This is a genomic window from Cellulosimicrobium sp. NPDC055967 (assembly GCF_042269845.1).
Lineage (GTDB): Bacteria > Actinomycetota > Actinomycetes > Actinomycetales > Cellulomonadaceae > Cellulosimicrobium.
The window spans coordinates 1-55,754 of the sequence record NZ_JBHJYJ010000020.1 but is presented as its reverse complement, the minus strand read 5'-3'; the positions used below and the strand labels follow the sequence as shown (position 1 = coordinate 55,754).

Below are 55,754 nucleotides of genomic sequence, written 5' to 3'. Positions count from 1 at the left end.
GGCACCGTCCGTCGGCGAGGAACCGGAGCCGGTGAAGGCGTAAGGCGCGTCAGAGAGCGACGGGCCGGCGAGCTCCGCGTGCGGCGAGACGTGAGAAGTGGCCCCCCGGGACACGCTCCGAGGGGCCACGTCTCACGTCTCGTCCGAGGATGGTGCGGCTAGGGCATGCTCGCCAGGTGGGCGTCCACCGAGCGCGCGAACGCGTACCCGTTGCTCGCGTCCCAGTTGATCGACCAGGTCATCGCCCCGCGGATGTCGGGCCAGCGTGCGGGTGGTACGAAGCTGCCGCAGCGGGTGCCCGCGGCGAGGCAGCTCAGCGCGTCGTTCACGACCGACGGGTTCACGTACCCGCCGCCCGCCGCCTGGGTGGTCGCAGGCAGGCCGAGCGCGACCTGGTCCGGCCGCAGCGCGCTCTGGAGCTGGATGCACGACAGCGCGGTGAGGAAGTTCACCGTGCCCTGCCCGTACGCCTGCATCTGGTCGCAGCCGAGCATGGTGCCCGAGTTGTAGTACTGCGTGTGGACGATCGTGAGGATGTCCTTGATGTCGAGCGCGAGCCGGAAGTAGGAACTGCCCGTCGACTGCATGTCGATGGTCTGCGGCGCCATCGTGATGATGAGGTCCGGGCCGACCGCCGCCCGGACCTGGCGCAGCGCCTGTGCCATGTACGTCGGGTTGACCCCGTTCTCGAGGTCGATGTCGACGCCGTCGAACCCGTAGGTGTCGATGAGCCCGATCACGCTGGTCGCGAAGGCCGACGCCGCGGCGGAGCTGCCGACCGACACCGTGCCCTTCTCGCCGCCCACGGACAGGACCACGTGCTGGCCGCGCGCGTGCAGCGTCGCGACGTCCGCCTTGAGCTGGTCGTTCGTGTAGCCGCCCAGCGCGGCGGACAGGCCGGGGTCGACGCCGAACGTGACGGCGCCGGGCGTGCTCGGGACGGCGTCCGCGAACGCGACCGCGACGAGGTCGTAGGACGTCGGGACGTCCGACAGCCGCAGCGGCGTGGCCCCGTTGACGAAGTTCTGCCAGTACCCCGTGAGCAGGTGCTTCGGCAGCGCGCCGGTCTGGCAGCCGCTCGTCGAGCCCGTCACGGTGGCGGCCGGGGACTCGCCCGTCGCGTTGTAGGCACGCACCGTGTACGTGTGGCTCGAGCAGGCCGCGAGCCCGCTCAGCGTCGCGCTCGTCCCGGTGACGGTCGCTCGCAGGGCGGTCCCCTCGTAGACGCGGTATCCCGTGACGGTCCCGGTCGAGGCCGTCCAGGCGAGGCCGAGCGAGGTGTCGGCGGTCGTCGCGACGCGCAGCCCGGTCGGCGCGCCGGGGACGCCGGTCCCGCACCCGGCCGTCGTGACGGTGACGCCCCCGGAGCGGGGCGACTCGCCCGCCGTGTTGAAGGCCGCGACCGTGTACGTGTGCGGGGTGCACGCGGCGAGCCCGGAGACGGTGGCCGAGGTGCCCGTGGCCGTCGCGACGACCGTGCTGCCCTCGTAGACGCGGTAGCCCGTCACGGTGCCCGAGGACGCGCCCCACGAGAGGGCGGCCGACGTCGAGGTGACCGTCCCGGCGACGGGCGTGCCCGGCGTGCCCGGGACGACGGGCGGCGGGCCGCCCGCGCCCTGGAGCGAGACGTCGTCGACCTGGTAGGCGCCGGTGCCGTACCAGCCGTGCAGGTAGACCTGCGTCGTGCTGCTCGCGGCGGTGAACGTGACCGTGAGGCGGGTCCAGTCGGTCGCGCTCGGGGTCCAGGTCGAGGTGCCGCCGTCGACCCCCAGGTAGACGTAGCTGCCGCGCACCCAGGCGGAGAGGGTGTACTGGGTGCCGGCGACGGTCGGGACGGACTGCGAGCAGCGCGCGTTGTCGAGGCCCGCGGGGGTCGCCTGCAGCGCCTGGGTCCCCGTGCGCACGGGGGTGGAGACGACCGCTCCGGACGATCCCGAGCAGGTCCAGGGGCTGAGCGTGCCCGACTCGAAGCCCCCGTTGACCAGCACCTCCTCGGCGGAGGCGGGGGCGGCGGTCAGGGCGAGGCTGGAGACGAGGGCCACGGCCAGTGCCGCGGCGGCGGTGCGAAGTCTGTTCATGTCTGCTCCGTTGCAGGTCGAATCAAACTCTCAGGGAACTTAACGATGCACTCCTTATGAACCCGCACCCGGCGGAGTTCGTCAAGTGCTGCTCGCGGTGGGGCGCCGAGACCTGGGGGACAATGGGTGACAGCACTGCCTGCCAAGACGAGGAGTACTCCGTGCCCCAGGGAACTGTCCGATGGTTCGACGCCGACCGAGGGTTCGGCTTCATCGACCTCGGGAACGAGGCGGAGGACCTGTTCGTCCACGCGTCCGAGATCGTCGGCGACGACGGACCCAAGCAGCTCCGTGAGGGGCAGGTCGTCGAGTTCGAGGTGGGCGAGGGCGACCGCGGCCCGCAGGCGCGCCACGTCCGCGTCACGAGCGACCGGGCCGCCGACGCGCCCCTGGGCGTGCTCGGCACCGTCGCCTGGTACGAGCCGAGCAAGGGGTACGGCTTCGTCACGCCCGACGGCGACAGCGCCCAGATCTTCCTGCACAGCTCGGCCATCGTCGGAGGCGGCGTGGTCTCCGAGGGACAACGGGTCGCGTTCCTCGTCGTCGAGGGGGAGAAGGGTCCGCAGGCCGACCACCTGCTGCCGCTCGGGACGCAGGCCGCGCAGCCCGCGACCGACGGCGCGGACGGCACCGTCTCCTGGTACGACGACGTCAAGGGCTTCGGGTTCGTCGTCCCCGACGGTGGCGGCGACGACGTCTTCGTCCACGTCAGCGCGCTCGGCCGAGGTCTGACCGAGCTCGTCGAGGGCGCGCGCGTGACCTACGACGTCGTCGCGGGCGACAAGGGGCCGAATGCCCGCAACGTGCAGCTCGTGCGCGGCTCCCGCGGCGCGCGCCCGTCCGCGGACCGTGGCCGCCCCGACCGGTCGGGTCGCCCCGACCGCTCGGACCGCTCCGGTCGTCCGGGCGGGTCCGGCAGGCCGGTGCGCGGGGGCGAGGGCACCGTCGCACGCTACGACGCCGACCGGGGCTTCGGTTTCATCACGCCCGACGCCGGGGGTGAGGACCTGTTCGTGCACGTGTCGGTCGTGCGGGACGAGGAGGTCCTCGAGGAGGGCGACCGGGTCCGGTTCACGGTGCGCCAGAGCGACCGGGGCCCGCAGGCGGACCGCGTCGAGTTGCTGTGAGCCCAGGGTGGGGTCGGCGCCCGGCGCACCGACCCCACCCGTCCGGCGGCGAGCGTCGGGTTCTCTGAGCGACCCGGGCGACCTCGTCGCGCGAGGGCCGTCGCCCGTCGCCGGCGAATTGTCCTGGAAGACCGCGGGCGTCGTCCCTAGGGTCGTCGGATGAACGCCCAGGAGATCCGGTCGGCCTATCTCGAGTTCTTCGCCTCACGGGGGCACGCCGTGATCGAGCGAGCGCCCCTGGTGCTCCGCGACGACCCGACGACGCTGTTCACGGGTGCCGGGATGCAGCCGCTGATGCCCTACCTCTTGGGCGACAGGGAGCACGACGCCGGACCCCTCCTGGTCGACTCGCAGCCGTGCGTGCGGGCGCAGGACATCGACGAGGTCGGGGACCGGCGGCACACGACCTTCTTCGAGATGCTGGGCAACTGGAGCCTGGGGTCGGCCGACGTGGAGCAGCAGGTCCGCTGGTTCGCCGAGCTCCTCGCGCACGTCGGCGTCGACCTCGAGCGCCTGTACGTCACGTGCTTCCGCGGGTCGCCCGAGCACGGGATCCCTCGTGACGACGAGGCCGCACGAGCCTGGGTCACCGTGTTCGCGGAGCACGGGATCGCGGCACCGCTCGTGGACGTGGGGTCCCGTGCCGACGGCGACCGCGACGGGATGCGCGGCGGTCGTGTCTTCCTCTACGACGCCGAGGAGAACTGGTGGAGCCGGGGAGGCGGCCTCGACGGCACGCCCGTCGGCGACCCCTGCGGGCCGGACTCGGAGGTCTTCTACGACCTCGGCCCCGAGCACCACGACCCGTCGACCGGTGAGCCGCACCCCGCGAGCGAGGGCGGACGGTTCGTCGAGATCGGCAACCAGGTGTTCATGCGCTACCGCCGCACGAGCGAGGGGTTCGTCCCCCTCGACGAGCCGAGCATCGACTTCGGGGGCGGGCTCGAGCGCATCGCCGCGGCCGCCCTGGCGACCGCCGACGTGTTCGACGTGAGCCTCCTGCGCCCGCTGGTGGACCGGCTCGAGTCGCTCAGCGGTCGCGCGTACGAGGACGACCCGCGCCCGTTCCGCGTGATCGCCGACCACGTCCGGGCCGCGACGTTCCTCGCCGCCGACGGGGTGCGCCCGAGCAACAAGGCGCACGGGTACGTCCTGCGGCGGCTCGTCCGCCGGGCGGTGGTGCACGCCCTCCACCTCGGCCTGGACGAGCGGTTCGCCGACGACCTCGTCGCCGTCGTGGCCGAGGCGTACGGCGACACCTACCCGGGCCTGGTCGAGCAGCGCGAGGAGCTGAGCACGGTCCTGCGCGACGAGGAGTCGCGCTTCCGTCGCACGGTGCACCGCGGGCTCCGGGAGCTCGAGAAGCTCGGGGGCGCGACGGTCACCGGGGACGACCTGTTCGTGCTGGCGGACACCTGGGGCTTCCCCGTCGAGCTGTCGGTCGACGAGGTCCGTCGCCGCGACATGGCTCTCGCCCCGGACTGGCAGGAAGGCTATGCGCTGCAGCGGGAGCGCCAGCGGGCGCGCTCGCGGGCGGCCGCGACGAGCGGGGAATAGTTCGCCCTGAGTGAAGGTTGAGCCTGATGGACTCAAGTTCTGGCGGTCGGGCTTGCGCGCGAGCGCACCCGGTGCCTACCTTGAGTGAAGCAGACTCAACCCGGTGTGCCCGGGCGCGCGTGCGCCGTCGGGCACCCCATCCACAACGGAGGCAGCACACATGGCACGAGCAGTCGGGATCGACCTCGGCACCACCAACTCGGTGGTCGCCGTCCTCGAGGGCGGAGAGCCCACCGTCATCGCGAACGCCGAGGGGTCGCGCACGACGCCGTCGGTGGTCGCCTTCTCCAAGACCGGCGAGGTCCTCGTCGGCGAGGTCGCCAAGCGTCAGGCGGTCACGAACGTCGACCGCACCATCAGCTCGGTGAAGCGCCACATGGGCACCGACTGGTCGGTGGAGATCGACGACAAGAAGTACACCGCGCAGGAGATCTCCGCGCGCATCCTGGGCAAGCTCAAGCGCGACGCCGAGGAGTACCTGGGCGAGCCCGTCACCGACGCGGTCGTCACCGTCCCGGCGTACTTCAACGACGCCGAGCGCCAGGCGACCAAGGACGCCGGGCAGATCGCGGGCCTCAACGTGACGCGCATCGTCAACGAGCCCACCGCGGCCGCGCTCGCGTACGGCCTGGAGAAGGGCAAGGAGGACGAGCTCATCCTCGTCTTCGACCTGGGCGGCGGCACGTTCGACGTCTCGCTCCTCGAGGTCGGCAAGGACGAGGACGACTTCTCCACGATCCAGGTCCGCGCGACCTCGGGCGACAACCGCCTGGGTGGCGACGACTGGGACCAGCGGATCGTCGAGCACCTCATCAAGCAGGTGAAGAACAGCTCGGGCGTCGACCTCTCCAAGGACAAGATCGCGCTCCAGCGTCTGCGCGAGGCCGCCGAGCAGGCGAAGAAGGAGCTCTCGTCCGCGACGAGCACCACCATCTCGATGCAGTACCTCTCGATGAGCGAGAACGGCCCCATCCACCTGGACGAGAAGCTCACGCGCGCCCAGTTCCAGCAGATGACGCAGGACCTGCTCGACCGGACGAAGGCCCCGTTCCACAAGGTCATCTCCGACGCGGGCGTCTCCGTCTCCGACATCGACCACGTCGTGCTCGTGGGTGGCTCCACCCGCATGCCGGCCGTGACCGACGTCGTCAAGGAGCTCACGGGCGGCAAGGAGCCCAACAAGGGCGTCAACCCGGACGAGGTCGTCGCCGTGGGCGCGGCCCTGCAGGCCGGCGTCATCTCCGGCGACCGCAAGGACGTCCTGCTCATCGACGTGACCCCGCTGTCCCTCGGCATCGAGACCAAGGGCGGCGTGATGACCAAGCTCATCGAGCGCAACACGGCCATCCCGACCAAGCGCAGCGAGATCTTCTCGACGGCCGAGGACAACCAGCCGTCGGTGCTCATCCAGGTGTTCCAGGGCGAGCGCGAGTTCGCGCGCGACAACAAGCCGCTCGGCACCTTCGAGCTCACCGGCATCGCGCCGGCCCCGCGCGGCGTGCCGCAGATCGAGGTCACCTTCGACATCGACGCGAACGGCATCGTCCACGTCGGCGCCAAGGACCGCGGCACCGGCAAGGAGCAGAAGATGACCATCACGGGCGGCTCGGCGCTGCCCAAGGAGGACATCGACCGCATGGTCAAGGAGGCCGAGGAGCACGCGGCCGAGGACAAGAAGCGTCGCGAGGAGGCGGAGACCCGCAACCAGGCCGAGGCGTTCGTGTACTCGACCGAGAAGCTCGTCTCCGAGAACAAGGAGAAGCTCCCGGCCGACGTCGTCACCGAGGTCGAGGCCGACATCGCGTCGGTCAAGTCCGCGCTCGAGGGCGAGGACGCCGACGCCGTGAAGACCGCGCACGAGAAGCTCGTCGCGTCCTCGCAGAAGATCGGCCAGGCGCTCTACGCCTCGGCCGAGCAGGAGCAGGCCGCCGGCAACCCCGGCGCCGCGCAGGACGACGCCGCCGCCGCTGCGGGTGCGACGTCCGCTCCGGACGAGGACGTCGTCGACGCCGAGATCGTGGACGACGAGGACGACAAGAAGTGACGTCCCCCGAGGACCGGGGCCCCGAGGAGCAGGCCGGGCGCGAGCCCGGCCAGGGCCCCGAGGACAAGCCGTTCCAGTTCACCGACAAGCGCAAGGTCGACCCGGAGACCGGCCGTCCGCGCGAGAGCGCGGACGCCGGCTCGGCCGGGGACGACGCGGAGAAGGACCCGCTCGCGGGCCTCGACTTCGAGCCGTCCGAGGAGGCCGAGGTCGACGCGGCCGTCCTGGCCGCCAAGGCCGAGGCCGCGGAGCACCTCGACGCGCTCCAGCGTGAGCGGGCGAGCTTCACGAACTACCGCAACCGGTCGCTGCGCGACCAGGAGGCCGCGCGCACGAAGGGGATCGAGGACGTGCTCACCGCGCTCCTCCCGGTGCTCGACGACATCGACCGCGCGCGGCAGCACGGCGAGCTGACGGGGCCGTTCGCGGCGATCTCCGACAAGCTCGACGCGTCGCTCGAGAAGTTCGGGATCGAGCGCTACGGCGCGGTCGGGGACGAGTTCGACCCCACCGTCCACGAGGCGCTCATGCACCAGCCCGACCCCGAGGCCGCCGCCACCACGGTGAACCTCGTCATCGAGCCGGGCTACCGGATCGGGGGCAGGGTCGTGCGCGCCGCGCGCGTCTCGGTCGTCGGCCCCCAGTAGCCACCTCTCCCTCGTGCCCGACGGCGCGGGCCCACCTCCCGCGCGGAGGTGCGCTCCGCCGTCGGGCACGCGAGGATCACCAGCAGCAGATCGACAGCAGCCACGACACGAAGGACCAGGACCACGACCACCGACAGGAGGGAGGCGCCGTGACCGGACAGGACTGGATGGAGAAGGACTTCTACGCCGCGCTCGGCGTCCCCAAGGACGCCGACGACGCCACGATCAAGAAGGCCTACCGCAAGCTCGCGCGCAAGTACCACCCTGACCAGAACCAGGGTGACGCGGGCGCCGAGGCCAAGTTCAAGGAGATCGGCGAGGCGTACGCCGTGCTGTCGGACGCCAAGGAGCGCGAGCAGTACGACGCGATCCGGGCGATGGCCGGCGGCGGTGCCCGCTTCTCCGCGGGTCCCGGCGGCGCCGGGGGCGCGGGCTTCGAGGACGTGTTCGGCGGCATGTTCGGCGGCGGCGGCCCGGGCGGCACCCGGGTCCGCTACTCGACCGGCGGCCAGGGCGCGGGCGGCTTCGAGGACATCCTCGGCTCGATGTTCGGCGGCGGGGGAGCGCAGCAGTTCGGCGGCGGTCCCCGCCCGCGGGCCGGGTCGGACGTCGCCGCGGCCACGACCCTCCCGTTCCGTCAGGCGGTCGAGGGCTCCACCGTCACCTTCACGGTCGACGGCCGCAACGTCACCACCCGCATCCCGCCGGGCGTGCGCGACGGCCAGAAGATCCGGCTGCGCGGCAAGGGCCGCCCCGGCATGGCGGGCGGCCCCGACGGCGACCTCGTCGTCACCGTCCACGTCACCCCCCACCCGGTGTTCTCGCTCGACGGGAACAACCTGCGGATCACGGTCCCGGTGACGTTCCCCGAGGCCGCGCTCGGCGCCACCATCGCCGTGCCGACGCTCGACGGCTCGACTGTCAAGGTCAAGGTGCCGGCCGGCACGCCGTCGGGGCGCACGCTGCGCGTCCGGGGCCGCGGCGTGAAGACCGCGAAGTCGACCGGCGACCTGCTCGTCACGGTCCAGGTCGCCGTGCCGCAGAAGCTCTCGAAGGCCGCGCGCGAGGCCGTCGAGACGTTCGCCGCCGAGACCGCCGACCAGGACGTGCGGGCCGACCTGCTCCGCCAGGCCGCGGAGTGACCGGCGCCCGGAGCGCCGGCTCGGGAAGGAGGCCCGGATGACCGCGTACCGCACGGACGACGCCCAGACGGGTCCGGACGTGACGCCCGACGTCGACCAGGACGCGCCCGTCCTCGTCATCTCGCAGGCCGCCGCGCTCGCGGGCATGCACCCGCAGACGCTGCGCCAGTACGACCGCCTCGGCCTCGTGGTGCCGCGCCGCACCCAGGGCCGGGGTCGGCGCTACTCGCTGCACGACATCGCGAAGCTGCTCGAGGTGCAGCGCCTCAGCCACGACGAGGGCATCAACCTCGCGGGCATCCAGCGCATCCTCGCGCTCGAGTCGCGGGTCGAGCGCCTGGAGCGCCGCATCGAGGCGCTCTCCGCGCGCGTCGAGCCCGGTGGACGGGTGTTCGCGGCCGCCGCGAGCGGCGACGTCGTCGTGGTGCCGCGCGGGCGCAGCGTGCGCCGCGGGGTCGAGGAGGCGCTGCGCGAGACGCTCGTCGAGCACGGCGAGGCGCGCGCGCTCGTCATCTGGCGGCCCCGGCACGACGACGCGGGGTCCTGACCTGCGGCGATCCGCCGTGCGCTCAGCTCCGGCGGGCCTCGCGCGCGACGAGCGCCACGGCGGCCGGGACGAGCGCGACCTCCGAGGGGTCGAGTCCGGGGTCCGCGGCGCGGGTCCGCGCGGCGGCGTCGAGGTGCCCCACGAGCGCCGGGTCGGCCAGGTGGAGGAACGCGTCCAGCAGGACCCGTGCGCCGGGCGCGAGCTCGTCGTCCTCGTCGGCGGCGACCTCCGCGAGGACGACGGCGGTCACGGCGAGGTCGAGGCCGGCCGGTCCGAGCCGGGCGTTCGTCCAGTGGAGGACGGCCGGGCCGTCGGCGGTGAGCACGACGTTCGCCGGGTGCAGGTCGAGGTGCAGGACGCACGGATGCCCGCCGGCGGTCTCGTCGAGGGCTGCGGACGACGGCGCGGTGAGCGCCGCGTACGCGGGCTCGCCCCGCGCCGGGGGCGGGACCGCGTGCAGCGCGTCGTGCAGCGCGACGAGGGTCCGGGCCGACGCGGCGAGCGACGTCCGGCCGCCGAGGATCGACTGCAGGAGCGTCGGGCCCCGCAGGAGCTCCATGGTGAGGTCGCCGTCCGTCGCGGCGTCGACGCGCGGGGCGGGGAAGCCCGCGGCGCGCACGTGCCGCATGACCTCCGCGGTGCCGACCGAGTCGGCCCCGGAGCGCGAGCGCCGCAGGACGCGGTCGGCGCCGACCGCGTACAGGTCGGCGTCGGCGCCCGAGAACAGTGGCGCGCCGGGCGAGGTGGCCATGAGAACGACGCTACGCCTCTCCCGCCCTCCTGACGAGGACCCGGCATCGGCGCTGGTCAGGCAGTTCCGCAAGAATGTCGTGCGCTAATTCATTGCTATTTCTGCATTTCTTAGCAAGGCCTTCCTTGCTATACACCGCAGAATTCCGGGAATACCGTGGAGGTGGAAGCCCGGCCCGCCACGGGTCCTCGGAGAACAGGAGATCGCGATGAGCAGCCTCACGGAGATGCCCCAGGTCGTCGAGTGTTCCATCGACGGCTGCGGCTACAACCACGACCACGGGTGCCACGCCGGCGCGGTGACCATCGCCGGTCACGCGGGCGACGCCGAGTGCGCGACCTTCATCCCGTTGGGGACCAAGGGCGGCCTCGAGAAGGTGCTCGCGCACGTCGGGGCGTGCCAGCGCACCGAGTGCGTCCACAACTCCTCGCTGGAGTGCTCGGCCCCGTCGATCCGCGTGGGCGCCGGCGCGTCCGGCGAGGACAAGGCCGACTGCCTCACCTTCACCCCGCGCTGACGCGCGACCTCAGACCTCCTCGGAGGCGGCCGGTCACCTACCGGCCGCAGACGCCCCCGGACGCCCCGTCCGCGCGCTCGCCCGCGCGGCCGGGGCGTCGCTGCGTCGTCGGCGGTCGTCGGCGGTCGTCAGCGCTGCAGCGCGTCGAGCAGCTGGACGGCGGCGGTGTGGGTGCGGGGGAGCGGTTCGACCCAGACGCGCGGCGGTCGCCGCAGGATCGCCGTGACGCCCAGCGCGAGCCCCGTGCGCTCGATGTTGTGGCGGAGCACGGTGCGCAGCGTGTCGTCGTCGACACCGCGCTCCCCGAGGACGACGAAGAGCCCGTTGCCGAGGGAGGCCATGGGGTGGCCGTCGCCGAACGTGTGCGTGAGCGCACGACCCATCGCCGCCGACCGTGCGAAGCGCTGCCACCCGGTCAGGTGCTCGAGCGCGACGTCCACGACGAGCAGCCCGTGCGTCGCTGTGGCGTCGACCCCCGCGCGCTGCGCGACGCCGTACGTCTCCCGGAGCCGCTGGGCCAGGTACTGGGACGTCGCGAGGCCGGACTCGGGGTCCATCACCTCGGGCGTCACGGGGGTCGCCTCGTAGCCGTCGGACCACCCGACCGCGACCGCCCGGAGCAGGTCGGTCCCGGGCTCGCGGTCGTGCGCCCGGTACAGGCACACCACGTCGTCGATGGCCTCGCCGATCCCGACCCCCGCCTCGGCCCGCACCCGACCGAGCCGTTCGGCCGCCGGTGTGCCGTCCCGCTCCTCGCACAGCGCCTCGACGAGCGCGTCGACGGCAGGGTGGTACCAGTCGCCCGGTCGCAGCCAGACGCTCTCGGCGCTCGCGCGACGCCAGCGCTCGCGCACGGCGTCGGGAGCGGGCACGGTGTACCCGTGGAGGTGGTCCATGTAGATGAGACGGCCGAGCGGCCGATCCATGACGCGGGTCGGCGAAGAAGTTTCCAGGACGCCGGGTCCGGGGTGAAATCGGGCGAACGGGGACGACTCCGGCCGTTACCGTTCCGTCGTCGGAAGCCCTCTGCCCCGAAGTTGGACGGGCGTCTACTATGGCCACCGTACGCCTCGGATCGGGGCGGTCTCCGGGGCGGGTGACATGACGCAGGCGCAGGAACGGGTGTGGAGCGAGGCGTTCAGCGACGCCGAGCTCATCACAGCCGTGCGCGAGGGCGACACCAGCGCCTACGGCGCGCTCTACGAGCGCCACGCCGCCGCGGCCCGGACGGTCGCGCGCCAGTACGTCCGCTCGACCGCCGACGCCGACGACGTCGTCTCCGACGCGTTCGCCCGCACGCTCTCCGTGCTGCAGGGCGGGGGCGGGCCCGACGTCACCTTCCGCGCCTACCTCTTCACCGTCGTCCGACGCCTCTCCTACGACCTCGTCAACGGTGCGCGCCGCACCCAGCCGACCGACGACGAGCGCACGTTCGAGACGGCGTTCGGCCCCATGGCGTCCACCGAGGACCCGACCCTCGAGGGGTTCGAGCGCTCGACGGTCACGCGCGCCTACCAGGACCTCCCCGAGCGGTGGCGCGCCGTGCTCTGGTACACCGAGGTCGAGAACCTCTCCCCGGCCGAGATCGCGCCGATCCTCGGGCTCACCGCGAACGGCGTCTCTGCGCTCGCCTACCGGGCGCGGGAGGGGCTGCGGCAGGCGTACCTCCAGCAGCACCTGACGTCCGTGCCCGCCGAGGAGTGCCGCACGGTCAACGCGCTCCTCGGGTCGTACGTGCGCGGCGGGCTCGCCAAGCGCGAGACGGCGCGCGTGGAGTCGCACCTCGAAGGCTGCGGCGAGTGCCGCGCGCTCGTGCTCGAGCTGGGCGACGTGTCGCACGGCATGCGCGCCGTCATCGCCCCGCTGGTCCTCGGCGTCGGTGCGCTCGGCCTCGTCGGCACGGCGCTCCCGACGGTCGGCGGCGCGGCCGTCGCCGGCGGCGTCGGTGCCGCCCTGCAGGGCGCGTCGAGCGGTGGCGCGGGATCCACCGGCGGTTCCGGTGCGGCCGGCGGGTCCGGCGGCGCGGGGGCGGGCGGTGGCGCCGGCACGGCCGGGACGAGCGCGGCGGGGACCGGCGCCGTCGGTGGCGCGGGTGCCGCCGCGAGCGCCACCGGTGGCACCGGCGCCGCGGTCGGGGCCGGCGCGGCGTCCGTCGGTGGGGCAGCGGCCGCGGCCGGTGGCGCCGCCGCGGGCAGCGGGGCGCTCGCCGCCGCGGGCGCCGGCGGGCTCGTCGCGCTCGTCACGTCCGCGCCGCTCGCTGCGGCCGCCGTCACGGTCGGTGTGCTCACGGTCGCCGGGCTCGGCGTCGCGGGTGCGCTCGGCGCGTTCTCGTCGGACCCGGCGCCCACCCCGACCTCGCAGTCCTCCCCGTCCCCGTCCGCGTCGTCCGCACCGACCACGGGGACCACGACGACGCCGGACCCCACCACCGACCCGACGTCGCCCACGAACATCCCGCCCGCCCCGACCGACCAGACCACCGCCGGGACGGGAGACACGACGGGGATCGGCGACGGGTCCACCGACGGCACCACGCCCGTCGGGTCGACGCCAGGCACGACCACGCCGGGCGGGTCCACCGACCCCGGCACGCCTGCGCCCACCGATCCCGGGGCCGGCACGCCCGGGCCGACCGACCCGGGCACGGGAACGCCCGAGCCCGCGCCGGCGGCCCTCGAGCTGTCGCTCGCCCCGGTCACGCTCGCGGCACGCGTCCCCGCGGACCTCGTCATCACCGCCTCGAACACCGGCGGTCGAGCGGCGGAGGAGGTACTCGTCGACCTCACGCTCCCGGCGGGCGTGTCGACCCCCGGCTCGTCGCTCGTCGCGCGCGGGACGGTCGTCGGCAGCCCCCTGTCCGCGGCCTCGCTCCCGTGCGGCAGCGCGGTGCCCCAGCCGGACGGGACGAGCCTGGTCACGTGCTCGGTCGGCATCCTCGACCCCGGAGAGAGCCAGGAGCTCGTCGTCCGCGTCGAGGCCGAGTCCGGGGGCGACTACCCGCCCTTCGCCGCGTCCGTGCGCGCCACCGGCATCCCGGCGAAGCCGTGGACCTTCCCGTCGGCACCTGTCCAGTACTACGGGCCGGAGGTCCGCGTCGTGGCGCCGTCCGACGGACTGCGGCTGGACAACCCGGGAGAGGGAGTCCTGCGCGTCGTGGTGCGCAACAGCGGCGACCAGCCGCTCGTCGAGCCGCGCCTCACCGTCGACCTCCCGTCCGGCGTGAGCCTCGCCGGCGGGTCCGCCGGCGTGTGGACGTGCACCACGGACGAGGGTCGGAGCGTGACGTGTGCCGCCCCCTCCGGCACGAGCCTCGCGCCCGGCACCGCGTCCACGGTCCCGCTGACGCTCGTCGCGAACCGTGACCGGGCGGTCGAGAAGGCCGTGGTCCGCCTGCGCGGGACGGCCCCGGACGCGCGAGCCGGGAGCGCGGACGCCTCGGTCGACGTGGCCCGGCCGTGGGACGGCGCGGCGTCCGGGGTCGACGGGGAGGGCCCGCGCGTGCAGTGCAGCGCCCGCGGTGAGGCTGGTACCGCGTCCGTGACGGTCCCCTTCACGAACCGCACGACGTACGGCGATCTGCGGGCAGCGCTCGTGGTCGGCGGTGCCACCCACGACGCCGTTCCGGTCGCCTCGGGCCGGAGCGTCGACCTGCGCAGCGGGACCGGGGGCTGGCTGCCCGCCGGGGACGCACGCGTCGTCCTGTCGACCACGGTGGCGGGGCAGCAGTTCACCCACGAGATCGTCGCCGGCGAGCACCCGGCGATCGACTGCTTCGACTGGAAGCCGGTCACGGGCGCGGCGAGGGCGACGGCGACCTGGGCGGTGGCGCCCGGGGCCGGCATCGGCACGTCCGTCGTGACCGGCACGTTCCACAACCCGTACGCCGTGACCACGCTCCGCGTCGGGATGTCGACGCCGCACGGCGACGCCGCACCGGTCGACGTGGCCCCGGGAGCGGACGCGACGTTCACCGTGGACGCGAAGGCGCTGTCCGTCCCGGCCGGGACGGCGACGTTCACCGCCGAGCGGGTGTCCCCCGCCGGGCCTGGTACGCACACCGTCGAGGCGGCGTACGACGCGGTGACGTACTCCCCGCGGTGGGCGCAGACCGCACATGTCGACGCGCTGTGGCAGGACGGGTCGGTCAAGCTTGTCGGCACGCTGACCAACGACTCGCCCGAGGCGGTCGACGCGCGGATGCTGGGCGGCGCCTACGGCGACTCCGGCCCTGTGCAGAAGATCGCGCCCTGGCAGACCGCCACGTTCACGATCGACACGCGGTCGCTCGACGTGAAGCCGGGCACGGTCTCGTTCCGCCAGTACCGGTCGGTGCTCGGCACCGGCTTCGCCGACTCCACGCTCACCGCGTCGCACCGCGGCGCGACGTACGTCCCGGACTGGTCGGCGACCCTCACGGCGGTGACGCAGTGCGCGGCCGGCGCGGACGGCGTCGTGCTGACCGTGGGGCTGCGCAACGACTCGGGCGAGACGACGCACGTCGTTGCGCACACCCCGTTCGGCGCGCGCGACCTCGGCGACGTGGCACCAGGCGGCAGCGCGAGCGCCGACATCGCCGCGGGAGCGCTCGCGGTGAAGGGCGGGACCGCCACGTTCGAGCTGTCCCGCACCGTCCTCGGGACGCCGTTCAGGCAGAAGATGACGGCGGGCTTCGAGGCACGCGACTGCGCGGTCGTCCAGCCTGCCGCGAGCCTCGTGCTGGGCGAGGCCACCTATGACGACGCGCGGGACCACTCGTACCGGTCGGTGTCGGTGGCGCTCGACAACTCGGCGTCCAACGTGCCTGTCACGTTCACGGTCAGCGGCCAGGCCAAGGGGTCGTGGTCGCTCGCGGCCGGCGAGCAGCGCACCGTCCCGCTGGGCGAGGCGCCCTGGTCCGGCGCGACGTACGTCGTGCACGCAGGGTCGTGGTCGCAGACCCTGAAGGTCGCTCCCTTCACTGCTGCGCCGCAGTGCTACGCGCCGTGGGAGTCCTGGACGGGCTACGACCACTCGGCCGAGGTCTCCTACGGCGGCTGGAACTACACCGCGCGCAACGGCAGCCTTTTCGTGCGGCCGGACCGCGACCCGTTCGGGCTCTTCTGGGAGCGCGGGTCGCGCTGCGGCGAGGGCTGACGGGGGCCGGTCGACCCGAGCGGCGACGCGACGGGTGAGGTGGTCCGACTACGGCAGGACGCCCTCGAGGGCGTCGTCGACGGGTGTGTCGCCGCCGACGAGGTCGAGGACGAGACCGGCGGTCCGCGGCTCGTGGAGGACCGCGGCGAGGACGAGCGCGACGTCGTCGCGCGTCACGTCCGAGCGCTCCCGGGCGGCGGCCCCGGGCTTGCGGCGCTTGCCGCGCGGCTTGTCCGTGTCCCCGACGGGCGCGAGCGCGACGAGGCCGACACCCGGGTCGTCGGTGAGGTGGCCCGGGCGCACGATGGTCCACGCGAGGTCGGCGCGGGCGCGCAGGTCGTCCTCGGCCGCCGCCTTGGCGCGCAGGTAGGCCCAGAACACGTCGTCGACGTCGTCGGGACGCTCGTCGGCACGCGCCGCCTCGACGCCGCGGGAGGAGACGAGGACGTAGCGTCCGACGCCTGCGCGCTCGGCGGCGTCGGCGAGCAGCGCCGCGCCCGCCCGGTCGACCGCGTCCTTGCGCGGTGCTCCGCTCCCGGGACCGGCGCCGGCCGCGAACACGACCGCGTCGACGCCCTCCAGCTCGAACGACACCGCGACGGCGTCGTCCTTCTCGAGGTCGATGAGCGCGACGTGCGCGCCCAGCTCGGTGAGGTCCGTGATCTGCGCGGCGGACCGCACGAAGGCGACGACGTCGTCGCCCCGTTCCACCAGGGCTCGGGCCAGGCGACGGCCGACCTGGCCGTGACCTCCCGCGATGACTGTGCGCATGGGCCGAACGTATCGCCGCGCGGGCGTCCGCGCCCGGTGAAGCGACGCCGCCCCGGAGCATCGGTGCCGGGGCGGCGGGTGCCCCGAGGGCGGGGTTGCGCTGCCGGGCACGCGGTCCCCCACGTACCCCCACGTCGACCGCGGCCCGGCAGCGCTGGTCCTCAGGCGGCGTCCCCCGTGCCGCCGAGGACGACGGGGGTCCGCGGGTCGAACCGGTAGCCGAGCCCGCGGACCGTGGTGATGACGTGCTCCAGCCCGAGCTTCTCGCGCAGGCGTCGCACGTGGACGTCGATGGTGCGGCTGCCCGCGGCGACCTCGTGGTCGGCCCACACGGTCTCGAGCAGCTCGGCCCGTGTCACGACGCGGTGCGTCGTGCGGGCGAGGTACGACAGGAGCTCGAGCTCCCGGTAGGTCAGACGTGCGGACCGGCCCTCGACCGTGACCGTGCGGCCTGCCGGGTCGATGACGACGCGCGGCACGGGGGACAGGGTCGCGAGCCGCTCGCGGAACGCCGCGATGTCCTGCACGGGCGACGACGTCGTGGTCGCGGGCTCGGCGAGGGCGAGGGCCGTGTACGTCTCGGCGCTGGGCAGCCAGTCGCGGGCGAGCTCGCCCAGGGCCTCGGCGAGCTCGACGAGCTGAGCCTGCGGCTGCTCGCCCGGTACGGCGTCGACGCCCACGTAGAGCACGAAGCCGGGGTTGCGTCGGGAGGCGGCGTCCGCGGTGACCGGGCGGGTCGGCGCGACCGCGGCGCGCGGCGCGGCGGGACGCTGCGGGGCGAGGGCCCGGGGCGCGGCGGCGCGGGCCGAGGTGCGGTGGGCGGGACGGGTAGCGGTGAGCGTCATGGGTGGCTCCGGGTGCGTCGGGCCGACGGCGTCGCCGGGGAACCGGCGGGTCGGCAGGGGTCGAGGGCTGAACCGAGGTGCGGGAGAGGGTTCAGGCCTGACAACAGACGCACATGACCGCGCCCGGGAGCGCGCCGGACGGCGCGCTGGCGGGACGGGTCGAGGTGCTCACGGGAGCGAGCATGGCAGTGCACGGCGCGGTACGCCAAGGGGAGCCCGGGAACTTCTCATCATGCGGACGTGCAGAGTCTCGCGTTCCGGGCGAGGGCGCCGACGGCGACCTTCGCGACGGGGGTCGGTCGCGCGCGTCCTCCCAGGTGGGAGGGGTCAGACGACGCCGTAGAGGCGGTCTCCGGCGTCGCCGAGACCCGGGACGATGTACGCCTTCTCGTTGAGGCGCTCGTCGACCGCCGCGACCACGAGCTGGACGTCCACGCGGTCGCCGACGGCGTTCTCCAGCACCTGGATCCCCTCGGGAGCCGCGAGCAGGCAGACCGCCGTGACGTCCCGCGCCCCGCGGGCGAAGACGTAGTCGATCGCCGCCACGAGCGTGCCGCCCGTCGCGAGCATCGGGTCCAGGAGGAACACGTGCCGACCCGTCAGGTCGTCGGGCAGGCGGTTCGCGTACGTGACCGCCTCGAGCGTCTCCTCGTCGCGCTGCATGCCGAGGAACCCGACCTCCGCCGTCGGCAGGAGGCGCGTCATGCCCTCGAGCATCCCCAGGCCCGCGCGCAGGATGGGGACGACCAGGGGGCGGGGCTCCGCGAGGCGCACGCCGATCGTCGTCGTCACCGGCGTCTCGATCTCGTGCGGCTCGACCCGCACGTCGCGCGTGGCCTCGTAGGCGAGCAGCGTGACCAGCTCGTCGACGAGCAGCCGGAACGTCGGGGACGCCGTCTCCTTGTTCCGCAGGACGGTCAGCTTGTGGGCCACGAGCGGGTGGTCGGCGACGTGCAGGCGCATGGCGACAACGGTATCCGACCGCGAGCCCTCCCGTACCGCCCGGTAACCGGCCGCCGTGCGCGAGTTGTCAGCGCCACACCGGTCTATAGCCTGGTGAGACGCTGACAGCTCTCCCCACAACCGAGGTGTCAGCACCTCGTCGCGGCATGGCGCGACGTGCCGCTGCCACCTCGGAGGTCCCGTGCCCGACGACGTCGCTCACCCCGGCGACCCTGCCCACCCGGGCGAGGGGTCGGCGTCGGGCACCGCAGGACCGAGCGGCGCGACGGCGGTCGGCGGCTCCCCGGAGCCGCGCGGGCTCGACCTGCCGTGGGCGGACGGGACGTTCCCGCCGGGCACGGTCGCGGGGCGCCGTCAGGTCTGGGACGCGCTCATGGGGCTCGCGCTGCACGAGGCGACCCACGCGCTCGCGAGCGACGACGTGCCCGTGGGGGCGCTCGTCGTCGGGCCGGACGGGCGGCTGCTGGGCGTGGGACGCAACCGGCGCGAGGAGACCGGCGACCCGACCGCGCACGCCGAGGTGCTCGCACTGCGGCAGGCCGCCGCGACGCTCGGGGAGTGGCGGCTCGAGGGCTGCACGCTCGTCGTCACGCTCGAGCCGTGCGTCATGTGCGCCGGGGCGCTCGTCCTCGCGCGCGTCGAACGGCTCGTGCTCGGTGCCTGGGACCCCAAGGCCGGTGCGACCGGTTCGGTCTGGGACCTCGTGCGCGACCAGCGTGCCAACCACGCCGTCGAGGTGGTCGGCGGCGTCCGCGAGGACGAGTGCGCCCGCCTCCTGCGCGCCTTCTTCGCCGCCCAGCGCTGACGCTGACCCCCGTCGAACACGACATGAGGGTCGTTCTCGAGCGGATGACGACCCTCATGTCGTGCTCGACGCGGGCTCGTGTCGTGCTCGGCGTCAGCGAGGGAGAGACTCCGCGAGCGTCGTCAGGGTCTCGGTGGTGCCGGCGTCGACCTTGAGCGTCGCGAGCGGGTCGCCGCGCGTCCAACCGCGGTTGACGATCACGACCGGCTTGCCCGCCTTCGCCGCGTACCGCACGAACCGCAGCCCGCTCATCACCGTCAGCGACGACCCCGCCACGAGCAGCGCGTCGCCCGCGTCGACCATCGCGTACGCCCGCTCCACCCGCTCGCGCGGCACGTTCTCCCCGAAGTACACGATCTCCGGCTTGAGCACCCCGCCGCAGAACTCGCACGGTGCGGGCCGGAAGTGCGACGTCTGCTCGATCACCGCGTCCGCGTCCGGCGCGATCTCCACGTCCGCGACGTCACCGATGCTCTCGATGAACCCCGGGTTCAGCGCCGTCAGCCGGTCCGCAAGGTGCTCGCGCGAGATGACGCGCCCGCACTGCAGGCAGATCACGCGGTCGTAGCGGCCGTGCAGGTCGATGACGTTCCGGCTCCCCGCATCCTCGTGCAGCAGGTCCACGTTCTGCGTGATCAGCCCGACCAGCACCCCCGCGTCCTCCAGCCGCGCCAGCGCGCGGTGACCCGCGTTCGGCTGCGTGCGGTGCACGTGCTGCCAGCCCACGTGGTTGCGCGCCCAGTAGTGGCGCCGGAACGCCTCGTCCTGCACGAACTGCTGGTACGTCATCGGGTTGCGCGGCGGCGAGTCCGGACCGCGGTAGTCCGGGATGCCCGAGTCCGTCGACAGCCCCGCGCCCGTCAGCGCCGTGACCCGCAGCCCGCGTAGCAGCCGCACGGCGTCCTCGGCCGTCCCCAGTGGCGGCTCCGGCTCCGTGCCCGACGGCGGCGGCTGGCTCGGGCGCCACGCGAGCCGGGACGTCAGGGTCGGGACGGTCGACCGCGGCAGGTCCGCCGACGACGTCGCCACGTGCGCGGGGGAGGTGGTGGAGGGGTCGGTCGAGCGCGGGGGAGTCGGGTCGGTGGGCACGCCTCCCACCGTACGACGGCGCGCGAGGTAGAGCCGTGGTTCGTGTGTTCGACGGCGGTCTGGTCACCTTGGGTGGCGGGGTGGGTGGTGGTGCCGCGTCTACCATCCGCCGCTCGTTCCTCGCGGCTCCCGCCAGGCCCGACCACGACGCGGCACCACCACCCACGCCGCCCGGCGTCATCTCGCCCTGGTCTTCGTTCGCCTTGGGCGACCGCCTGCGGTGCAAGGCTTGTCCTCGCCTCGCCTCGCCTCGCCTCGCCTCGCCTCGCCTCGCCTGCTGTGCCGAAGGCTGCCGCAGTTCTGGCCGCGCCCGTCGGTCACGCCGTCGTGCGAGACGACGAGCTGACCGCGGGGGGCGATTGACCGTCGTCGTGCACGCGCCTGGCTGCGCTGGACCCAAGCACGGCACGACTGCTCGACCAGGGCTCTACCTCGCGCAACCAGGGTTCCACCGTGCATCCGAGGCTCCACCTTGCGCGACCAGGTGTCTACCTCGGCGGGCGGTGTGCTGCCCGGTGGCCGTGGTGGCCACCGGGCATGGCGGTCGGGTCCGGACGGCGTCGGGTCAGGACTCGGTGGTGCTGCCCTGGGTCGTGGCGCCGTCCCGGGTTCCCGGGCGGCCACCGGGGCGCCCGGCCATGCCGCTGCCCGTCCACTCGCCTGCGACGGCGGTCGTCGAGCCTGCGGGGGTCGTCACCGTGTAGGTCTCGCCGGTCGTCACGTCGGGTGAGGAGAAGACGACGTTCGCGGTGTCCTTGGTGACCGTGCGCTCGGTGAGGACGGTGCCGTCGGCGGTCGTGACGGTGACGGTGTCGCCGGCGCTCGCGGACACGTTCGCCGCGAGCCAGCCCTGCGTGGAGTCCGTGGACGGCACGACGACCATGCCCGCGCTGCCCGCCGCGACGAGCGAGCCGCCGCTGATCGTGAACGTGCCGTTGACGTCCAGAGCGCCGTTGCCGTCGTTCGTCGGTCCCTGGACGACGATCTCGCCGCCCGTGACGGTGAGCGAGCCGTTCGAGTCGATGCCGTCGCCGCCTGCGTCGACGGTGAGGGTGCCGCCGGAGATCGTCAGCGTCGAGCCGTCGTCGGTGTCCATGCCGCCACCCATGCCGCCGCCCGCGCCGCCGGGGCCGCCCTGGGGCATCTCGGCGCCGTCGGGGAGCTCGCCGCCCTGCGGGGGCTCGGGCATCTGGCCGTCGGCGGGCATCTCTGGCGGTGTGCCGCCGGCCGCGGCGCCGTCCGGGAGCTCCGGCATCGTGCCGTCCGCGGTCGTGCCGGGCGCGGTCCCGTCGGGCGCCGAGCCGGTCGAGCCGGTCGAGCCGTCGCCTCCGGTCGAGCCGTCGCTGCCGGTCGAGCCGTCGTCGCTGGTCGAGCCGCCGGTCGCGTCGTCGGTCGCGGTCGCTGTCTCGGCGGTCGTCGACCCCACGGTCGCGTTGAGGCCGTCGTCGCTCGCGGTGACGTCGAGGTCGCCGCCGGAGATCGTGATGGCCGCGCCCTCGATGCCCTCGACGGACGTCGTGACGGTGAGATCGCCGCCCGAGACGGTGACGTCGCCGTCGGCGTGGACGCCGTCGTCGCCGGACGACAGCTCGACGGTCCCGCCCGAGACGGAGACGGCGCCGTCGGAGTGCAGCGCGTCGTCGGCGGCATCCACGGTGACGGTCGCGTCGTCGCCGACCACGACGCCGACATCGCCCTGGAGGCCCTTCGCGGAGGCGTCCTCGGCGACGGTCGCGCCGGCGCCGCCCGCGGCGGTCACGGACAGCGTCCCGCCGGAGGCGACGACGTCGGTGACGGCCTGCACGCCGTCGTCGCCCGACGCGATGGTGATCGTCCCGCCACGCACGTCGACGAACCCGAGCGTCTCGTCGCCGTCCTCGGTCGACTTCAGCCCGTCCTTCGCGGCGGTGACGTCGAGCGTCCCGCCCGTGACGACGAGGTAGTCCTTGCCGCGGATCCCGTCGTCGCCCGCGTCGACGGTGAGGTCACCGCCCGCGACGACGAGCCCGTCCTTGGAGACGATGCCGTCGTTCGCGCGCGACGTCACGGTGAGCGCCCCGTCGCCGCCGATCACGAGGTCGGCCGTCGAGAACAGCGCGCCGTCGGGCTCGCCGTCGGCGTCCTGGCCGGAGTACGTCTCGGCGTCGGTGAGGCTGTTTGTCGACCCGACCGCCAGCACGACGGCGACCCTCTCCGCATCCTGCACGTTCACGGCGGCGTTCGTCGTCGCGGTGATGTCGGCGCCGTCGAGGACGAGGCGGACGAGCCCGTCCTCCGCGGTGTCCACGACGACCTGCCCCTCCAGCGTCCCGCTCAGCACGTACGTGCCGGGGGTGGTGATCGTGATGGTCGAGCCGTCGACGGTCACGCCGTCGCCGTCCGCCGAGGCGGTGTCGCCGTCCAGCGCGACGGTCACCGCGGAGGACTCGTCGTACGCGAGGTCGGCGTCGTCCACCGTCACCTCGGCGTTGTCCGCCCGGGCCTCGTCGGGGGTCAGCCCGGCGACGGCGTCGGACACGACGCTCGCGGTGGTCGTCGCGTTCGTGTCGGTCGAGGCGGTGTCCGTGGTCGCAGTGCTGCCCAGCACGGAGCAGCTCGCGAGGACGGCGGCCGCCGCGGCGGCGGTGAGGGTGGTCAGGGGTCGGCGGATGCGCATCAGAGGCTCCTGTCGTCGTGCCCGGGGGTGCGGGCAGGAAGGGTCGTGGTCCCCGGCGGCGCGGTCGCGGCGGGGGAGGGGGAGAAGTGGCGGCGGATCACGCGTCGCCACGGGCCGTCAGGGAGGTCGGGGCGCAGGAGCGCCAGACCGGTGCCGTACTTGGAGATCCGCTCGGGCCGGTGGCCGTGCCGCCACAGCAGGCGGTCGAGGTCCGACGGCGTGGAGCCGCCCTTGGTCTCGACGACCACCAGGTGCGGGACCCGCCACGTGAGCGGCGCGTGCGCGCCCGGTTGGTCGAGCTGCCACGTGAGGCCCGTGTCGACGGTGGCGCGCGCGGCGCCGTCGGCCCGGGGGAGCAGGAGGGTCGTGCGGCGGTACCGCGACACGAGGCCGGGCGCGAGCGCGTGCTCCGGCACGCCCTCGATGCCCTCGGCCGCGAGCGTCCGGCCCACGAACGTGCGGTCGGCGCCGAGCGCCGTCGGGCACCCTTCGTGTGCGACGCGCTGCTTGAGCGTCGTGCCGCGCGCGGCCCGGGTCTTGACCTCGAGGAAGCTCGCGCCCGAGTCCAGGTAGGTCCGGGTGCGGACCTTGAACCGCCGACGGCGGCGCGTCGCCGTGAGGCGGAACGACGCGAGGTCGGGGGTGTCGAAGTACACCGACTCGTACGCCGAGCTGCGCGCGCCGTCGATCTCCAGGACGCGGGCGGGTGCGGTCCGGGCGAGAGCGTCGAGCACCGTCACCGCGTCGTCGACCGGCAGGACGTACTTGCGGTCGACCCGGGTGAGCAGCGCGGCAGCGTCCACGAGCTCGTCGAGGCCGACGCCGTCGAGCGGGTAGAGGACGGCGCGCACGCGGTCGTCGGCCGTCACGGTCCGGGGGCTCATGCGCGCACCTCGGTCCGCGCTGACCGGTCCTCCGACGCGGGCGTCGTGGCTGCTGTCAGACCCGGAGGGGTCGGCACGATCGCCTGGGCGACCGGCGCGAAAGGCGCCGCCTCACGCGGTGCTCGGAGTGCGCCGTCGGGCACGGGGAGCGATGACGATGACGCCGGAGCGGGCGCTGTCCTCGTCGCCCGACGGCCGGTGCGCGGCTCGGTGTAGCGGACGTCCACCCAGGTGGTGTCGTTGACGAGGTCGAGGCGCTGGACGCTCACGCCGCGGACCTCGGCGCCGAGGAGCTCCTCCAGGTAGCGGGTGAGCTCGGCGCGGTCGGTGAGGGCGCGGTCGACGACGACGCTCTGGCTCTGCGCCCGGCGCAGGACCCGCGGGTGGTCGACGACGGCCATCACGCCGACGACGAGCGCCGTGCCCGCGAGGGACAGCCAGCCGGTCGTCGCGCCGAGCCCGCCGAGGAGGCCCAGCGCGAGGGCCGCGAAGTAGTAGGCGACCTCCGTCTGGGAGAGCTCGGTCGAGCGGAGCCGGATGATCGACAGGACGCCGAAGAGCCCGAGCCCCAGCCCGGCGCCGACGCTGCTCGTCGCGAGCGTCGCCGCGACCGCGAGCACCCCCACGTTGACGCCGAGGTACGCGACCACGAGGTCGCGTCGCCGGTGCCGGGGGAAGTAGAGGCCGAACGCGAGGACGGTGACCGCGACGAGGTCGACGAGGTACAGGACGGGCTGGGACACGAGGCCTCCGGGTGCCGGGGCGCTGGGCGCCGTGGTCGAGGACGTTCCCATTCCGCCGGGCGATCCTGTGCGGTCGCTGTGGAGGGCGCAGGCCGCGTGTATGAGTCCCGTTCCGCGGGGCATCGCGTCGAGGTCACGCGGGCCGCCACGGCGCTCGCGGCCTCGTGACCGGGGTCACGGCGTAGGCACAGGCCGTGATGTTAGCCTCACCTAAGTCACCGACGAGAGGTTGTCATGTCGACCACCACCGCGCCCGCGCCGCGGCGCGCCCGCCCCCAGACCGTCCTCGAGGTCCTCGAGACCACGTGGCTCTCCCCGCACCTCGTCCGGGTCGTGGCCGGAGGCGACGGGTTCGCCGCGTTCACCACCAACGAGCACAGCGACAAGTACGTCAAGATCATCTTCGCCAAGCCCGAGCTCGGGCTCGAGCCGCCCTACGACCTCGCGGCGCTGCGCGAGACGCTCGCGCCCGAGGACCTGCCCGTGACCCGCACGTACACCGTCCGGTGGGTCGACGAGGAGGCGCAGCGCCTCGCGATCGACTTCGTCGTGCACGGCGACGAGGGCCTCGCCGGGCCGTGGGCCGCGCGCGCGACGCCGGGCGACCGCATCGTCTTCTCCGGTCCCGGCGGCGGGTACGCGCCCGACCCCGACGCCGACTGGCACCTGCTCGCCGGCGACGACTCCGCGCTCCCCGCGGTCGCCGCCGCGCTCGAGGCCATGCCGCGCGACGCCGTCGGGCACGCCGTGCTGGAGGTCGGCACCGAGGCGGACCGGCTCCCGCTCGAGGCGCCCGACGGCGTCGAGGTCACCTGGGTGCTGCGCGGCGACGCGCCCGCCGGGACGACGACGCTCCTGCCCGACGCCGTCGCCGACCTCGCGTGGCGCGAGGGCCGCGTGCACGTCTTCGCGCACGGCGAGCGCGAGGCCATGAAGGCCCTCCGCCGCGTGTTCGCGGAGCGGGGCGTCCCGCGCGCCGACCTGTCGCTCTCCGGCTACTGGGCCTACGGCCGCGCGGAGGACCGCTTCCAGGCAGAGAAGCGCGAGCCCGTCGGCAAGATCTTCGAGGACTGAGGAGTCCCATGCACCGCACCACCCTGCGCCGCGCGCTCGCGGCGACGTCCGCGCTCGCCGTCCTCGCGCTCGCCGCGTGCTCGTCCGGGGATGACTCGGGTGACGACGCTGCGCCGTCGGGAAGCCCGAGCGCCGACGGCGCCGCGGACGCCTTCCCCGTGACGATCCCCACCGCGTTCGGGGACGTCGAGATCCCGGAGGAGCCGGAGCGCGTCGTCGCCCTCGGTTGGGGCGACGCCGAGACGGCGCTCGCGCTCGGCGTCCAGCCCGTCGGCGCGAGCGACTGGCTCGCGTTCGGCGGCGACGGCGTCGGCCCGTGGCTCGCCGACGCGTACGACGAGTCGCCCGAGATCATCGGCACCCTCGAGCCGTCGTACGAGCAGATCGCCGTGCTCGACCCCGACGTCATCCTCGACGTGAAGTCGTCCGGCGACCCCGAGCGGTACCAGCGGCTCTCCGAGATCGCCCCGACCGTCGCGATCCCCGAGGGCGGCGAGGCCTACCTCACGCCCATGGAGGACCAGGTCGGCATGATCGCCGCCGCCCTCGGGCGCAGCGAGGCCGGCGACGAGCTGCTCGCCGAGGTCGACGACGCGTTCGCCGCCGCACGCGACGAGCACCCCGAGTTCGCGGGCAAGACCGCCGTCATCGGGTCCTACTGGGCCGAGGGCTTCGGCGCCTACGTCTCGACCTCCAGCCGCGGCGAGTTCATGCAGGGCCTCGGGTTCGAGACCAAGCCCGAGATCGACGAGGCCGCCGGCGAGGAGTTCTCCGCCAACCTCGGCACCGAGAACGTCGACCTGCTCGACGCCGACCTCACCGTCATCCAGCCCATCGGCTTCACCGCCGCCGACGTCGAGGCGCTCCCGATCTTCCAGACCGTGCCGTCCGTCGCCGACGGTCGCTATGTCGTGTTCGACGACAAGGACCTCTCCAACGCCTTCTCGCTCGGCACGCCCACGGCCGTGATCTACGCGATCGACAACGTCACGCCGCTGTTCGCCGACGCGCTCGGCGGGTCGTGACGGTCGTGCCCGACGGCGGCGCGGTCCGAGGCGGACGCGGTCCGACGGCGCGGGGTGGGCCAGGTGGTCCGTCTCCGTGGGTGCGTCGATCGGGGCGTGCGACCCGGCGCAGGAGCGGCTGACCGGCCGATTCGGTGTCCGGGGGTGTGACCAGGTATCCTTCCTGGGCCGGGTATCCCGGCGAGGTAGCGTGTCCGAGCGGCCTAAGGAGCACGCCTCGAAAGCGTGTGTGGGTGAAAGTCCACCGTGGGTTCAAATCCCACCGCTACCGCCACCCGAAGGGCCCCACCCGCAGAATCCTGCGGCTGTGGGGCCCTTCGTCGTACCCGGCCCTCCGTTTTCACTCCGTTTTCTCCGGCGGGACGTCGGTCGCGGCCTGCTGGACGAGCTGGTCGATGACGACCCGCAGGTCCGGGGCGACGTGGGTGCGCTTCACGTAGTGTCGGACGGTCGTGCCCTCGTCGGCATGACCGAGCAGCGCCGTCGCGTTGCCGATCGTCGTCGAGTTCGCGACCTGCGTCGCCACGGTCCGGCGGAAGTCGTGCGGGGTGACCGTGGTGCCGATGGCGGCCTGCGCCTCGCGGAGCTGGTCGCGCACCCGGCTCGGAGAGCGCGGCGTGGCACGCGTGGACGGGAACACCAGGGCGTCCTGGCCGCCGTCCAGGCCGAGGTCCAGCGCCTCGCGGATCGCGGTGACGACGAACGCGGGGTCCTCCCACTCGCGCACGGCCTTGCGCAGCAGCGCGATGTCCTCGAGCCCGAGCGTGCGCACCTCGGCACGGCGCGGTTTGCGCACGGTCACCGCATCCCGGACCGGGTTGAACGGCGCGGCCCCGTAGCGGACGCACAGCATCATGATCTGGGACCCCGGAACACCGATATTGCGATTGGACTAGGCAGCCACGACATCGGTGTCGCCGAGCACGCCGCGAAGCTCTGGCACGAGGGTCGCTTCCCGCTCATCGTCTTCACAGGCGCGAACGCGCCAACGACAATCAATGTGTTCCCCCGCGGCGAAGCAGTGCACTACGCCGAGCGTGCGCAGGAACTTGGCGTGCCCTCCGAGGCGATCGTCACCGAGACACTGGCCACCAATACGGGCGAGAACCTTGCGCTGACGCGCGAGTTGCTTGATATCCTCGGGATCCACGCGCAATCGGCGACCCTCATCAGTCGGCCCTATCAACAACGCAGAGCTTTCGCTACTGCTCGAAAAATCTGCCCGGAAATCGACATCGTCTGCTCGGCACATGCACAGTCGCTAGGCGACTACATCGACTCCATCGGTGATGCCAAACGGGTGCTCAACATGCTCGTCGGGGACACGCAGCGGATCTGGGTATACGCGGACAAGGGCTTCGCGGAGGCCCAGCCGCTCACCTGCGAAGTTAAGGAATACTATCGACGGTTGGTGGCCCAGGGCTATTCGGCTCGTTTGATCGACGGCTCGGGCATGTAGCGCGGGTGGTGGTCGCTCTACTCAATTGCCATCCCAGTCTCCAATCAAGGTCTGCGGCGAACCGCGGTCGACAAGGTCGCGCAGATAGGCATCAATAGACTTTACTGCCGCGCAGCCTCCTTGCACCCAATTGCGCACATCGTCAGGTCCATCGGACGCAGTAATCTCGGTAACATTCTCCGTGAATGGCGAGAGGTGGCCGGCTGAACCTCTCTTTGCGCCCAACGTATCGAGATCGCCAAGCTGCACATTTAGGTGTTGCTCAAAATCGGGCCAGTGAAGTCCAACCGTTTGCGCGAGCGACTGCACGTTGTGAGACTTAAGGCCATGGTTCTGCCTCAGCTTAGATTGAAACGCGATCAGGCCACGATTTCTAATAAGCTGAGCAGTGTGACGCCTTGTATATGCCATCTTCTCTTCGGCGAGAAGGTCCGAGATCGCGTACGAGAAGCGCACGCATTCCATGGGGACAAGGTCCGCAATAAGCCATCCGCACATTCGTCTGAAGTGCCGCTCGAACGAAAGTTCGAGGTACTCCTCCAGTGTGGCATGGCCCAAGACGAGGTACGAGTTCACTAGCACCCTGTCAGTGTCTGACAATTTGCTCGGGAAGGAAGCTTGGACTTGCGTAAGCAGTGCAGCGTCGAGCTGGCCGATCTGAGCATCGAGTTCCATCGGAGGCGAGCCTAAGGGCGACGCAGCGGGGTGGGCAGCGGGTATTCGACTCCAGTCGTTTCAGAAATTATCTCCTGCCACACTCGATGGCGTGTCACAAAGGCCTCAACTGTCTTTGTTGTTGCCGAGATCGCGCGAACAAAGGCGTCGTTTGTCTCGCAGGATTCTCTGTAGCGCCGGATTACCTCGGGCGCGTGATTCGGGAGCGCCCTCCGGACTTCTTCAAAACTTAGAGAGTGCACCTGGACATCGAAGACCGCCCGATTCAGTGCGCGTTCATATCGTCCTTCGTCGGCATTTGGCGAGGGTGACCACTTTCTGGCAAAGCCTTCGCGCAATACCTCCATGCCTACGCTGAGGCCACGTGCGAAATTGTCCAATGCGTGCTCTGCGACGTTCCGATGAATCTGCCAGTTGGAGTTGAAGAACTTCGACGTATCGTCCAGGAATTGCTTCAGGTTGCCGCGATACTCAATAGGCGACGAGGAGAACGCGAGATGCCTAAGAAGCAGTTCTGCGTCAACCATTCTACGGTCGGGGTGCTCGTTATTGAGCACACGACGGAGTTCTGGAAGGTCGCCCGATTTCTCATCGAGCCAGCGCGTAAACTCACCATGTACGAGCGCCTGCCGCAGTTCCTGTGGTGATAGAGCAACACTCCCGGTATTCAAACGCAGGAACAGTGACAATAGAAGTCTCTCGGAGTTCCAATCCGTAAGTGCAACAGTTCGAATACTGTGATTCTCGATGGCGGCCACAAGGGATGCGTGAGTCTTCTCGAGCGTCGCTAGGTCTTTACGGTTTAGTTCTGGGAGAACCTCGAGCCCCGTGAGGCGGAGGGGAGTGAAGGCAGCGTCGCGCTCATCAGTCGGATCAACGAAGAACTGTCGCAGGGCGAGTAGGCGCTGCTTTCCATCTAGAACAAAAAAGTGCCCCGGGTTGCCGGGCGTCTCGGCGAGGACGATCTGTGGAATTGGGAATCCGAGCATGATCGACTCGAGAAGCTTGCTTTTCCTATTGCCGAGCCAGGCGTTTCTTCTCTGGAAGCTTGGGTCGAGATTGATGCGGCCCTTTCGCATCTGCGAGACAAGTGTTTCAACAGTCCAGTCGCGGCCTCCGATTGAAGCGCGAAACGTCGAGGGCGGGTCGGTAAAATCGCCTTCGTCTTCCCCTTGGTCGGGGACTAGAGGGATGCTGTCAAAATCGTCCACCTCGCCGACGTCGAACTCGTCGCCAACTGTCATGTGCCGTCCTCTCGCTGGGTGAGCGTCTACGGAGCCTTCGTTGGCGCTCAGACTACCCACGCGATGTCAGCTCGGCGTGTGAGGACTTTCTCTACTGACTCAAGGCGCGGCTCCGCCGCGCGGTCGGCCTCCTGGGCGGGGCCCCGCGCTCCGCTCGCAAGCTCGCTGCGCGCACCCCACCCGTCCGGCCGCCATGTGGCATGGCGAAGGCGGCCCCGAGGTTCCCAGGACCGCCGTTCGTACCTTCGACCGAGCCGTGCGTGCTTAAGGGCCCGGACGTGGGACCGCTCGCCCCGCGCCGGACCCGTTCGTGGCATCCTCACCTCCGTGAACGCCGATGACAGCCGAGCCGCCGCGACCTACTTGGGTATCCAGGACTACAGGCCTGCGTTCCAGCGGGGTGTCGAGGCGATCGCTGCCGCGCACGGTCCACAACTGTTGGACCTCCCAGGCCGTACTCTTGTCCGCACCTGGCTGTGCTGTGCCCGCGACGACGAAGAGTGGGTCGCCGACGCCCCAGTCGTGCTCCAGTTCGACGGCGTGCAGCTGGAGATTCTGCACAACAAGTTCGACGAGCTGTCTCTCACGCGGGGGCGCATCGACGTCGTGCGCCCCATCGACTTCCCGGACGGCGACTGGCGCTGGTCCGACGACTCGAACGAGCGGCTGTCCGCCCTTCGCGGGCGAGTAGTTGTCGACGTCGAACTGCTCGAGTGGTTGGGCCGAGACATGGCGTACGGCTCCCTGGCGATCGGCCTTCTCTTCGAGAGCGGAGACCGGTTGACGATCTACAACGCATTGGACGAGAACGGCCTGACCTTCGATGCCCCGCTTGCGGAGTACCGTGCGTACCGGCTCGCGGACTGAATCTGGGGTCCGGTTCGCAAGGAGGGGCGCCGTCCGGCCCCGAACCGACAGCCGAGCATCCGGCCGGCTCCGGTCCGCGTCAAGGGCGCCTGCGGCGTCGCTGCGCGATGGCCTGCGGCCACCCTTGACCCGGACCTCCGCCGGCCTCCTGTGCTCCGCTATCGGTTCGGCGCCTCCGAGTGTCCCCTGCCGGCGTACGGTCAGCGTGTGGACAACTTCGAAACCGGAATGCAGCGCCTTGCCGCAGCGCGTACGAAGGACCAGCTCGTCGACGCGGTCTGGGATCTTCGGGACTCGGCGTACGACCACCCGGACAGCTGGAAGGGGTTCAATGCCGAGACCTTCTTTCAGCGGCTCGGGGAAGCCTTGGACACCGCATCGGTGGACTCGGGGCCAACGGTGACGGCTGCACTGCTGGGGCGAGCGGTTCGAGAGGCGCGCCAGTCCCCGAGCGGTACGTAGGATCTCAGTCCCGTCGCCGGAATGCCTCCGCTTTCGTCGCCGGATCGATCGCCACGGGTGCAAGGCAGTCCAATGGTCGGCACCGTAAAGTGCCTGGTCACATGCCAGAACCACCCAATCGAGCAGAGTCCGCCAACCCGCCGTTCCCAAGCCCACCGCTACCACCCGGAGGGCCCACCCGCGGAACCTACGAATGTCGGGCCGCTCGTTGTAACTCGGTCGCGTTGAGGCGTACGCCGACGACGTGGCGCGATGAGTTCCCCTTAGTTCCGCGGTCTGCCGTGCAGACCGTCGGAGCTGAGGAGGCCGCGATGAAGCTGTTGCTCACGTCAGGGGGAGTCACGAACCCGACCATCGAGCGGACGCTCGTCGGGCTGCTGGGCGGCCGATCGGTGAGTGCTCGGCGCTGTGCATCCCGACGGCGTTGTACGGCCACCCGTGGGTGGGGCCGGGGAAGAACGTCCGGGACTTCATCACGGGGGAGTCGGACCACATGGCGGGTCTGGGGTGGGGGTCGGTCGGCGTGCTGGAGCTGACGGCGCTGCCGAGCATCCCCGCGGAGCGCTGGGTGCCGCTCGTCCGGGAGACGGACGTCCTGCTGGCCGCGGGCGGTGACGCGGGCGACCTGGCGTACTGGATGCGGCGGTCGGGGTTCGCGGACCTGGTGCCGTCGCTCACCGGCACGGTCTACGTCGGGATGAGCGGGGGCAGCATGGCGCTGACGCCGCGCATCGGCGAGGAGTTCGTGGGGTGGGAGCCGCCCGACGGCGAGGACACGACGCCGCTGGGGCTCGTCGACTTCTCGATGTTCCCCCACCTGGGCCACCCGGACCTGCCCGACAACACGGAGGCCGCGGCGCGGCGGTGGGCAGCCGCCCTGGGCGGGGCGGCGTACGCGGTCGACGACGAGACCGCCTTCGTGGTCGACGGCGCGGTCGAGGTCGTGTCCGAGGGCGTCTGGCACCGCCTGGCGTGACCCCGCGTCGGCTCGACCCGGCCCGTGCTGGGCGCGACTCGCGCCGGCTCGACCCTCGCTCCGGCGTCGGGCCCGACCCTCACACCGACCGGTGCGACGCTCGCACGACGGCCGTCGCGGACGCGAGGCCGAGCACGAGGAACGCTCCGGCGACGAGCAGGGACCCGCGCGTCGCGTCGGCGAACCCGGACGCGAGCGCGTCGACGACCTCCGGCTCCTGCGGCCCGAGCTCGCCGTGGGTGCCCTCGGCGCGCAGCTTCGCGATGACGTCGCCGGCGGAGCCGCTCGTCGCGTCGGCGAGGCGGGTGACCTCGGCGTCGGGCAGGCCCTCGCCGTCGAGGGCCGCGGGCACGGCGCTGGCGAGCAGGACGGCGAGCGCGGTCCCGACGAGCGCGGTCCCGAGCGCGGAGCCGACCTGTCGCGCCGTCGACTGCGTGGCGGAGCCCTGGCCGGACTCCTCCGCGGGAACCTGCACGAGGGTCGTGCTGGTGAGCTGTGCCGACGCCAGCCCCAGTCCGACGCCGTAGACGACGAGCAGAGCCGCGAGCAGCCACGGGGAGACCGTCGCGGTGACCGTGAGCGCGACGGCGGCGACCCCGACGATCTCGAGCGCGAGGCCGATGACCACGACGAGCGGGGCGCCGACGGCGGCGGCGAGGTGACGCGCCGACGCGCCGGAGAGGAACGCGCCGAGCGCCATCGCCGCGAGCACGAGCCCGGCGCCCATGGTGGACAGCGCGAGCACGTTCACGAGGAAGAGGGGCAGGACGAAGATGATGCCGAACTCGCCGACCGCGACGGTCGTCGCCGTGACGTTGCCCCACCGGAACGTCGGGATGCGGAACAGCGTGAGGTCGAGCAGCGCGGACCGCCGCACCCGCGCGCGGTGCCGCTCCCACACGACGAAGAGGACGAGCATGAGCAGCCCGGCGGCGAGGAACACGGGGGTCGGCGAGACGGGCGCGGACGCCGGCCAGGTCGCCCCGAGCAGCTCGACGTCGCCCTTCGGGCTCCACCAGCCGAACGTCTGGCCCTCGATGAGCCCGAACACGAGCGCGCCGAACCCGAGCGCGGACAGCAGGAGCCCGACGAGGTCGAGCCCGGGGGCGAACGCGTGCGCGCGGGTCTCGGGCACCCAGAGGTAGGCGCCGACCACGACGAGCGCGCCGACGGGGACGTTGACGAGGAAGATCCACGGCCAGGTGAACGACGTCGTGATCCACCCGCCCGCGAGCGGGCCGACCGCGGCGGCGCCGGAGATGACGGCGCCCCACACCCCGAACGCTGCGGCCCGGTCCTTGCCGCGGAACGTCGCGTTCACGGTCGACAGCGTCGAGGGCAGGATCGCGGCCGCGCCGAGGCCCTGGGCGAGCCGCCCGACGATGAGCGAGCCGCCGTCGTCGGCCGCGGCGGCGAGCAGCGACCCGGCGAGGAAGACGACGACGCCCGCCACGAGGAGCCGCCGTCGCCCGAGCCGGTCCCCGAGACGGCCCGACGAGAGCAGCAGCGCGGCCAGCACGACGGCGTACGAGGCGCTGATCCACTGCGCCTCGCTCAGCCCGAGGTTCAGGTCGGCGACGATGTCCGGGACGGCGACGGCGACGATCGTCCCGTCGATGACGACCATCGACAGCGCGACCGCCAGGACGACGAGCGCACGCCACCGGTTGGCGTGGGCCCGCGGGTCGACGGCGGGTTCGTCGTCCTCGGGCGGTTCGGTCTGCGGCGCGTTCCCCTGCACGGACTCCACGTGGCCTCCCCGGTGTCGTGGTGCGAGCCTGGGACCAGGATCGGCGCCCGCGCCCGGGACCGCATCACGGTGGAGCGGGCGGCCGCGCGGTCGGGCGGTCGCCGGGGTCCCCGGACGCGGGGTGCCTAGCCCTCGTCCTCCGGGGCCGCGGTGCGCACCGGCTCGCCGTCCGGTCCGAGCGGCTCCACGAGCGTGATGTCCTCGGCGTTCGGGTCGACCCACCGCTGGTAGCCCGGGCCGGTCTGCGCGGTCTCGAAGCGCACCGCGAGCCGGCCGTCGTCGCCGACCCGCACGACCCACCCGCGCCCCTCGGCCGCGGTCGTGACGTCCAGGCCGGGCGCGACGACGGCGGCCGTCGCCCGGACGGGTCCCGTCGCCGACGGCGGGGGTGCGGGCGCGCCGCCGTCGCGCTCCGCGGTCTGCTCCGGATCCTCGGCGCCGAGCGGCAGCATGAGCTGTGCGTGCTCGGACAGCGCGTGGAACGCGACCCCGAGCAGGCGGACCGGCTCGGTGACGTCGGCGAGGCGGAGCGCCCGGTGCGCGGCGTCGCGCAGCGCCCCCTCGTCGGTCGTGGGGCGGGACAGCGTCACCGAGCGGGTGAGGGTCGTGAACGACGCGAGGCGCACCTTGACGACGACCGTGCGTGCCGCGACGGCGTGCCGCTCGAGGCGGGCCAGCGCGGCGTCGACCACGGGGTCGAGCGCGGCGGCGACGGCGGTGCGGCCGTGGAGGTCGGCGTCGAACGTGTGCTCGGCGCCCGCGGACTTGCGCTCGCGCACCGTCGTCACCGGCCGGTCGTCCCAGCCGCGCGCGATCCGGTACAGGTTGGTCCCGCCCGCCTCACCGGCGACGAGGAGCAGCGTGTCGAGGGGCTGGCGGCGCAGGTCGGCCACGGTGCGCACCCCGAGCTCGTCGAGCCGGGCGGCCGAGACCGGGCCGACGCCCCACAGCGCCCGCACGGGAAGGCCGAGCAGGAACGCGTCCTCGTCGTCCGCCCCGACCACGCGCACCCCGCCCGGCTTCGCGGCCTCGGAGGCGAGCTTGGCGACGAGCTTGGACCGGCCGAGCCCGAGCGACACCGGGAGCCCGCTCAGCTCGCGCGCCCGCTCGCGGATCCTCGTCGCGAGCGACTCGAGGTCGGTCTCGGGTTCCACGGCTGCGGCGAGGTCCGCGAACGCCTCGTCGATGCTCACGGGCTCGACGAGGTCGGTGACCTCGCGCAGCGCCGTCATGATCCGGGCGGAGTAGGCCGCGTACGCGGCGAACCGCGGCACCACGACGACGGTCGACGGCGGGCAGAGCCGCCGTGCCTGCTCCATCGGCATCGCCGAGCGGGCGCCGTACTGCCGTGCCTCGTACGACGCCGTCGCGACGACGCTACGCGGGCCGACGCCGCCGACGAGCACCGGCCGTCCGCGCAGCGACGGTCGCTGATGCTGCTCGACCGCAGCGAAGAACGCGTCCGCGTCGAGGTGCGCGACCGTCGGGAGCGCGCGCAGCACCGGGGCGTGCGGCGCGCGGTCGATGCTCACCGCCCTACTCTGCCTCCCCCGTCCGACACCGGGAGCACCCCCGGAGCGACACCACCCCATTCCGCGCGGCTCACCGCGAACGGCGAGGCGCGGGCGAATTTCGTTCGGACCCTGGCGTAAACGCTGCTGACCCCGGTATCTTGCAGGAGACCGAACAAATCCCGGGGTCCCCAGCCCGGGCCGAAGAGCAACGAGGCCTTCATGAACGATCGATCGACACCCAGCGCGGCCTCCTCGGGCCGCTCGCTCGCCAAGACCTCGCCCGCACCGACCACCCGCTCGCGCGTGGTCGCCGCCACCGCCGTCGCCGGGGCGCTCGCCCTGACCGCGGCCACCTTCGCGTCGCCCGCCATCGCGGCGCCGCAGCCCACGGCCAAGCCGGCGGCCTCCGTCGCCGGACCGTCGGACATCAACGGCTTCCGCAGCGTCGGCTACGTCATGGCCGACTCGCGCGTGACGCGCGACTTCCACGTGGCCGACCTCGTGCGCACCGGCGCGATCGAGGACCTCACGCACATCAACTACGCCTTCGGCAACGTCACGACCGACCTCGTGTGCGACATCGCCGACGTCCCCGGCGAGGGCGACCCCCTCAACGACTTCGTCGCGGAGGTCGCGGCCAAGGACTCCGTCGACGGGAATGCCGACAAGCCCGGCCAGACGCTCGCGGGCAACTTCAACCAGCTCAAGAAGCTCAAGGCCGTCAGCCCCGACACCAAGATCCTCATCTCGCTCGGCGGCTGGACCTGGTCCGACAACTTCTCCGAGGCGGCGTCCACGGCCGAGGGCCGCACGGCGCTCGTCGACTCGTGCCTCGACCTGTACATCGACGGCAACCTGCCGGTCGTCGACGGCAAGGGTGGCCCGGGTGCCGCGGCCGGCATCTTCGACGGCATCGACATCGACTGGGAGTGGCCGGTCACGGGCGGCGAGACGGCGAACGCTCGCCCTGAGGACAAGGAGAACTTCCTGCTCCTCATGGAGGAGTTCCGCACCGAGCTCGACGCGCGCGGCGCGGCGAACGGCGAGGACTACCTGCTCACGGCGTTCGCGCCGGCGGGTGGCTGGAACGCCGGCCAGGGCGGCTGGCTCGACCCGCGCCTGTTCGCGGTCGTGGACTTCCTCAACGTGCAGGGCTACGACTTCCACGGCGGCTGGGTGCCGAACCAGACGGGCCACCAGGGCAACCTGCACCCGGACGGCACGCAGAACTGGGGCCTCGGCCTCGACGGCGCGCTCGGCATGTACGTCAACGCGGGGGCGGACCCGTCGCAGGTCAACGCCGGCCTCGCTGCCTACGGGCACGGCTGGTACGGCGTCGAGGACGGCTCGCAGGGCTGGCAGCCCGCCGCGGGCTACGTCGGCACCAAGACGTACGCCGAGCTGCGCTCGTTCGACGGCGAGCGGTACTTCGACCCGGAGATCGGCGCGAGCTGGCTCTACGACGGCGACCAGTGGTGGAGCTACGACGACCCGGCGTCCGTGACGGCCAAGGCCGAGTTCGTCGCGACGCAGGGCTACGGCGGCGCGATGTGGTGGGACCTCTCGGGCGACTACCGCAACGAGCTGGGTGACGCGCTGGGCTCGACGCTCCGCGCGGCGACCCCCGGCCCGGGGGTGCCCGCCGAGTGCGCCGTGCCCTGGTACGGCACGGGCGTCTACACCGGTGGCGAGGTCGTCTCGCACGAGGGGTCGGAGTACAAGGCCCAGTGGTGGACCCGCAACCAGGAGCCGGGCGCGTCCAACGCCTGGAAGAAGATCGGTCCGTGCGGCACGGCGCCCGACGTCGAGGTCGCGGACTGCGCCGCCGACTGGTCGCGCGAGACCGTCTACACCGGCGGGCAGACCGTGTCCCGCGCCGGGGTCAACTACACGGCCCAGTGGTGGACCAAGGGCGAGCTGCCCGGGTCCGTGACGTGGGGATCGTGGGACCCGGTGGGTCTCTGCGCGTGATCTGACGGTCGCCCGGGCGCGCGCATCGCCCGGACGACCACCGCACGACGACGGCGGGCCCGGTCTCAGGACCGGGCCCGCCGTCGTCGTCCGGGGACAGTGCGCACCGACCAGGCCTCTAGCTCGGGCGACCGGGCCGCTACTTCGCGCGACCAGGCCTCTACCTCGGCCGACCGGCCCTCTACCTCGCGCGGTGGGCGTCGCCCTCAGCGCTGTGCGCGGACGTCGCGGCGCAGGTAGTTCCAGGCGAGGACGCAGCAGACGACGCCGTTGACCAGGCCCACCACCACGTCGGCCGGGCCGTGGGCGCCGCGGTAGAGGCGGGACAGGCCCACCGCGAGCGGCACGAGGCAGCACAGGACCGTGACGACGACGCGCAGGACGGGGTGCGTGATGCGCTGCGCGAGCAGGGCGAGGGTGAGGTAGAACGCCGCGGACGCGCCGGTGTGGCCGGAGGGGAAGCTCGACGTGGGCGGTGCCTCGTCGAGCCGCGAGACGTCGGGCCGCTCGCGCCCGACGACGATCGACGACGTGAGGAAGATCAGCGCCTGGAGGGCGACGGCGAGCGCGGGCACGACGGCGAACCACCACTGCCGCGTGCGCCACCAGACGAGCAGGATCGTGAGCACCGTCCCGCCGATGATGAACTCGGTGGTCCCGATCAGCGAGAACAGGTCGGTCACGGTGTCCCAGAAGTGCGTGCGCCGCTGCTCGAGCCACCGGTTCACCGCGACCTCGCCGGGCAGGTCGCCCAGCGGACCCGTCACGAGGAACCCGGTCGCGACGATGAGGACCCACAGGACCGCGCCGGGGAGGAACGCCCGGAGGCCGACGTCGCGCAGCACCTCCTTCGCGGTGGGCCGGGACGTGTCGAGCTCGTAGCGGTGCACGAAGGGATGCATCAGACCTCGTTCCTGGGAGCGGAGCCGGAAGAGCGGGCAGACCGGGCGGACGCCCACCCGTGGTAGCCGACGGCGGACGCCCCCGCGACGGCGCCGCCGAAGAGGATGCCGCCGACGACGTCGGACGGGTAGTGAGCGCCGAGCAGCACGCGGTCGGCCGCGGTGACGAGCGCGAGCGCGGTCGCGCCGCCCACGACGGCGACGCGGCCACGACGGCCGAGCAGCGGCCACACGAGCACCGTGAGGCTCACCCCGACGGCGGCGGCGTTCATCGCGTGCCCGGACGGGAAGCTGGACCCGGGTACGACGGTCACCGCGTCCTCGACGACGGGACGCGCGCGGTCGACGAGCTCCTTCGCGCCGAGCCCGAGCGCCCACGCGCCCCAGATCGTCCCGGCCGCCCAGGCGGCCCGCGTCCCGAGGCCGTGGCGCCGCCACGCCCAGAGGCACACGCCCATCGCGGCGAGGTTCATCCACCGCGCGGCGAGCACCTCCTGCCCCACGAGCAGGGTGCGCTCGAACGCGGGCCGCTCGCCGGTGAACCCGGTCGCCGCGGCGACGGCGGCGCGGTCGGCCTCGACGACGAGCCCCGACTCCGCGCGCACGAGCCACGCGAGCACGAACACCGGGACGGAGGCCGCGATCCCGTACGCCGCAGCCCGTCCCAGGGCGCGCCTCCTGGCGCGCCCGAGCGAGCGGTGCGGGGCAGGGTCGGCGGGCACCCCCGGACGGTAGCCGGGGCTACGGCCGTACGCCCGTGGAGAGGGGTGTCGGCCCGAGCGGCTCAGGCAGGCAGGGCCGCGACCGCCTCGATCTCGACGAGAGCACCGGGCCGGCCGATCCCCACCCGGAGGACCGTCACCGCCGCGGGGTGCGGACCCCAGACCTCGCCGACGGCGGCGAAGCCCGCCATGAGGTCGGCCTCCGGGTCGAGGTAGACGGCGAGCCGCGCGACGTCCTGCGGCCCGGCGCCCGCCTCGGCGAGCACGGCGAGGACGTTGCGCAGCGCCTGCGCGGTCTGGGCCGCGATGCCGCCCTCGACGATCGCGCCCTCGGCGTCGGTCCCGTTCTGGCCGCCGACGTAGAGCGTGCGACCGGTCTCGACGATCGTGCCCTGGGAGAACGCCGGGTTGCGGTGCAGCCCGGGCGGGTTGAGGTGCGTGACGCTCGGCGTGGTCATGGTCGTCCCCTCCTGCGGTCTGGTCCTGAGGCGACCGACGCTACGCGCGGCCACCCACAGGCCCACGGCGGGCGAGGAGCCCAGCCCCGCCTCCACCCAGGACCACGGCGGGAAGGGAGCCCGGCCCCGCCGCCCGCCCAGGACCACGACCCGCCCACGATGAACCCCGGGGCACGGCCCCCGACGGGCCGTCCCGCCGTCGGCTGTGTAGGAAGGAGGGGTGAAGCAGTCAGCAGGGCTCGTGCTCTACCGGTTCCGGGACGACGTCGTCGAGGTGCTCCTCGGGCACATGGGCGGACCGCTGTGGGCGCGCAAGGACGCGGGCGGCTGGACGATCCCCAAGGGCGAGGTGGAGCCCGGGGAGGAGGGTCGTGCCGCGGCGCTGCGCGAGTTCGCGGAGGAGCTCGGCGTGCCTGCCCCGGCGGCGCAGGCGCCCGACCTCGACCTCGGCACCGTGCGCCAGCGGGCCGGGAAGCTCGTCGCGGCGTGGGCACGGGAGGCGGACCTCGACGTCACGGCGATCTCCAGCAACACGTTCGCCCTGGAGTGGCCGCCGCGCTCGGGGCGGATGCAGGAGTTCCCCGAGCTCGACCGGGCCGGCTGGTTCCCGCTCGCGAGGGCTCGCGGCCTCGTCGTCGCGGGCCAGGTCCCGCTGCTCGATCGCCTCGATGAGCAGCTGGCGCACGCCCGCGACCGTGCCGTCGAGCCGTAGGCTCCGGGCGTGGCGCTGTATCACTACGGACTCTCGAAGCCGCCGCGCAACCAGCGGCGGCGCCGCTGGTGGGCGGTCGCGGTGCTGGTGCTGTGCGCGCTGGTCGGCCCCTTCGTCGTGGCGGGCGCGGTCCAGGGCTGGGTCGCGGGCGACGTCGCCGAGGCGCTGATGCTCACGCTGGTCTCGATCCTCTGCCTCAGCGGGGTCGGGAGCGCGGTCTGGGGCTTCGTCGACTCGTTCCGCGGCGAGGGCCCACGGGACGGCCCGGACGGCGGCCCGGCTCAGCCGAGCAGGTAGGGCGCCGCGGCGAACCCGGCGGCGAGGCCGACGAGCACGACGGCGGCGGCGGACAGGTGCGAGTGGCGCGCGCGGCTCGCGGTGCGGCGGGCTGCCTCGGTCACGGTGGTCATGGCGGTCCTCTCGTCGGGGTGGTTCAGGGAGAGAGACCGCGCCCGGCGCGATCCATGACGCGGTTTCGACCGACCTCGGCGCGATCTGCGTCACACCGCGGCGGCCGAAACGCGCCGACCCTGGTGCAGCATCGTGCACCAGGGTCGGGTGGTTCGCTCGGGCAAGTGCGTGCGGCGGGGCCTTGCCGCGCCCGGCGAGGGCGTCAGGCCCGCAGGATCAGCGCGTCGCCCTGCCCGCCCCCGCCGCACAGCGCCGCCGCGCCGACGCCGCCCCCACGGCGGCGCAGCGCGAGCGCGAGGTGCAGCGCGAGCCGGGCGCCCGACGCGCCGACCGGGTGACCGAGCGCGATGGCGCCGCCGTCGGTGTTGACGACGTCGGCGTCGATGCCGAGGTCGGCGATCGACTGCAGCGCGACGGCGGCGAACGCCTCGTTGATCTCCACGAGGTCGAGGTCGGCCGCGGCGATCCCCTCGCGCCGCACGGCGGCCTCGATCGCCCGGGACGGCTGGGAGTGCAGCGAGCCGTCCGGCCCCGCGACCTGGCCCGCCGCACCGATCTCGGCGAGCCACGACAGGCCGTTGCGCTTCGCGAAGGCGCGGCTCGCGACGACGACCGCCGCCGCGCCGTCGGACAGGGGCGAGCTCGACCCGGCGGTGATGGTCCCGTCCCGCACGAAGGCCGGGCGCAGGCGCTCCAGGGCCTCGAGCGTCGTGTCGGCGCGCACGCCCTCGTCGTGCTCGACGACGACCGGCTCGCCCCGCCGCTGCGGCACCTCGACGGGGGCGATCTCCTCGGCGAGCCGCCCGGCGTCGCGCGCCGCGGCGGCCCGCTGGTGCGAGCGCAGCGCGAACGCGTCCTGCTCGGGGCGGCCGATGCCGCGCGTCGCGCAGCCGCGGTCCGTGAGCTCGCCCATGACCTCGCCGCTGAACGGGTCGTTCAGCCCGTCGTGCGTGAGCGAGTCGGCCATCGTCACGTCCCCGAACGCGAACCCGGAGCGCGACCCGACGACGAGGTGCGGTGCGTTCGTCATGGACTCCTGGCCGCCCGCGACGACGACGCTCGCCTCGCCCGTACGGACCAGGCGGGCCGCGTCGATGATCGCGGTGAGGCCCGAGAGGCACAGCTTGTTGATCGTCACGGTGGGCACGTCCCAGCCGAGGCCCGCGAGGATCGCGGCCTGGCGCGCGGGGCCCTGCTTGGCACCCGCCTGCACGACCTGCCCGACGATCACCGTGTCGACCTGCTCCGGCGCGACGCCCGCGGCCGCGAGCGCGCCCCGGATCGCGTGCGCGCCGAGCTCGGCCGCGGAGAGCGAGGCGAGCGCGCCGCGGAAGCGCGCGAACGGGGTGCGCGCGCCGTGCAGGAGGACCGGGGTGACCTCGTCCTCGGGGGTGACGGCGGCGGCGTCGGGCAGGGGGCTGGCGTCGGTGCTCATGGGACTCCGATCCGGGGAGGGCGAGGAGACGGGGCGAACAGGAGGGAGCCCCGGCGCCGCGAGGAGGGGCGAGCGGCGCCGGGGAGCGGGGGAGAGGGCGTGCGCCCTCGGGACCGTCAGACGAACGCGGAGACGCCCGTGATGTCACGACCGACGATCAACGCCTGGACCGACTCGGTGCCCTCGTACGTGTGCAGGGCCTCGATGTCCGCGAAGTGCCGCGCGACGCGGTTCTGGAGCAGGATCCCGTTGCCGCCGAGCAGGTCGCGCGCGCTCGCCGCGACCTCGCGGGCCCCGCGCGTGCACGTGTACTTGGCGAGCGACGCCTGCGGGCCGGTGAGCGTCCCCGCCTCGTCGAGCCGCGTCATCTGCGCGACGAGGAGCTGGAGCTGCGTGATCGTCGAGAGCATCCGGGTGAGGCGCTCCTGCACCATCTGGTTCGCGGCGAGCGGGCGCCCGAACTGGACGCGCTGCTTCGCGTACGCGACCGCGGCCTCGTAGCACGCCACCGCGTGCCCGACGGCGGCCCACGCGACCCCGAGGCGCGTCGCGAAGAGCACGCGCGAGGTGTCCTTGAACGACCGCGCGCCCGGCAGGGCGTTCTCGGCGGGGACGAACACGTCGTCGAGCACGACGTGCGCCTGCCAGATCGCGCGGAGCGACACCTTGCCGGTGATGGTCGTGCCCGTGTAGCCCAGGGTGTCCTGCGGCACGACGAACCCGTGGACCTGGCCGTCGCCGTCGTCGCCGACGAGGCGCGCCCACACGACCGTGACGTGCCCCGACGACCCGTTGCCGATCCACTTCTTCTCGCCGTTCAGCACGTAGCCCTCGACGCCGTCGCGCGTCTCCTTGCGCGCCGTCGTCTCGAGCGAGACGGAGTCCGAGCCGTGGGTGGGCTCGGTGAGCGCGAACGCGCCGAGGATCTCCCCGCGCGCCATAGGCTCGGCGTACTTCGCCCGCTGCTCGTCGGAGCCGAGCATCTGGATGCTGCGCAGCGCGAGGCCGCCCTGGACGCCGCAGATCGTCGCGACGGAGCCGTCGCCGCGCGACATCTCCATCGCGGCGAGGCCCGCGCCGAGCAGGCTCACGCGCGGGCGGCCATCGACGTCGACGCCGTCGCGCAGGAGGTCGAGCTCGCCCATGCGCTTGACGAGGTCGAACGGGACCTCGGCGCGCTCCCAGTAGTCGTCGATGACCGGGAGCACCTCGTCCTGGACGAACTGCCGGACGCGCTGCTGGTGGGCGCGGTCCTCCTCGGTCGCGTCGGCGAACGCGCCGGCGTAGTCGAGGTCGAGCGGGGTCGCGAGGTCGTAGGTGGGCTCGGTGACTCCGGGCATGATCGGGGTGGTGGGCATCGGTGCTCCCCTGGGAGGGCGGCTGCGGTCGGTCGTGCGCGACCGGCTCCGGTGCGGGTCCCCGGGTGCGGGCCCGGCGTCGGCGGCGGTCTCTCCCATAGTGCAGCGATACCGGGTATCAGTCAATCTGAGACGGCGTATCGCATCGGATCCGTGACGCCGTGCGGCCCCGCGGCCCTCGTCCTACCGTCGAGGGATGGCCCTCGACCTGTTCGTGACGATGCACGTGCGCGACCACGACCCGGCGCGCGACTGGTACGTGCGGCTCCTCGGGTCCGACCCGACGTTCGTCGCGACGCCCACCGAGTCCGTCTGGGAGCTCGCCGAGCACCGGTGGCTCGTCGTCGAGCAGGTGCCCGAGCACGCCGGCCACGGTGTCGTCACCGTGTTCCGCGACGACGTCGACGCGTTCCTCGCCGCGGCCTCGGAGCGGGGGATCGAGCCGGACCGCCGCGAGACGTACGACGGCGGGGTCGTGAAGACCGTGTTCCGCGACCCGGACGGCAACGAGGTCGGGCTCAGCGGCGCGCTCCCGTCGTAGGGTTCCCGCGTGACGACGACGGCCGGCCGGGTGACCTGGGACGACGACGCCTCCCTGGGCGCGTGGATCGCACCGCGCCTCGGGGAGTTCGGCCCGCGCGTCGACGGCACGGTCCCGCGCGGCTACGCGGCGTACGCGTGCGTCCCGCACCCGGGCTGGGACGACGACGACACGCTCGCGACGCGGACCGACGCCCTGGCCGCGGCGCTCGCGGCCTTCACCGGGGACCAGCCCGTGCACCTCGCGCTGTGGACGGGCCACGCGTTCCTCTACGACCACGGCACGGACCCGCGCGCGAGCTCGGGCGCAGCGCCGCTGGTCGGGTGGCCCGAGGACGAGCCGCGGCCGACCGCAGCGGAGATCGAGCGCGCGGTCGCCGAGGCGTGGGAGCAGCTCGCGCCGACGCTCGTCGAGCGCCCGGCCGCGCCGATGCTCCTGCTCCCGCACCGCGAGTACCACCTGTGGACGGGGACCCTCGCCGACGTCGGCGTCTTCCGCGACCACGAGCAGCCGCCCAACCTGTGGTGGCCCGAGGACAGGTCGTGGTTCGTCGGGACCGAGATCGACGCCGCCGCGACCTACGTGGGCGGGAGCGAGGAGCTCGTCGAGGCGCTGTGCACGGACCCGGCGCTGCGCGCGAGCCGCACCGCGCCGTCGGACCGGATGCTGTTCGAGGACTGACCCGCGGCTGCCCCGGCCGCAGGCACCCAGGTCAGGCGGGCGCGCCCGCCGCCGCCTCAGCCGTCGCGCGCCGGTTGACGCGCCACCACACGAAGAACCCGACGAGCGTGAACGCGCCGTAGAACACGTACATGAACGCGGACGCGTAGAACCCGGCCGAGATCAGCAGCGGCACGCCCACGACGTCCACCGCGACCCAGATCAGCCAGAACTCGACCCAGCCCTTGGCCATGCCGTACGTCGCGAGCAGCGAGCCCATGAAGATCCACGCGTCGGCCCAGACGGGCTCGTACGACTCGAGCGCCCGGAACAGGGGCGTGAGCAGCGCCGTCCCGCCGACGAGCGCGACGACGAGGAACGCGCGCTGACGCCACGACGCCCAGCGCGGCACGACGGCGACGCCGTGGCTGTCCGCGTCGGTCTCGCCGAGCCGGGCCTGGGTCCGGCGCCACTGCACCCACCCGTACACCGACACGACGACGAACATGACCTGCCGCCCGGCCTGGCCGAGCAGGTTCACGGGGTTGGGGGTCGCGAACACCGCGCCGAGGAACACCGTGAGCAGCAGCAGGTTGCCGACGATGCCCACCGGCCACGCCCACACCTTGCGCCGCATGCCGCCCAGCGCCGACGCCAGGCCGAACCCGTTGCCCACGATCTCGCGCCACAGCAGGTGCTGGTCGCCGATCGTCAGCTGCGCGTCGAACAGCGCGTGGATCAGGTCCATCGGATGTCCTCGTCCTCCCGGGCACGGTGGCTCCGGGGTGAGGGCGGGCGGCGGGCCGGGCGCCCAGGGCGGCCCGACGGCGTCGCTCACCACGGCGAGGCCGCGCCCCGTCGCGCGGGCTCGTGAGAGCCCGGCCGAGGACGGCCGCGCCGCACGTGCTTCCTCCCATCCGGACTGTCACCGTCGGTCCTGGAGTTCCACCAGGTCAACCGCGCGTGGGCGCGGGTCGCGGACTGTCACCGCCGGCTCGGAATTGCACCGACCCCGGAGCACGTTCGTGCGTACTGCGTTCTGCAACCGCCGATGCTACCGGCGCATTCCCCGCCACCGTGCGTGCGCACCTCTCGCGAGATAGCGACGCCCGGCGGCGATCCGCGGTCCCAGGAGGTCGTGCGTCGCTATCTCGGCGGGACGTCGCTATCTCGGGGCCAGCACCGGTCAGGTGAGGGCGTCGCGGACGGCGCGGGCGACGTCGTCCGCGACGCCCTGCGCGTCCGTCCCGGCGTCGACCACCGTGACGACGACGCGTCGCCCGGAGGGCGTGCCGTCCCCGGGGCCGCGCCCGTCGGTCGGTGCGGCGTCGTCGGGTGCCGCGTACCGGCCGACGGCGGCGCGGCGCAGGTCCGCGAACGCCTCCTCGAGCTGGGGGCGCAGGTCCTGGTCGGGGGAGCGCAGCCACCGGCGCAGGAGCGCGTTGTGCACGGCGACGACCGACGCGGCGAACGCGATGGACGCGGTGGAGCGGCGCTCGTCGGGCGGGAGCGCGTCGCGCAGGTACGCGGTGAACGCCCGCTCGTAGCGGTGCGTCGTGACGAGCTCGCGGTCGCGCAGCGCCGGCACCTGCTGGAGGAGCTGCCACCGCGCGAGCGAAGTCTCCCGCTGCCCGACGTGGTGGTCGAACACGAGCCGCGCCGCGCGGCAGACCTCGACGTACGGGTCGACGGCGGGGTCCGGCGTGAGCCGGCCGTCGGCGTCGGGCACGGGCCGGGTCGCGGCCAGCATGACGACGACCTCGTCGAGCAGGAGCTCGTGGTCCGCGAAGACCACGTCCTCCTTGGAGCCGTAGCGGCGGAAGAAGGTGGCGCGGCTGACCTGGGCGGCGTCGGCGATCTCCTCGACGGTCGTCTGCTCGTACCCCTTGCGGGTGAAGAGCTCGATCGCTGCGTCGACGGCCTGGGCGTGGGTGCGGCTGCGGACGTCGGTCATGCACCGGACGGTACACCGGTCCCGCTCACGCGCCCCTTCCGGCGGAGCGCCGTCGCTCCCGCTGGTCGTCCTCCGGGCCCGAGGGCCGCTCTCGGCCGTGGCGACCACGTGTGACCGCCGGCTGGACGTTGGCCGGGCGCGTGCCGTGGGCAGCGGCGCCCGTGGTTCGACGGTAGACCTCCGGGGCGCCCGCGTCGATGGGCGGAGGGGCTGAAACTTCGGACGTCCACAGGCTGCGCGGTCGTCCACAATCCCGGTGCCCCGCCCGCCGTCGGATGGCACCATGGCGGCCATGCTCGTGACCCTCGCCGCGACGGCGTCCCCGGGGACGCTCGACGACGCCACCGACCTCGGGTTCCTGCTGCACAAGCACCCGGACCGTGCGCAGGTGTTCGACCTGCCCGTGGGCCGCGCGCACGTGTTCTACCCCGAGGCGACGGCGGAGCGGTGCGAGGTCGCGCTGCTGCTCGAGGTCGACCCGGTGGGGATCGTCCGCAACAAGCGCTTCGGCGGCGGGGACGCCTTCGCGCTCGCGCAGTACGTCAACGACCGGCCCTACGCCGCGTCGTCGATGGTCGCGGTCGCGCTCGGCAAGGTGTTCGCGACGGCGATGGCGGGCCGGTGCGACGCTCGGCCCGGGCTGCCCGACGTCGAGCTCCCGCTGGACGTCCACGTCCCCGCGCTGCCGTGCCGGGGCGGGGCTGACCTCGCGCGGCGGCTGTTCGAGCCGCTGGGCTGGCACGTGACGGCGACCGCGGAGCCGCTCGACCCGACCGTCCCGGCATGGGGCACGTCGCGGTACGTCGACCTGCGCCTGCGCGGCACGCGCCGGCTCGCCGACGCGCTCGCGCAGCTCTACGTGCTGCTGCCCGTGCTCGACGACGCCAAGCACTACTGGGTCTCCACGGACGAGGTCGACAAGCTCGTGCGCGCGGGCGGCGGCTGGCTCGCCGACCACCCCGAGCGCGCGCAGATCCTGCGCCGCTACCTCGCGCACCAGCGCCGCTACGTCGAGGACGCGACGGCGCGCCTCGCCGCGCTCGACGGCGCCTCGACCCCGGACGCGGCCGAGCCCGACGGCGGGGTCTCGCCCGACGGCGCGACGGCACCCGGGGCGGACGTGCCGGAGCCGCCGCTCGCCCGGCAGCGCGCGGACGCGGTGCTCGGGGTGCTGCACGAGGTCGGCGCGCGGACCGTCGTCGACCTCGGCTGCGGCGAGGGTGCGATCCTGCGCCGCCTCGCCGCCGACCGGACGTTCACGCGCGTCCTCGGCACCGACGTCTCCGCGCGCGAGCTCGAGCGCGCGGCCGCCCGGCTGCGCCTGCACGACGCGAGCGACGCCGAGCGCGAGCGCGTGCGCCTGCTCCAGTCGTCGCTCACGTACACCGACGACAGGCTCACGGGGTTCGACGCCGCGGTTCTCATGGAGGTCGTCGAGCACGTGGACCCGTCGCGCCTGGACGCGCTGGCGCACGCGGTGCTGGGGCACGCGCGACCGCGCACCGTCGTCGTCACGACGCCCAACGCGGAGTACAACGTGCACTACCCGAACCTGCTCGACGGGCCTGGCGGACGCCCGGTGCGGCACCCCGACCACCGGTTCGAGTGGACGCGCGGGGAGCTGCGCGCGTGGGCGGCCTTCGTCGCGGGCCGGTACGGATACGCGGTCGAGCACCGCGACGTCGGGCCGCTCGCCCCCGAGGTCGGGGCGCCCACGCAGATGGTCGTCCTCACCCTCGTGCCGGAGGGGCCCGTCGAGCATGACGCGCCGACCGCGGCAGCACCTGGCACGCGCGACGGGGAGGAGGCCCGATGAGCGAGCCCATGACGGCGCGGACGAGCGAGCCCGCGGCCGAGAACGCGACGGAGCCCGCGACCGAGAACGCGACCGAGAACGCGACGGAGCCCGCGACCGAGAGCGTGGGGGCGACGCGCGACCTGCGGGTGCCTGCGTCGAGCCTCGTGGTGCTCGTCGGCGTCTCCGGCTCGGGGAAGTCGACGTTCGCGCGCGAGCACTTCGGGCCGTACGAGACGGTGTCGTCGGACGTGTGCCGCGGCCTCGTGTCGAACGACGAGAACGACCAGGCGGCCACCCGGGCGGCGTTCGAGGTCCTGGAGACCATCGTGTCCAAGCGGCTCGAGGCGAACCTGCTCACCGTCGTCGACGCGACGAACGTGCAGCGCGAGGCCCGCAAGACCCTCGTCGCACTCGCGCGCGCCCACGACGTCCTGCCCGTCGCGATCGTCCTCGACGTGCCGGAGAAGGTCGCGGTCGAGCGCAACGAGGCGCGCGCGGACCGCGGGTTCGGCGCGCACGTCGTGAAGCGGCAGCGCGCGGCGCTGCGGTCGTCGCTCAAGAGCCTGCAGCGCGAGGGGTTCCGCACCGTGCACGTGCTGCGCGGGGAGGACGAGGTCGCGGCCGCGCGGATCGTGCGCACGCCGCTGCTCACCGACCGTCGCGACGAGCACGGCCCGTTCGACGCGATCGGCGACGTGCACGGCTGCCTCGACGAGCTGGTGACCCTCCTCGGCGAGCTGGGCTACGCCGTCGTGCGCGACGACGCGGGCCGGCCCGTCGACGCCGCGCACCCCGCGGGCCGGCGCGCGATCTTCCTCGGCGACCTCGTCGACCGCGGGCCCGACTCCCCGGGCGTGCTGCGGCTCGCGATGGGCATGGTCCGCGCGGGGCACGCGCTCGCGGTGCCGGGCAACCACGAGCACAAGCTCGTGCGCGCGCTCGGCGGTCGCGACGTCAAGGTCTCCCACGGCCTGGAGACGACGCTCGCGCAGCTCGCCGCGGAGCCCGAGGAGTTCCGGCGCGAGGTCGCGGAGTTCTGCCGCGACCTCGTCTCCCACCTCGTGCTCGACGACGGCCGGCTCGTCGTCGCGCACGCGGGGCTCAAGGAGTCCTACCAGGGGCGCGCGTCGGGCCGGGTGCGGAGCTTCGCGCTCTACGGGGACACGACCGGCGAGACCGACGAGTTCGGCCTGCCCGTGCGCTACCCGTGGGCGGACGACTACCGCGGTCGCGCCATGGTCCTCTACGGGCACACGCCGACGCCCGAGGCCGAGTGGGTCAACAACACGATGTGCCTCGACACGGGGTGCGTGTTCGGCGGGAGGCTGTCCGCGCTGCGCTACCCGGAGAAGGAGGTGGTGCAGGTCCCCGCGGCGCGCGAGTACTACGCGCCCGCGCGCCCGTTCCTGCCGGAGGACTCGGGCACCGGTGGGGCGTCCACGCGCGAGCCCGACCTGCTCTCCGTCGCCGACGTGCTCGGGCGTCGCGCCGTCGAGACCGCGACGCACGGGCGCGTGACCGTCGGTGAGGAGCAGGCGGCGGGCGCGCTGGAGGTCATGAGCCGGTTCGCCGTCGACCCGCGCCTCCTCCTGTACCTGCCGCCGACCATGAGCCCGGTCGCGACCTCGACCCTGCCCGGCCTCCTGGAGCACCCCGACGCCGCGTTCGCCGCGTACGCGCGCGACGGCGTCGACCGGGTCGTGTGCGAGGAGAAGCACATGGGGTCGCGAGCGGTTCTGCTGGTCGCGCGTGACTCGGGGTCGGCGGACGGGTCGCGCGTCGTCGCGGAGCGGTTCGGGATCGACGCGCCCGGCGCGGTGCACACCCGCACCGGGCGGTCGTTCCTCGACGAGCCGACGACGGCGCTGCTGCTCGGGCGCGTCGCCGCGGCCCTCGCCGCGGCCGGGACGTGGGACGCGCTCGGCGCCGACTGGGTGCTGCTCGACGCCGAGGTCCTGCCGTGGTCGCTCAAGGCCGACCAGCTCCTGCGCGACCAGTACGCGAGCGTCGGGGCGGCCGCGCGGGCCGTCATGCCGTCGGCGCTCGCGGCCCTCGCCGCGGCCGAGGCGCGGGGCGTCGACGTGGGCGAGCTCCGGCGTCGGACCGCGCGGCGGTCGACCGACGCCGAGCTGTTCGTCGAGACGTACCGGCGCTACCGCTGGGACACGGGCGCGGCCGTGGACGGCGACGCCGCGTCCGACCCGCTGCGCGGCGTGCAGGTCGCGCCGTTCCAGGTGCTTGCGAGCGGGACGTCCGCGCGATCCGGGTCCGCGGAGTCGGTCGGGACGACGTACGCCGAGCGCGACCACCTGTGGCACCTCGACGTCGCGGACCGGCTCGTCGCGGCGGATCCGGCGCTGTTCCGCACGACGCGGCGCGTCGTCGTCGACCTCGCCGACGACGCGTCGCGCGCCGAGGGGACGGCCTGGTGGGAGGAGCTCACGGCGACCGGCGGCGAGGGCATGGTGGTCAAGCCGGTCGCCAACCTCGTGCGGCGCCGGGGCGCGCCCGGGAAGGGCGGCGGGCTCGTGCAGCCCGGGCTCAAGGTCCGCGGCCGGGAGTACCTGCGCATCATCTACGGCCCCGAGTACACCGAGGAGCGCAACCTCGAACGGCTGCGCGAGCGGTCGCTGGGGCGCAAGCGGTCCCTCGCGCTGCGGGAGTACGCCCTCGGTCTCGAGGCGCTCGACAGGGTGGCGCGCGGTGAGCCGACCTGGCGCGTCCACGAGCCGGTGTTCGCGGTGCTGGCGCTGGAGTCGGAGCCCGTCGACCCGCGCCTGTGACGGCGACGATGACGCGCGGTGCGCGGGGCGTCAGCTGCCCATGAAGGCGTTCATCGCGAGGACGGAGAAGAGGACCGCGGCACCGAGCACCGCGACCGCGACGAGCCAGCCGTTCGCCCGCTCGACCGGCGGGACGGCCGGGCGCGGCGCGGGGTCGACCTCGCGCCGTCGGGCACCGCGACGCGCCGTGACGCGCAGGCCGCGCGCGGCCGCACGCACGGAGGGCTGCGTCGGGGACGGCTCGGGGAGCTGCTCGGGGGACGCAGCGTCCCGGGCGGGGGTCGGGGTCGTCACGGAGCACCTCCGGAGGTCTGTGGCGCCGCTGCCCGACGCCGTACCGCCAGTCTTCCCGCCGACCCGCCCCCGGCGCGTCGCCCGTCCGGTGGATCCTGCGGTCCACCGGGGTGCGACCTCCGGATGACGAGGGTGCCTCCCCGTGGGCCGCGCGGGCCACGCCTCGCGCATCAGCGCGGCGCGTTCTCCTGGTAGCGGGGCCGGCCGCCGCGCGCGGCGCGCTGGAGGTAGCGGACCTCGCGGAGCGCGACGGCCACGGCGACGAGGAGCGGGAACCACGCCCAGGCGCGACCGCGCAGCACGAGCACGAGGCACACGAGCGCGACGGCGATCCCGCCGAAGACCGTCGCGACGCTCGCCCAGCGCACGCCCGTGCGCACCTCGTCGGCGCGCTGCCACCAGCGCCGCAGGCGTTCGCCGGGGCCGGGCCGCGGGCCCGGGCCGGTGCTCACGGGCGGGCCCCGCGGGCGAGCGCGACGCCCTCGATGCTGCGGACGGCCATGCGGAGCGCGTCGGCGCGCGTCGCCTCGCCCTCGTCGTGCATCGCCCAGGCGTTGAAGAGCATCCACCACAGGGTGCGGACCAGCCACGACACGGTGAGCTGGTCGTCGAACACGCCCTCCGCCTGGCCGTGGCGCAGGAGCTCGCGCACCGGCTCCTCGGCTGCCTCGGACTCCGCCCAGAACTCGGGTTCGCAGTCGGGCAGCTCGTTGGACAGCACCACGTACCAGGGGCCGAGGTCGAAGTACTCGAACGCGAGACGGCGCAGCGCGGCCACCGGGTCGCCGTCGTCGAGGCGGGCCGCGACGATCGCGGCACGCGTGCGCTCGACGGCCTCGGTCCCGATCGCCTCGACGAGGTCGGCCCGCTCGGGGAAGTAGCGGTGCAGCGTCGTGCGCCCGACCTGCGCGGACTGGGCGACGTCGCCGAGCGACGCGGACTTGTCCGCGCTGAGCACGGCGACCGCGGCGTCGAGGATCGCGCGCCGCGTGCGCGCGCGGGTTCCGCTCTCCGCGGGCACGGCGTCGTGCGCCGCTGCGGAGGCTGGCGCGGTGGTGGCGTCCCGAGCGCTGGTTCGTGCCGTCACGCGGCCCACGATAGCCCTCCGGGGCATGGAACACCTCTTGCCACTAGTGGAACAGCCATGTTCCACTAGTGGTCACGACCGTTCCGTTGTCACGATCCGCCCCGCGTCAACCACAGTTGACACGAGAGAGGATGTCAACCATGGTTGACGGCATGTCCACGACCGACGCCACCGGCTCGCCGACCTCGACGCCCGCCACGAGCGATGCCAAGGGCCCGTTCCTCCCACGGCTCAGAGTGCTCGGGGAGTTCGTCCGACCGCACCGCCGCACGCTCCTGCTCGGGCTCGTCCTGGGGCTGGGCACCACGGCCGCCACGCTCGCGACGCCGATGGTCACCAAGTGGGTCCTCGACACCCTCGGGACGGGGGAGTCGCTGACCCCGGCCGTCCTCACGCTCGTCGGGCTGCTCGTCGTGGGCCTCGTGCTCGGGCTGTGGCAGTGGATCCTGCTCGGCACGCTCGCCGAGCGGGTCGTGCTCGACGCGCGGTCGTCCATGGTGCGGCGCTACTTCCGCGCGCGGATCGGCGCGCTCACCGGCCGCCCGACGGGCGAGCTCGTCACGCGCGTCACCTCCGACACCGTGCTGCTGCGCGAGGCCGCGTCGTCGAGCATCGTCAACCTGGTCAACTTCGCCGTCTCCCTCGTCGGGACGGTCATCCTCATGGGCGTGCTCGACATCGTGCTGCTCGGCACGACGCTCGGCGCGATCGTCGTCATCGCCGTGCTCGTGGGCGCGCTCATGCCGCGCATCGCCAAGGCGCAGGAGAAGGCGCAGGAGTCGCTCGGCAGCCTGGGCGGGACGCTCGAGGGCGGCCTCCGCGCGATCCGCACGATCAAGGCGAGCCGCGCCGAGGGGCGCCAGATCGACCGCGTGCTCGACGACGCGCAGGCGTCCGCGCGGCACAGCGTCCGGGCCGTGCGCACCGAGGCCATCGCGTGGACCGTCGCGGGCGGCGGGATCCAGCTCGCGATCATCGTCATCCTCGCGCTCGGCGCGTGGCGCGTCGACGAGGGGCTGCTCGCCGTGTCGAGCCTCGTCGCGTTCCTGCTCTACGCGTTCCAGATCGTCGAGCCCGTCACCGGGCTCACCATGAACGTCACGCAGCTCCAGGCCGGCATCGCCGCCGCGGGCCGCATCAGCGAGGTCCAGGCGATCGAGCCGGAGGAGGACGACGACGTGGCCCGGCCGGTCCGGGCGGGCACGGCGACGCTCGACCCGGCCCGCGCGGAGGCGGGCCGACCGGCGGGGGCGGGGGCGGGTGCGGCGTCGGGCACCGACGGGAGCACGGCGGGGACGCCGCGGCTCTCCCTGCGGGGCGTCACGGCGCGCTACCTGCCCGGCGGCGAGCCCGTGGTCCGCGACCTCGACCTCGACGTGCCCCACCGCGGGCAGGTCGCGATCGTCGGGCCGTCGGGCGCGGGCAAGACCACGACGTTCTCCCTGCTGCTGCGGTTCCTCCAGCCCGAGTCCGGGCAGATCCTCCTCGACGGCGTGCCGTACGACGACCTCACGTTCGACGACGTCCGGCGCCGGTTCGCGTACGTCGAGCAGGAGACGCCCGTCGTGCCGGGCACGATCCGCGAGAACCTGCACCTCTCCGACCCCGGTGCGACCGACGAGGCCATGTGGGCGGCGCTCGCGAAGGTCCGGCTCGAGACCAAGGTGCGCTCGCTCGCCGACGGGCTCGACACGTCCCTAGTCGGGACGACCGTCTCGGGCGGCGAGCGGCAGCGCGTCGCCCTCGCGCGCGCCGTCCTGCACGCGCCCGACGTCCTGCTGCTCGACGAGGCGACGGCGCAGGTCGACGGGCTCACCGAGGCCGCCGTGCACGCCGTCATCGAGGACCTCGCGCGCGACCGCGCGGTCGTGACCATCGCCCACCGGCTGTCCACCGTGATCGACGCCGACCTCATCCTCGTCATGGAGGACGGCCGCGTCCGCGCCCGCGGCACGCACGCCGAGCTCCTCGCGACCGACGAGCTCTACCGCGAGCTCGTCGCCGCCCTGCGCATCGCGACCGAGGAGGCCGCGACCCCGAGCGGGGCCGTGCGATGAGTTCCGCGCGCACGACCGGTCGGAGGTGGCGTCAGGTGTGGACGACGGCGGCCGCGGCTCGCGCGGACCGCGGAGGGTGAGGTCGGCATGGGGAACGTGACGTGCGACGTGGCGGTGTCGGTGGACGGGTTCTCCTCGCGGCCCGACCAGACGCTGGAGCACCCCTTCGGCGCGGGCGTGGACCTGCACCGGTGGATGTTCGAGACAGCCGACGAGAACCGCGCGGAGCTCGACGCGATCCTCGCGGCCGGCGCGTTCGTCATGGGGCGGAACATGTTCACGCCGGGCCGCGGCGAGTGGGACCTCGACTGGCGCGGCTGGTGGGGGCCGGAGCCGCCGTACCACGGGCCGGTGTTCGTCCTCACGCACCACCCGCGCGAGCCGCTCGTCATGGAGGGCGGGACGACGTTCTTCTTCGTCACCGACGGCGTCGAGTCCGCCGTCGCGCAGGCGCGGGAGGCGGCGGGCGACCGGGACGTCTCCGTCGCCGGCGGCGCCGCGACCATCAACCAGACGCTCGCGGCGGGCCTGCTCGACGAGCTCCGGCTGCACGTCGTCCCGCAGGTCCTCGGCCATGGCGACCGGGTGCTCGACGGCGCCCCGCCCCTCGCGCTCGAGACCGTCGCCGTGCGTGCGGCGTCGCTCGTCACGCACGTCACCTACCGCGTGCGGGGGCCGCTCGGCTGACGAGCGTCGTCGTGGGTGCGGACCGGTCTCGTCGCGGCGACGCGTCAGCCCAGCACCGCGAGCAGGAGCGGCGCGGCGACGACGAGCACGACGACGGCCCCGACGACGAGGACCCGGCGCCACGGACCGGAGTCCTCCGACGCGCGGCGCGCGCGGGTGCGGTCGGTCCACGCCGCGCCGTCGTACCAGCGCTCGCTGCCCGACCCCGATGCGTCCGCGTACCATCCCGCCGCTGCCTTGCGCACGTCGCCTCCTCGCGCCACGAACCCGTGAGCCCCTCCGTACGGACCTGTGTCACAGGACCCCTACCTCTTTCACGCAGCAGCGCCCCGCGAGGTTCCGTCCGGTCCGCGGGTCGTGCGGGAGACGGTGGTCGCGCCGGTCCGGTCGAGGCACTCGGCTAGGGCCTGTTTCGGAAGTGGTGTCTGACCTGCGGGTTCGGCATGCTGCGGGGTCGTGGCTGAGGTTGCGGGGCGGCATGATTTGAGTGATGCGGCGTGGGCGGTGATCGAGTCTTTGCTGCCTGTCGCGTCGTTGGGGCGTCCAGCGCGGAATCTGCGTCGTCAGGTCGATGGGATC

Annotated in this window: 51 protein-coding genes, 1 tRNA gene, 1 pseudogene and 1 riboswitch (1 of these 54 running past the window's edge); of the genes and pseudogenes, 26 read left to right on the top strand and 27 right to left on the bottom strand. The window is 73.5% G+C overall.

The genetic code is table 11. The annotated features are described in order from the left end of the window. Positions 1-43, top strand: the end of a protein-coding gene (locus tag ACFC2L_RS18670; protein ID WP_375825840.1) for a hypothetical protein. Its footprint begins 2,102 nt before the window's first position; the window shows 43 of its 2,145 coding nt (coding positions 2,103-2,145); its start codon lies beyond the left edge, outside the window; the stop codon is at positions 41-43. Positions 44-158: 115 nt separating this feature from the next. On the opposite strand, the gene ACFC2L_RS18665 is transcribed toward ACFC2L_RS18670, so the two are convergent. Next, the gene (locus ACFC2L_RS18665) at positions 159-2,078 is read right to left on the bottom strand and encodes a fibronectin type III domain-containing protein (protein ID WP_375825839.1); all 1,920 of its coding nucleotides are present in this window, start codon (positions 2,076-2,078) and stop codon (positions 159-161) included. 161 nt (positions 2,079-2,239) lie between these two features. Between ACFC2L_RS18665 and ACFC2L_RS18660 the strand changes: the two genes are divergently transcribed. From ACFC2L_RS18660 to ACFC2L_RS18635, 6 genes are all read left to right on the top strand, one after another. Then, positions 2,240-3,205, top strand: coding sequence for a cold-shock protein (locus tag ACFC2L_RS18660; protein WP_375825838.1), 966 nt, complete (start codon positions 2,240-2,242; stop codon positions 3,203-3,205). Between the two features lie 159 nt (positions 3,206-3,364). Continuing rightward, the gene (locus ACFC2L_RS18655; protein WP_375825837.1) at positions 3,365-4,762 is read left to right on the top strand and encodes an alanine--tRNA ligase-related protein; all 1,398 of its coding nucleotides are present in this window, start codon (positions 3,365-3,367) and stop codon (positions 4,760-4,762) included. 160 nt (positions 4,763-4,922) lie between these two features. Beyond that, complete coding sequence (gene dnaK, locus ACFC2L_RS18650) at positions 4,923-6,806, top strand: molecular chaperone DnaK (RefSeq protein ID WP_375825836.1); 1,884 nt, start codon at positions 4,923-4,925, stop codon at positions 6,804-6,806. Continuing rightward, a complete protein-coding gene (gene grpE / locus ACFC2L_RS18645) occupies positions 6,803-7,453 on the top strand; it encodes a nucleotide exchange factor GrpE (protein ID WP_375825835.1) in 651 nt (216 codons plus the stop codon). The genes dnaK and grpE overlap by 4 nt, the downstream gene beginning before the upstream one ends. Positions 7,454-7,602: 149 nt before the next feature. Then, the gene (locus ACFC2L_RS18640; RefSeq protein WP_375825833.1) at positions 7,603-8,595 is read left to right on the top strand and encodes a DnaJ C-terminal domain-containing protein; all 993 of its coding nucleotides are present in this window, start codon (positions 7,603-7,605) and stop codon (positions 8,593-8,595) included. A gap of 37 nt (positions 8,596-8,632) precedes the next feature. After that, the gene (locus tag ACFC2L_RS18635) at positions 8,633-9,142 is read left to right on the top strand and encodes a heat shock protein transcriptional repressor HspR (RefSeq protein WP_375825832.1); all 510 of its coding nucleotides are present in this window, start codon (positions 8,633-8,635) and stop codon (positions 9,140-9,142) included. 22 nt (positions 9,143-9,164) lie between these two features. On the opposite strand, the gene ACFC2L_RS18630 is transcribed toward ACFC2L_RS18635, so the two are convergent. Continuing rightward, the gene (locus ACFC2L_RS18630; RefSeq protein WP_375825831.1) at positions 9,165-9,893 is read right to left on the bottom strand and encodes a phosphotransferase family protein; all 729 of its coding nucleotides are present in this window, start codon (positions 9,891-9,893) and stop codon (positions 9,165-9,167) included. A 208-nt stretch (positions 9,894-10,101) separates the two neighbouring features. Here ACFC2L_RS18630 and ACFC2L_RS18625 point away from each other — a divergent pair, with 208 nt between their 5' ends. Then, entirely contained in the window at positions 10,102-10,410 is a 309-nt protein-coding gene (locus ACFC2L_RS18625) for a DUF1540 domain-containing protein (protein WP_047234443.1), read from the top strand. Between the two features lie 128 nt (positions 10,411-10,538). Here ACFC2L_RS18625 and ACFC2L_RS18620 read toward each other — a convergent pair whose 3' ends face one another. Then, entirely contained in the window at positions 10,539-11,336 is a 798-nt protein-coding gene (locus ACFC2L_RS18620) for a hypothetical protein (RefSeq protein WP_375825830.1), read from the bottom strand. 175 nt (positions 11,337-11,511) lie between these two features. On the opposite strand from ACFC2L_RS18620, the gene ACFC2L_RS18615 reads away from it, so the two are divergent. Then, on the top strand, positions 11,512-15,543 hold the full coding sequence (locus ACFC2L_RS18615; RefSeq protein ID WP_375825828.1) for a sigma-70 family RNA polymerase sigma factor: 4,032 nt from the start codon (positions 11,512-11,514) through the stop codon (positions 15,541-15,543). 48 nt (positions 15,544-15,591) lie between these two features. On the opposite strand, the gene ACFC2L_RS18610 is transcribed toward ACFC2L_RS18615, so the two are convergent. The 3 genes from ACFC2L_RS18610 to upp form a co-directional block, all read right to left on the bottom strand. Continuing rightward, positions 15,592-16,314 carry an NAD(P)-binding oxidoreductase gene (locus ACFC2L_RS18610; RefSeq protein WP_375825827.1) on the bottom strand — a complete coding sequence of 241 codons (723 nt, stop codon included), beginning with the start codon at positions 16,312-16,314 and terminating at the stop codon, positions 15,592-15,594. 161 nt (positions 16,315-16,475) lie between these two features. After that, on the bottom strand, positions 16,476-17,159 hold the full coding sequence (locus ACFC2L_RS18605; protein WP_375825825.1) for a winged helix-turn-helix domain-containing protein: 684 nt from the start codon (positions 17,157-17,159) through the stop codon (positions 16,476-16,478). Between the two features lie 327 nt (positions 17,160-17,486). Next, entirely contained in the window at positions 17,487-18,122 is a 636-nt protein-coding gene (upp, locus tag ACFC2L_RS18600) for a uracil phosphoribosyltransferase (RefSeq protein ID WP_253054094.1), read from the bottom strand. Positions 18,123-18,495: 373 nt separating this feature from the next. Between upp and ACFC2L_RS18595 the strand changes: the two genes are divergently transcribed. Continuing rightward, positions 18,496-18,927 carry a nucleoside deaminase gene (locus ACFC2L_RS18595; protein ID WP_087472561.1) on the top strand — a complete coding sequence of 144 codons (432 nt, stop codon included), beginning with the start codon at positions 18,496-18,498 and terminating at the stop codon, positions 18,925-18,927. Between the two features lie 93 nt (positions 18,928-19,020). Here ACFC2L_RS18595 and ACFC2L_RS18590 read toward each other — a convergent pair whose 3' ends face one another. The 4 genes from ACFC2L_RS18590 to ACFC2L_RS18575 form a co-directional block, all read right to left on the bottom strand. Continuing rightward, a complete protein-coding gene (locus ACFC2L_RS18590) occupies positions 19,021-19,845 on the bottom strand; it encodes an NAD-dependent protein deacetylase (RefSeq protein ID WP_375825849.1) in 825 nt (274 codons plus the stop codon). A gap of 736 nt (positions 19,846-20,581) precedes the next feature. After that, positions 20,582-22,672 carry a carbohydrate-binding domain-containing protein gene (locus tag ACFC2L_RS18585; RefSeq protein WP_375825823.1) on the bottom strand — a complete coding sequence of 697 codons (2,091 nt, stop codon included), beginning with the start codon at positions 22,670-22,672 and terminating at the stop codon, positions 20,582-20,584. Next, on the bottom strand, positions 22,672-23,556 hold the full coding sequence (locus ACFC2L_RS18580) for a polyphosphate polymerase domain-containing protein (RefSeq protein ID WP_375825822.1): 885 nt from the start codon (positions 23,554-23,556) through the stop codon (positions 22,672-22,674). Before ACFC2L_RS18580 ends, ACFC2L_RS18585 begins: the two co-directional genes overlap by 1 nt. Then, entirely contained in the window at positions 23,553-24,350 is a 798-nt protein-coding gene (locus tag ACFC2L_RS18575; RefSeq protein WP_375825821.1) for a DUF4956 domain-containing protein, read from the bottom strand. The genes ACFC2L_RS18580 and ACFC2L_RS18575 overlap by 4 nt, the downstream gene beginning before the upstream one ends. 183 nt (positions 24,351-24,533) lie before the next feature. Here ACFC2L_RS18575 and ACFC2L_RS18570 point away from each other — a divergent pair, with 183 nt between their 5' ends. The 3 genes from ACFC2L_RS18570 to ACFC2L_RS18560 all read left to right on the top strand — a co-directional run bounded on the left by ACFC2L_RS18570 (position 24,534) and on the right by ACFC2L_RS18560 (position 26,672). Next, on the top strand, positions 24,534-25,373 hold the full coding sequence (locus tag ACFC2L_RS18570) for a siderophore-interacting protein (RefSeq protein WP_375825820.1): 840 nt from the start codon (positions 24,534-24,536) through the stop codon (positions 25,371-25,373). Positions 25,374-25,381: 8 nt separating this feature from the next. Next, entirely contained in the window at positions 25,382-26,398 is a 1,017-nt protein-coding gene (locus ACFC2L_RS18565; RefSeq protein ID WP_375825818.1) for an iron-siderophore ABC transporter substrate-binding protein, read from the top strand. A gap of 184 nt (positions 26,399-26,582) precedes the next feature. Beyond that, positions 26,583-26,672, top strand: a tRNA-Ser gene (locus ACFC2L_RS18560). Between the two features lie 66 nt (positions 26,673-26,738). Here the strand turns inward: ACFC2L_RS18560 and ACFC2L_RS18555 are convergent. Beyond that, on the bottom strand, positions 26,739-27,254 hold the full coding sequence (locus ACFC2L_RS18555; RefSeq protein ID WP_375825817.1) for a tyrosine-type recombinase/integrase: 516 nt from the start codon (positions 27,252-27,254) through the stop codon (positions 26,739-26,741). Between ACFC2L_RS18555 and ACFC2L_RS18550 the strand changes: the two genes are divergently transcribed. Continuing rightward, positions 27,204-27,857: a YdcF family protein gene (locus tag ACFC2L_RS18550; RefSeq protein ID WP_375825848.1), complete on the top strand. Its 654-nt coding sequence runs from the start codon at positions 27,204-27,206 to the stop codon at positions 27,855-27,857. The genes ACFC2L_RS18555 and ACFC2L_RS18550 overlap by 51 nt on opposite strands. A gap of 21 nt (positions 27,858-27,878) precedes the next feature. On the opposite strand, the gene ACFC2L_RS18545 is transcribed toward ACFC2L_RS18550, so the two are convergent. After that, positions 27,879-28,532, bottom strand: a complete 654-nt coding sequence (locus ACFC2L_RS18545) for a hypothetical protein (protein WP_375825816.1) — start codon at positions 28,530-28,532, stop codon at positions 27,879-27,881. 11 nt (positions 28,533-28,543) lie between these two features. After that, complete coding sequence (locus ACFC2L_RS18540) at positions 28,544-29,776, bottom strand: DUF262 domain-containing protein (protein ID WP_375825815.1); 1,233 nt, start codon at positions 29,774-29,776, stop codon at positions 28,544-28,546. Between the two features lie 327 nt (positions 29,777-30,103). On the opposite strand from ACFC2L_RS18540, the gene ACFC2L_RS18535 reads away from it, so the two are divergent. The 3 genes and pseudogenes from ACFC2L_RS18535 to ACFC2L_RS18525 all read left to right on the top strand — a co-directional run bounded on the left by ACFC2L_RS18535 (position 30,104) and on the right by ACFC2L_RS18525 (position 32,081). Then, positions 30,104-30,643: a hypothetical protein gene (locus ACFC2L_RS18535; protein WP_375825814.1), complete on the top strand. Its 540-nt coding sequence runs from the start codon at positions 30,104-30,106 to the stop codon at positions 30,641-30,643. A 207-nt stretch (positions 30,644-30,850) separates the two neighbouring features. Continuing rightward, the gene (locus tag ACFC2L_RS18530; protein ID WP_375825813.1) at positions 30,851-31,105 is read left to right on the top strand and encodes a hypothetical protein; all 255 of its coding nucleotides are present in this window, start codon (positions 30,851-30,853) and stop codon (positions 31,103-31,105) included. A gap of 311 nt (positions 31,106-31,416) precedes the next feature. Next, positions 31,417-32,081: pseudogene (locus ACFC2L_RS18525) on the top strand (Type 1 glutamine amidotransferase-like domain-containing protein). A gap of 79 nt (positions 32,082-32,160) precedes the next feature. Here ACFC2L_RS18525 and ACFC2L_RS18520 read toward each other — a convergent pair. Further along, on the bottom strand, positions 32,161-33,831 hold the full coding sequence (locus ACFC2L_RS18520) for a DHA2 family efflux MFS transporter permease subunit (RefSeq protein ID WP_375825812.1): 1,671 nt from the start codon (positions 33,829-33,831) through the stop codon (positions 32,161-32,163). 125 nt (positions 33,832-33,956) lie between these two features. Continuing rightward, complete coding sequence (locus ACFC2L_RS18515; protein ID WP_375825811.1) at positions 33,957-35,363, bottom strand: DNA polymerase IV; 1,407 nt, start codon at positions 35,361-35,363, stop codon at positions 33,957-33,959. 201 nt (positions 35,364-35,564) lie between these two features. Here ACFC2L_RS18515 and ACFC2L_RS18510 point away from each other — a divergent pair, with 201 nt between their 5' ends. Beyond that, positions 35,565-37,316 (top strand): glycosyl hydrolase family 18 protein, encoded by a 1,752-nt coding sequence (locus ACFC2L_RS18510; protein ID WP_375825810.1) that lies wholly within the window; start codon positions 35,565-35,567, stop codon positions 37,314-37,316. 206 nt (positions 37,317-37,522) lie between these two features. On the opposite strand, the gene ACFC2L_RS18505 is transcribed toward ACFC2L_RS18510, so the two are convergent. The 3 genes from ACFC2L_RS18505 to ACFC2L_RS18495 form a co-directional block, all read right to left on the bottom strand. After that, positions 37,523-38,218, bottom strand: coding sequence for a phosphatase PAP2 family protein (locus ACFC2L_RS18505; RefSeq protein ID WP_375825808.1), 696 nt, complete (start codon positions 38,216-38,218; stop codon positions 37,523-37,525). Beyond that, positions 38,218-38,940, bottom strand: coding sequence for a phosphatase PAP2 family protein (locus tag ACFC2L_RS18500; RefSeq protein WP_375825806.1), 723 nt, complete (start codon positions 38,938-38,940; stop codon positions 38,218-38,220). Before ACFC2L_RS18500 ends, ACFC2L_RS18505 begins: the two co-directional genes overlap by 1 nt. Positions 38,941-39,002: 62 nt before the next feature. After that, entirely contained in the window at positions 39,003-39,398 is a 396-nt protein-coding gene (locus ACFC2L_RS18495) for a RidA family protein (protein ID WP_375825805.1), read from the bottom strand. A gap of 220 nt (positions 39,399-39,618) precedes the next feature. Between ACFC2L_RS18495 and ACFC2L_RS18490 the strand changes: the two genes are divergently transcribed. Next, complete coding sequence (locus tag ACFC2L_RS18490; protein WP_375825804.1) at positions 39,619-40,110, top strand: NUDIX domain-containing protein; 492 nt, start codon at positions 39,619-39,621, stop codon at positions 40,108-40,110. A gap of 9 nt (positions 40,111-40,119) precedes the next feature. Then, on the top strand, positions 40,120-40,407 hold the full coding sequence (locus ACFC2L_RS18485; protein WP_375825803.1) for a hypothetical protein: 288 nt from the start codon (positions 40,120-40,122) through the stop codon (positions 40,405-40,407). Here ACFC2L_RS18485 and ACFC2L_RS18480 read toward each other — a convergent pair. The 3 genes from ACFC2L_RS18480 to ACFC2L_RS18470 all read right to left on the bottom strand — a co-directional run bounded on the left by ACFC2L_RS18480 (position 40,392) and on the right by ACFC2L_RS18470 (position 43,314). Further along, on the bottom strand, positions 40,392-40,520 hold the full coding sequence (locus tag ACFC2L_RS18480; RefSeq protein ID WP_264031249.1) for a hypothetical protein: 129 nt from the start codon (positions 40,518-40,520) through the stop codon (positions 40,392-40,394). The genes ACFC2L_RS18485 and ACFC2L_RS18480 overlap by 16 nt on opposite strands. A gap of 203 nt (positions 40,521-40,723) precedes the next feature. After that, positions 40,724-41,956: an acetyl-CoA C-acyltransferase gene (locus ACFC2L_RS18475; protein ID WP_375825801.1), complete on the bottom strand. Its 1,233-nt coding sequence runs from the start codon at positions 41,954-41,956 to the stop codon at positions 40,724-40,726. A 116-nt stretch (positions 41,957-42,072) separates the two neighbouring features. Then, positions 42,073-43,314: an acyl-CoA dehydrogenase family protein gene (locus tag ACFC2L_RS18470; protein ID WP_375825799.1), complete on the bottom strand. Its 1,242-nt coding sequence runs from the start codon at positions 43,312-43,314 to the stop codon at positions 42,073-42,075. Positions 43,315-43,510: 196 nt separating this feature from the next. Between ACFC2L_RS18470 and ACFC2L_RS18465 the strand changes: the two genes are divergently transcribed. After that, positions 43,511-43,855 (top strand): VOC family protein, encoded by a 345-nt coding sequence (locus tag ACFC2L_RS18465; RefSeq protein ID WP_375825798.1) that lies wholly within the window; start codon positions 43,511-43,513, stop codon positions 43,853-43,855. Positions 43,856-43,864: 9 nt separating this feature from the next. After that, positions 43,865-44,536: a hypothetical protein gene (locus ACFC2L_RS18460; protein ID WP_375825797.1), complete on the top strand. Its 672-nt coding sequence runs from the start codon at positions 43,865-43,867 to the stop codon at positions 44,534-44,536. 31 nt (positions 44,537-44,567) lie between these two features. On the opposite strand, the gene pnuC is transcribed toward ACFC2L_RS18460, so the two are convergent. Together pnuC and ACFC2L_RS18450 are read right to left on the bottom strand one after the other, a co-directional pair. Continuing rightward, positions 44,568-45,263 (bottom strand): nicotinamide riboside transporter PnuC, encoded by a 696-nt coding sequence (pnuC, locus tag ACFC2L_RS18455; protein WP_375825796.1) that lies wholly within the window; start codon positions 45,261-45,263, stop codon positions 44,568-44,570. A gap of 151 nt (positions 45,264-45,414) precedes the next feature. Beyond that, a riboswitch (FMN riboswitch) is annotated at positions 45,415-45,540 on the bottom strand. Positions 45,541-45,701: 161 nt separating this feature from the next. Then, the gene (locus ACFC2L_RS18450; protein ID WP_375825795.1) at positions 45,702-46,469 is read right to left on the bottom strand and encodes a TetR/AcrR family transcriptional regulator; all 768 of its coding nucleotides are present in this window, start codon (positions 46,467-46,469) and stop codon (positions 45,702-45,704) included. Between the two features lie 292 nt (positions 46,470-46,761). On the opposite strand from ACFC2L_RS18450, the gene ACFC2L_RS18445 reads away from it, so the two are divergent. Both ACFC2L_RS18445 and ACFC2L_RS18440 read left to right on the top strand, forming a co-directional pair. Continuing rightward, positions 46,762-48,285 carry a 3' terminal RNA ribose 2'-O-methyltransferase Hen1 gene (locus ACFC2L_RS18445; protein WP_375825794.1) on the top strand — a complete coding sequence of 508 codons (1,524 nt, stop codon included), beginning with the start codon at positions 46,762-46,764 and terminating at the stop codon, positions 48,283-48,285. Next, positions 48,282-51,050: a polynucleotide kinase-phosphatase gene (locus ACFC2L_RS18440; protein ID WP_375825793.1), complete on the top strand. Its 2,769-nt coding sequence runs from the start codon at positions 48,282-48,284 to the stop codon at positions 51,048-51,050. The genes ACFC2L_RS18445 and ACFC2L_RS18440 overlap by 4 nt, the downstream gene beginning before the upstream one ends. 30 nt (positions 51,051-51,080) lie before the next feature. On the opposite strand, the gene ACFC2L_RS18435 is transcribed toward ACFC2L_RS18440, so the two are convergent. The 3 genes from ACFC2L_RS18435 to ACFC2L_RS18425 form a co-directional block, all read right to left on the bottom strand. Beyond that, positions 51,081-51,344, bottom strand: coding sequence for a hypothetical protein (locus ACFC2L_RS18435; RefSeq protein ID WP_375825792.1), 264 nt, complete (start codon positions 51,342-51,344; stop codon positions 51,081-51,083). Between the two features lie 170 nt (positions 51,345-51,514). Next, positions 51,515-51,796, bottom strand: a complete 282-nt coding sequence (locus ACFC2L_RS18430; RefSeq protein WP_375825791.1) for a hypothetical protein — start codon at positions 51,794-51,796, stop codon at positions 51,515-51,517. Then, positions 51,793-52,431: a TetR/AcrR family transcriptional regulator gene (locus ACFC2L_RS18425; RefSeq protein WP_375825790.1), complete on the bottom strand. Its 639-nt coding sequence runs from the start codon at positions 52,429-52,431 to the stop codon at positions 51,793-51,795. Before ACFC2L_RS18425 ends, ACFC2L_RS18430 begins: the two co-directional genes overlap by 4 nt. Positions 52,432-52,583: 152 nt before the next feature. Between ACFC2L_RS18425 and ACFC2L_RS18420 the strand changes: the two genes are divergently transcribed. Together ACFC2L_RS18420 and ACFC2L_RS18415 are read left to right on the top strand one after the other, a co-directional pair. Beyond that, positions 52,584-54,488, top strand: a complete 1,905-nt coding sequence (locus tag ACFC2L_RS18420; protein ID WP_375825789.1) for an ABC transporter ATP-binding protein — start codon at positions 52,584-52,586, stop codon at positions 54,486-54,488. Between the two features lie 87 nt (positions 54,489-54,575). Then, positions 54,576-55,175 (top strand): dihydrofolate reductase family protein, encoded by a 600-nt coding sequence (locus ACFC2L_RS18415; RefSeq protein ID WP_375825788.1) that lies wholly within the window; start codon positions 54,576-54,578, stop codon positions 55,173-55,175. A gap of 44 nt (positions 55,176-55,219) precedes the next feature. Here the strand turns inward: ACFC2L_RS18415 and ACFC2L_RS18410 are convergent, their stop codons facing one another. Further along, the gene (locus tag ACFC2L_RS18410) at positions 55,220-55,420 is read right to left on the bottom strand and encodes a DUF2510 domain-containing protein (protein ID WP_375825787.1); all 201 of its coding nucleotides are present in this window, start codon (positions 55,418-55,420) and stop codon (positions 55,220-55,222) included. Positions 55,421-55,754 lie beyond the last annotated feature (334 nt).

What these genes read in the sequence shown, in the direction of transcription:
- ACFC2L_RS18665 (WP_375825839.1), bottom strand. Translation starts at nt 2,078, where the DNA reads ATGAACAGACTTCGCACCGCCGCCGCGGCACTGGCCGTGGCCCTCGTC.
- ACFC2L_RS18655 (WP_375825837.1), top strand. Translation starts at nt 3,365, where the DNA reads ATGAACGCCCAGGAGATCCGGTCGGCCTATCTCGAGTTCTTCGCCTCA.
- dnaK (WP_375825836.1), top strand. Translation starts at nt 4,923, where the DNA reads ATGGCACGAGCAGTCGGGATCGACCTCGGCACCACCAACTCGGTGGTC.
- ACFC2L_RS18635 (WP_375825832.1), top strand. Translation starts at nt 8,633, where the DNA reads ATGACCGCGTACCGCACGGACGACGCCCAGACGGGTCCGGACGTGACG.
- ACFC2L_RS18630 (WP_375825831.1), bottom strand. Translation starts at nt 9,893, where the DNA reads ATGGCCACCTCGCCCGGCGCGCCACTGTTCTCGGGCGCCGACGCCGAC.
- ACFC2L_RS18625 (WP_047234443.1), top strand. Translation starts at nt 10,102, where the DNA reads ATGAGCAGCCTCACGGAGATGCCCCAGGTCGTCGAGTGTTCCATCGAC.
- ACFC2L_RS18620 (WP_375825830.1), bottom strand. Translation starts at nt 11,336, where the DNA reads ATGGATCGGCCGCTCGGCCGTCTCATCTACATGGACCACCTCCACGGG.
- ACFC2L_RS18615 (WP_375825828.1), top strand. Translation starts at nt 11,512, where the DNA reads ATGACGCAGGCGCAGGAACGGGTGTGGAGCGAGGCGTTCAGCGACGCC.
- ACFC2L_RS18610 (WP_375825827.1), bottom strand. Translation starts at nt 16,314, where the DNA reads ATGCGCACAGTCATCGCGGGAGGTCACGGCCAGGTCGGCCGTCGCCTG.
- ACFC2L_RS18605 (WP_375825825.1), bottom strand. Translation starts at nt 17,159, where the DNA reads ATGACGCTCACCGCTACCCGTCCCGCCCACCGCACCTCGGCCCGCGCC.
- upp (WP_253054094.1), bottom strand. Translation starts at nt 18,122, where the DNA reads ATGCGCCTGCACGTCGCCGACCACCCGCTCGTGGCCCACAAGCTGACC.
- ACFC2L_RS18595 (WP_087472561.1), top strand. Translation starts at nt 18,496, where the DNA reads ATGGGGCTCGCGCTGCACGAGGCGACCCACGCGCTCGCGAGCGACGAC.
- ACFC2L_RS18585 (WP_375825823.1), bottom strand. Translation starts at nt 22,672, where the DNA reads ATGCGCATCCGCCGACCCCTGACCACCCTCACCGCCGCCGCGGCGGCC.
- ACFC2L_RS18580 (WP_375825822.1), bottom strand. Translation starts at nt 23,556, where the DNA reads ATGAGCCCCCGGACCGTGACGGCCGACGACCGCGTGCGCGCCGTCCTC.
- ACFC2L_RS18575 (WP_375825821.1), bottom strand. Translation starts at nt 24,350, where the DNA reads ATGGGAACGTCCTCGACCACGGCGCCCAGCGCCCCGGCACCCGGAGGC.
- ACFC2L_RS18570 (WP_375825820.1), top strand. Translation starts at nt 24,534, where the DNA reads ATGTCGACCACCACCGCGCCCGCGCCGCGGCGCGCCCGCCCCCAGACC.
- ACFC2L_RS18565 (WP_375825818.1), top strand. Translation starts at nt 25,382, where the DNA reads ATGCACCGCACCACCCTGCGCCGCGCGCTCGCGGCGACGTCCGCGCTC.
- ACFC2L_RS18555 (WP_375825817.1), bottom strand. Translation starts at nt 27,254, where the DNA reads ATGATGCTGTGCGTCCGCTACGGGGCCGCGCCGTTCAACCCGGTCCGG.
- ACFC2L_RS18545 (WP_375825816.1), bottom strand. Translation starts at nt 28,532, where the DNA reads ATGGAACTCGATGCTCAGATCGGCCAGCTCGACGCTGCACTGCTTACG.
- ACFC2L_RS18540 (WP_375825815.1), bottom strand. Translation starts at nt 29,776, where the DNA reads ATGACAGTTGGCGACGAGTTCGACGTCGGCGAGGTGGACGATTTTGAC.
- ACFC2L_RS18510 (WP_375825810.1), top strand. Translation starts at nt 35,565, where the DNA reads ATGAACGATCGATCGACACCCAGCGCGGCCTCCTCGGGCCGCTCGCTC.
- ACFC2L_RS18505 (WP_375825808.1), bottom strand. Translation starts at nt 38,218, where the DNA reads ATGCATCCCTTCGTGCACCGCTACGAGCTCGACACGTCCCGGCCCACC.
- ACFC2L_RS18495 (WP_375825805.1), bottom strand. Translation starts at nt 39,398, where the DNA reads ATGACCACGCCGAGCGTCACGCACCTCAACCCGCCCGGGCTGCACCGC.
- ACFC2L_RS18480 (WP_264031249.1), bottom strand. Translation starts at nt 40,520, where the DNA reads ATGACCACCGTGACCGAGGCAGCCCGCCGCACCGCGAGCCGCGCGCGC.
- ACFC2L_RS18475 (WP_375825801.1), bottom strand. Translation starts at nt 41,956, where the DNA reads ATGAGCACCGACGCCAGCCCCCTGCCCGACGCCGCCGCCGTCACCCCC.
- ACFC2L_RS18470 (WP_375825799.1), bottom strand. Translation starts at nt 43,314, where the DNA reads ATGCCCACCACCCCGATCATGCCCGGAGTCACCGAGCCCACCTACGAC.
- ACFC2L_RS18465 (WP_375825798.1), top strand. Translation starts at nt 43,511, where the DNA reads ATGGCCCTCGACCTGTTCGTGACGATGCACGTGCGCGACCACGACCCG.
- pnuC (WP_375825796.1), bottom strand. Translation starts at nt 45,263, where the DNA reads ATGGACCTGATCCACGCGCTGTTCGACGCGCAGCTGACGATCGGCGAC.
- ACFC2L_RS18450 (WP_375825795.1), bottom strand. Translation starts at nt 46,469, where the DNA reads ATGACCGACGTCCGCAGCCGCACCCACGCCCAGGCCGTCGACGCAGCG.
- ACFC2L_RS18445 (WP_375825794.1), top strand. Translation starts at nt 46,762, where the DNA reads ATGCTCGTGACCCTCGCCGCGACGGCGTCCCCGGGGACGCTCGACGAC.
- ACFC2L_RS18440 (WP_375825793.1), top strand. Translation starts at nt 48,282, where the DNA reads ATGAGCGAGCCCATGACGGCGCGGACGAGCGAGCCCGCGGCCGAGAAC.
- ACFC2L_RS18420 (WP_375825789.1), top strand. Translation starts at nt 52,584, where the DNA reads ATGTCCACGACCGACGCCACCGGCTCGCCGACCTCGACGCCCGCCACG.
- ACFC2L_RS18415 (WP_375825788.1), top strand. Translation starts at nt 54,576, where the DNA reads ATGGGGAACGTGACGTGCGACGTGGCGGTGTCGGTGGACGGGTTCTCC.